This window comes from Variovorax sp. 01N429 (genome assembly GCF_056399425.1).
Window position 1 is genome coordinate 392,808 of the sequence record NZ_JBFTRG010000001.1, and the last position, 55,812, is coordinate 448,619.

Genomic DNA, 55,812 nt, shown 5'->3' on the forward strand with positions numbered 1-55,812 from the left:
AATACACGCACGAGCATCTCGAAATCCAGAGGACGATGCGCCGTTTCATTGACGAGGAGATCAATCCGCACGTCGATGAATGGGAAGAGGCCGAGAGCTTTCCGGCGCACGAGATCTTCAGGAAGCTGGCGGCGCTCGGGCTGCTCGGCCTCAACAAGCCGGAGGCGTACGGCGGCTCGGGACTCGACTATTCGTACGCGATGGCAATGGCCGAGGCCTTGGGCCACGTGAGCTGCGGCGGCGTGCCGATGGCCATCGGCGTGCAGACCGACATGTGCACGCCCGCGCTCGCCCGCTTCGGCAGCGACGCACTGCGGCGCGAATTCCTGGCGCCGGCCATCGCAGGCGAAACGGTGGGCTGCATCGGCGTCAGCGAGCCCGGGGCCGGCAGCGACGTCGCCGGCCTGAAGACGCATGCACGCAAGGACGGCGGCGACTACCTGATCACCGGCCAGAAGATGTGGATCACCAACAGCCTGCAAGCCGACTGGATGTGCATGCTGGTCAACACCGGCGATGGGCCGGTGCATCGGAACAAATCGCTCGTGATGGTTCCGATGGACAGCCCCGGCATCGAGAAAGCCCGGAAGATCCGCAAGATCGGCATGCATTCGAGCGACACCGGGCTCATCTATTTCGACAACGTGCGCGTGCCGCAAAGCAATCGCATCGGCGAGGAAGGCCAGGGCTTCGTCTACCAGATGCAGCAGTTCCAGGAAGAGCGCCTGTGGTGCGCCGCCAGCTCGCTGGAACCGCTGGACGATTGCATCGCCCAGACCATCGAATGGGCGCAGCAGCGAAAGCTGTTCGGGGGCACGCTGGCCGACCAGCAGTGGGTGCAGTTCAAGCTGGCCGAACTCAAGACCGAGGTCGAGGCGCTGCGGGCGCTCACCTATCGCGCCTGCGATCTGCACGTGCAGGGCCAGGACGTGACCGAACTCGCGTCGATGGCCAAGCTCAAATGCGGCCGGCTCACCCGAGAGGTGGCGGACACCTGCCTGCAGTTCTGGGGCGGCATGGGCTTCACCTGGGAAAACCGGGTGTCGCGCCTGTATCGCGACGGTCGACTGGCCTCGATCGGTGGTGGTGCGGACGAGGTCATGCTCGGCATCCTCGCCAAGACGATGGGCATCGCGAAGAAGCCGCCGCAGGGTTGAGCGAAACGGCGACGCGCGAGTGGAATTCAGCGCGCGGCGGCGCGCAGCTTGTCCTTTTTGCTCGGCCGCTTTCCCTTGATGCCGCCCGAATTCGAAGCGGGTGCGGCCGGCGTCGCCGTCTCCACGGGCTCGAAGCCTGCGACCCGCTCGCGCGGCACGTTCAGGCCCTGGCGCTTTTCGATGAGCCGGAAGTGCGCCTCAGTGTCGGCGCTGACGAAGCTCACGGCCAGCCCGCTCGCCCCGGCGCGGCCCGTGCGTCCGATGCGGTGGACGTAGTCGACAGCCGAGCGCGGCAGGTCGTAGTTCACGACGACCGGCAACTGGACCACGTCGATGCCACGGGCCGCGAGATCGGTGGCAATGACCGCCTTCACCTTCGAAGCCTTGAAGTCGGTCAGCACCTGCGTGCGCTTGCCCTGGCTCAGCAAGCCATGAAAAGGCTCGGCGTCGACGCCCGCCTTGCGCAGCTTGTCGGCGACGATCTCCGAAGCATGCTTGGTGGCAACGAAGACCAGCACGCGCGGCCATCCACTCTTTTCGATCAGTTGCCGCAACAACTGCGTGCGCCGGCTGGCGTCGACTTCGATCGCGCGCTGCTGGATCGTGGGTTCCTCCGCCGCTTCGGAGGCGACCTCCACGCGGACCGGATTGCGCAGCAACGCTTCAGCCAGCGACTGGATCGCCTGCGGAAAGGTCGCCGAGAAAAGCAGGTTCTGGCGCCGTTCGGGCAACAGCGCGAGGATGCGATTCAGCTCTTCGGCGAAGCCAAGATCGAACAGGCGATCGGCTTCGTCGAGCACCAGCGTCGACACCGTCGACAGCCTGAGCGCGCGATGATCGATGAGATCGAGCAAGCGCCCCGGCGTGGCGATCATGATGTCGGCGCCGCCGCGCAGCGCCATCATCTGCGGGTTGATCGACACGCCGCCGAAGGCGACCGCAATCTTCAGCGGCACGGGCAGGTGCTGCGCGAGGCCGCGCATGGATTCGCCCACCTGTGCAGCCAGCTCGCGCGTGGGCACCAGAATCAACGCGCGCAGCCGCCGGGGCGTCTGGCGCGGCTCGGCGGCGAGCCGCTGGAGCAGGGGCAGCGAGAATGCCGCGGTCTTGCCGGAGCCGGTGCGAGCCGCGCCCAGCAGGTCGCGCCCCTGCAGGATGGGCGGAATGGCTTCGAGTTGAATGGCCGTGGGCGCCGCATAGCCCTTGTCGGTGGCGGCACGCACCAGGGCGGGATCGAGTCCCAGGGAATTGAAAGACATGGTGAATTGGAACAGCATCGGCACGAGGCGCAAAGATGAGCCCTGAAGACCTCGAACGACTCGTCACGCTGGAGATGCCCTTCGGCAAGTACAAGGGCCGGGTGATCGCGGACCTGCCCGGCAACTATCTCACCTGGTTCGCCCGCGAGGGCTTTCCCAAGGGCGAGATCGGCAGGCTCCTGGCGCTGATGCACGAGATCGATCACAACGGCCTCAAGGGTCTGCTGAAGCCGCTCCGCCGAGGCGGCTGAGCGCCTGGGTGGCCGGCTGGTACGTGGAAGTCCGTACAGCCCTGGTCAGCCAGGAGTCAGGCACGCGGGACGACCCTCGCTCCACAAAACCGAGGAGCGAGACATGCGCGTCAAGAGTCAGGCAGACTTCTTTTCAGGAGTCATGTTCACAGCCATAGGAGCGGCCTTCGCCATTGGCGCGACCTCCTACACCGTCGGCAACGGCGCCCGGATGGGGCCCGGCTACTTTCCCCTCATGCTCGGAATCCTGCTGGCAGTCCTCGGCGCGGCGGTGATGTTCCAGTCGCTGGTGGTCGAGACGGTCGACGGCGACCCCATCGGCAAGTGGGCGTGGAAGCCGCTCTTCTTCGTGCTGGCGGCCAATCTCGCGTTCGGCGTGCTGCTCGGCGGACTGCCCAGCATCGGCGTACCCGCCATGGGAATGATCCTCGCGATCTACGCGCTGACCATCATCTCCAGCCTCGCAGGCGCGCATTTCAAGTTGCGCGACGTGCTCGTTCTTTCGACCATCCTTGCCGTGGGCAGCTACATCGCCTTCATTTGGGCGCTCAAGCTGCAGATCCAGGTCTGGCCCACCTTCGTTTCGGGCTGAGGAGACCACCATGGATCTGATTCAAAACCTTGCAACCGGCTTCGGCGTTGCGTTCACCCTCACCAACCTGCTCTATTGCCTCGTCGGCTGCATCCTGGGCACGCTGATTGGCGTGCTGCCGGGGATCGGGCCGGTCGCGACCATCGCGATGCTGTTGCCGGCGACCTACGCGCTGCCGCCCGTGTCGGCGCTGATCATGCTGGCCGGCATCTACTACGGCGCGCAATACGGCGGATCGACCACCGCGATCCTGGTCAACCTGCCGGGCGAATCATCTTCAGTAGTGACCTGTATCGACGGCTACCAGATGGCGCGGCAAGGTCGCGCGGGTCCGGCACTTGCCGCCGCGGGACTGGGCTCGTTCTTTGCAGGCTGTGTCGGCACGCTGATCCTGGCGGCCTTCGCGCCGCCGCTGACCGAGCTGGCCTTCAAGTTCGGCCCGGCCGAGTACTTCTCGCTGATGGTGCTGGGCCTGATCGGCGCCGTGGTGCTGGCTTCGGGTTCGCTGCTCAAGGCAGTCGCGATGATCGTGCTGGGGCTGCTGCTCGGCATCGTCGGCACCGACGTGAACTCGGGCGTCGCACGCTTCAGCTTCGACATCCCCGAACTGACCGACGGCATCGGCTTCGTGGTGATTGCCATGGGTGTCTTCGGCTATGGCGAAATCATCGGCAATCTTTCGCAGCCTGATGACGAACGCGAAGTGTTCACGTCCGAGGTCAAGGGCCTGTGGCCCACCAAGCAGGACTTCAAGGACATGGCGCCCGCTGTATTGCGCGGCACCGCCCTGGGTTCGGCGCTTGGCATCCTGCCCGGCGGCGGTGCGTTGCTGGCGTCATTCGCTTCGTATGCGCTCGAAAAAAAGATGCGCGGCAAACCCGGCGAAGTGCCTTTTGGCAAGGGCAACATCCGCGGTGTGGCCGCGCCGGAGTCGGCCAACAACGCCGGCGCGCAGACTTCCTTCATTCCGCTGCTCACGCTGGGCATTCCGCCCAACGCCGTGATGGCGCTGATGGTCGGCGCCATGACCATCCACAACATCCAGCCCGGCCCGCAGGTGATGACCAGCAACCCCGAGCTCTTCTGGGGCCTGATCGCCTCGATGTGGATCGGAAATGCGATGCTGATCATCCTGAATCTGCCGCTCATCGGCATGTGGATCAAGCTGCTGACGGTGCCTTACAAGTTCCTGTTCCCGGCGATCGTGCTGTTCTGCGCGATTGGCGTTTACTCGACCAACAACAACACCTTCGACGTGTGGATGGTGGCGGCCTTCGGGTTCATCGGCTATCTCTTCCTCAAGCTGCGCACCGAGCCGGCCCCACTGCTGCTGGGCTTCATCCTGGGGCCGATGATGGAAGAGAACCTGCGGCGCGCGCTGCTGCTGTCGCGCGGCGACTGGAGCGTGTTCATCACGCGGCCCTTGTCCGCCGGGCTGCTGGCGGCAGCCTGCCTGCTGCTGGGGATCGTCCTGCTGCCATCGATCAAGGCCAAGCGGGAAGAAGCCTTCGTGGAAGAGTGACGAGGCGCGAGACGACGAGGCCCCGGCGCAGTGATCACGCGCCGGGCAGCACCCGCCAAGCGGGCACCTTGCGCTGAAAGCCCTTGAGTTCGAGTTCGCCCGCCTGCTCGGTCGACCAGTCGGGGTTCGGGGACATCTCGTGCAACACGCCTTGCACGCGTTGCGAGATGAGGATTTCCCCGGCCGCGGCCTCCGAGCACAGCCGCGCCGCAAGATTGGTCACCGTGCCGATCGCGCCGTAGTCGATTCGCCCATCGAAGCCGATGCCGCCGAGCGTCGCGAAGCCCTGTGCAATGCCGATGCCCATGTGCAGGTCGTACCCGCGCCGGCGCCACTGCACGCTCAGCACGGCCAGTTCCTGCTGCATCTGCAACGCCATGCGCAATGCGCGCACGGGTGCATCGGCAACCGGCTGAGGATCGTTGAAGAAGATCATCATCCCGTCGCCGGAGAAGCGCTCCAGAGTGCCCTCGTGCGCAAGCACCAGGCGCCCCATCGCGGCGTGGTACTGCGCAAGGACCGCCATCACTTCTTCAGGGTCCGCAGTCTCGGTGAAAGCGGTGAAACCGCGCAAATCAAGAAACACCACCGTGATCTCGCGCCGATGGCTCTTCAGCGGATCGTCGGCACCGCCGGCAAGAATGGCCTCCGCCAACTGCGGCGAGAAGAAGCGCTTGAGTTGCCCCACGCGGTCGAGCTGCCGCACGCTTTCGGCGACGCGCTGCTCCAGCGTGGTGTTCCATGCCTGCAGTTCGGCCCTCTGCCGCTGCACCTCGTCGTACAGGGTCTTCACGCGCAAGAGCGATCGCACGCGAGCCAGCAGCTCCGCCTGGTTGATGGGCTTGCCGAGGAAATCGTCAGCGCCGGCGTTCAGGCCGTTCATGCGCTCCTGCTCCGGATTCAGCGCCGTCACCAACACCACGGGCAGGACGCCAAGCGCCGGATCGGCGCGAATGGCGCGACAGACGTCGTAGCCGTTCATGCCCGGCATCATCACGTCGAGCAGCACGAGGTCCGGCGCGTCGGCGGCGATGCGGGCCAGCGCTTCTTCGCCCGATGCGGCGGTGCTGGTGCGATAGCCGCGGGCGGTGAGGATGTCCGAGAGCAGCCTGACGTTGGTCGCCAGGTCGTCGACGACGAGGATGTGCGCGCTCATTCCACAGTCTCCAGTAGCTGCAGCGGCAGAACCAGCGTGAAGGTCGAACCTTCTCCGATGCGGCTTTGGACCGTGAGGGTCCCGCCGTGCAATTCCGCGAACCGACGGGCGAGCGACAAGCCCAGGCCGGTGCCCTCCGCCTTGCGCAGATAGTCGGCGCCGACCTGCCTGAACTCATCGAACACCACAGCCTGGTCTTCGGGTGCGATGCCCACGCCGGTGTCCGCCACGCTCAGCTCGACCACTGCGCCGTCGAAGCCTTCCATGCGCCGCGCCGTCAGGCTCACGTGTCCACCGGCTGGCGTGAACTTCACCGCGTTCGACAACAGATTGACCACGATCTGCTTGACCTTGCGCGCATCGGCGATCCACTCGCTCAGGCCCTCCCCGACGTCCAGTGCAATCGAAAGGCCATTGCGCTGGGCGTGCTCGCGCACGAGCGTCAACGCGTTTTCGAGCAGCGAGCCGAAGTCGAAGCAACTGAGGTCGAGCTCCATGCGGCCCGCTTCGACCTTCGAGAGATCCAGCACGTCATTGATCAAGGTCAGCAGGTGCTGGCCCGACGAGTGGATGTCCCTCAAATACTCCATCTGCTTGTCGTTGAGTTCGCCGCACATCCGCTCGGTCAGCACTTCGGAGAAACCGATGATCGCGTTCAAGGGCGTGCGCAACTCGTGCGACATGTTGGCGAGGAATTCCGACTTGTGCTGGTTGGCAATCTGCAGTTGGCGGCTCTTGTCCTCGATCTCCTGGAAGAGGCGCGCATTCTGGATGGCGATCACCGCCTGGTCGGCAAAGGTTTCCACGAGCCGAATCTCCGCATCCGAAAACGGCCGTACCTCTCGTCGCACCACCGCGATGATGCCGAAGGAGGCACCCTCTCGCACCATCGGAACACCGAGCACGGTGCGAAATTGGTGGCGCGATTGAGGATCTCGCGACTCCGGGTATTCGGAATGCACGAGCTTCGAAACGTCGTCGACATGCACTGTGCGCCGTTCGACAAATGCGCGCCCCACCACGGACCCGCGGGTCTGCGGCAGGATTTCGTCGCGGCCGGTGGCAGTGCCATCGTTGACGCCCTGGTAGCCCGTCATCGACCGCAGGTGGTCGCCTTCGGGCAGCCACACCCTGCAGCCATGCGCCCTGCAGAGCACCGCCGAGCGCTCGGCAACCGCCCACAGCACGGGTTGCAGATCCGTCGGCGATCGGCTGATGACCCTGAGGATCTCCGCCGTGGCGGTCTGGTATTCGAGCGACGCGGTCAGTTCGGCAGTGCGCTGCTCGACTTTGCGTTCGAGTTCGCCGTACGACTCGCGCAGCTGCGCCGACATGCGATTGAACTGCTGCGCGAGCCCTTCGAGTTCGTCGCCTGTGTCCACGACGATCTTCTGGTTCAAGTCCCCCTGGCCGATGCGGCGCGCGCCCCTTGCGAGCGTGCGAATCGGCTGCACCATGCTTCGAGCCAACGCCGATGCGGCCAGCGCGGAAATCGCCAGGCCGGCCAGCAGCAGCAAGGCAGTGCGCAGGATCGATGCGTTCAGCTTGGCGTACACCTCGCCAATCGGTTGTTCGACGAAGACCTTCCAGCCCAATGACGGGATTGGCGCCACCGAAGTCAACACCGTCGCGCCTTGAAGATCGCGCGAGACCATCGCTTCTTCTTTCTGTGCAACATCGGCCGCGGCCGCCTGCACGTGCGGCAAGGACGAAAGACGGGTCTTGCGCAGCACCAGGCCGATGTCAGGGTCGGCCACGAGCAGACCATTGCTGTCGACGACGTAGGCCTTGCCTTTCTGGCCGATCTGGATGCGCGAGACCACTTCCCAGATGAACTTGAGGTTCAGCTCGGCCACGGTGACCGGCCCCTTCTGGCCACCGGCGCGTATGGCGACCGCCATGTAGGGCTCGGTGTCGCGGTTGAAGTACACGGGCCCGAACCAGGTCGCGTCCGCCAGGGCATCGCGGAAGGGCGCCTCCGGCGACCGATCCTTGCCTGAACCCAGGACGTCCATGCCCAGCCGCGATACAGAGATCTGCTCGCGGCCCGTTGGATCGAGCTGCGCAATGTCGGTCACCTCGGGTGCCTGCCGCATCAGACGCCAGAACTCCGTGCGCCGCGATTCCAGGTCCGACGCATCGAGCTGCGCCAACGACGCGTACGCCAGTTGCTGCGAAATCTGGTCCACATACTGCGCGATCCGCGAAGCCGCACCCAGGGCCTTTTCGTGCTGCACGCTGGCCAGGGCCGCCTTGCTCTCCTGATACGAAAAGTAAAGACCGATCGCGCTCGACGCCAGCAGCACACTGCTGACCAGCGAAAAAATCAGCAGCAGGTACTTGCGAAACAGACGCCCGCGATGAATGTCGCGCGACGCCGGCGAAAACATCGTGAAGCGCCGGCCCGGGGTCGCCGGCGCGAGTTCGCCCGAGAGCGAAGCGGGGGACGAATCCGGGATGGGCATGGCCATTCCATTGGACATCGCCCATCCAACAGTGGGAAGACGGCAGGACGGGTAGGCCTATTGGCCGACCCCGCCACCGCGCGCGCGGCACAGTCGGTGGCGCAGAATCATTTCCCGGCGGGGGCCGGTCGATGAGGAGACTTCTGATGCGCAGTAAGTTGGGCTCACTTCTTCTCTGCGCTGCGCTGGCGCTCGCTGGTTCTTTCGCGCAAGCGCAGCAGACGAAGAAGATGCCGCACATTGGCTATCTGGCGGCCGTTTCGGCGACGGCGGACGCGCCGCGCCTGGAGGCATTTCGCCAGGGTCTCCGCAATCTCGGCTATGTCGAAGGACAGAACATCCTGATCGACTACCGGCACGAGAGTCAGGACCTGCAGCGCCTTCCCGCCCTCGCCGCCGACCTGGTGCGCATGAAGGTCGACGTGCTGGTCACGGTGACGACGAACGCCGCGCAGGCGGCGAAGCGGACGACTTCGACCGTGCCGATCGTTTTCATGGGCGTGACCGACCCCGTCGCCACCGGACTGGCCGAGAGCCTGGCACGCCCCGGCGGCAACAGCACCGGCGTCACGAACGTGGCGGCCATCCTCACGGGCAAGCGGCTGGAGCTTCTCAAGGAGTCCGATCCGCGCATCGTGCGGGTGGCGGTGCTCTGGGACCCGGACGCGCCGGGCTCCGTTCCTCAGTGGGAAGCAAGCCAGGTGCCTGCGGAGAAGCTGGGCCTGCAGCTCTATTCGATGCAAACCAGCAGCCCCGAAAGCTACGTGGCAGCGTTCAAGCAAGCGGTGGCGGCGCGTGCCGATGCGGTATGGGTCACGCTGAACCCAGTGGCCAACTCCAACCAGAAGCTGATTGCGGAACTGGCCATCGAGAACGGACTGCCCTCGATCTGCGCGCGTGGAGACTACGCCGAGAACGGCTGCCTCATGGCCTACGGGCCCGGCTACGGCAATGAAGGCAAGGACGGGGCTCGGTACGTCGATCGAATACTCAAGGGCGCCAAGCCCGCCGACTTGCCGATCGAGCAGCCGACGAAGTTCGAGCTGATCGTGAACCTGAAGACGGCGAACCGCATCGGCTTCAAGGTGCCGCAGGCCGTGCTGAATCGGGCGGACAAGGTGATTCAGTGACCACGCCAAGCCGCCTCGATCGCGGCGACGTCGATCTTTTGCATCTTCATCATCGCGTCGAAAGCGCGCTTGGCCGCCGCGCGATCAGGGTCGGCCATTGCCGCCATGAGGACGCGCGGCGTGATCTGCCATGACAGTCCCCAGCGGTCCTTGCACCAGCCGCAGTCGCTCTCCTGGCCGCCATTGCTGACGATCGCGTTCCACAGGCGATCGGTCTCAGCCTGGTCGTCCGTCGCGATCTGGAAAGAGAACGCCTCGTTGTGCTTGAACATCGGGCCGCCGTTCAAGCCGATGCAGGGAATGCCGGCGACAGTGAACTCGACCATCAGCACATTGCCTTCCTTGCCGTCCGGGTAGTCGCCCGGCGCGCGATAGATGGCGCCCACGGAACTGTCAGGAAATGTTTGCGCGTAGAAATTCGCGGCGTCGACGGCGTCCCGGTCGTACCACAGACAAATGGTGTTTTTGCTGGTCATCCATGTCTCCTCGAGAGTGGGCCGCAAATTGTGCATGCATTGTGCAAAGCGCAAAAGCCGCTACTTCAGCTTCTCGTCTTCCTTTTTCGCTTCGGCCATGGCCTCGGGCTCCAGCTCTTCCGCCGAGCGGTTGAGCCGGATGAAAACGCCCCAACCGATCAGGATCACCCCGACCGAGCACAGTGTCGCGGCCGCGTAGAGAAGGAGTTCCGGCGCCTCCCGAGCCTTGAAGGTCCCCACCAGCCCTTCAACCGCCACTGCGACCACGATCACGACCATGAAGCGCGAAAGGAACCTTCGCACGCGGGTCGGGGCGCTGATGTGGGCGTCGCGGACGACCTCTTCCTCGGCGATGGTCTGGGAGATCTGCAACGCGACCACCGCCGCCGCCAGCAGGCCCATGGCCTCGATGATGGTCTCGGCCGCCGAGGGATCCAGTCCTTCGGCAAACGCCGTCCAGGTCACCCGCGTGGCGATCGCGATCAGCATCAAGGCTGTCGTGGCAAACAGGACAGCCATGAATGCATGGATCGCCGAGTAGACGCGAAGGAGCAGTTTCATGGGAGGCAATGAAGATGCGCAGGAGCATGGTTCACCTTTGCGCATCCATCTGTAGTCCGCCGCCGCCTGCGCACCGAAATGCGTGACCTCGCTACAGCGCCGCCACGATCACATGCGCCTGGATCTTGCCGACCACTTCCCCTTCTCCATGCCGGCTGGCGATCATCTCGGCCGCGCGATCTGTCACCAGCTGAAGCAGGCTGGCATCGCGCGCCTCGATCTCATTGCGCAACGGCGTTCCCTGGCAGTAGGCGGAGGCGGCGTCGCGTGCCGACGGCGCGTGACTCACCTTCTCGTGCGTCTCGATATCGATGTGCGCGAACCCTGCGCGGGCCAGTTCGTCGCGGATGAGTGCGACGTCGTGGTAGCCATGCGGCGTGCGGGCGAGGAAACGCGGAGGGTCGTGAGGGAACACCGCAGCGGCTGCCTGGGTGACCTCATCGGCAAAGGCGTTCTCTTCGATGCGGTCCCAGACGCTGAAGACGAAGCGCCCGCCGGACTTCAGTACGCGACGCGCCTCGGCATAGCCGGCCACGCGGTCGGGAAAGAACATCGCACCGAACTGGCAGCAAACGACGTCGAACGCGGCATCCTCGAAAGGCAGGTGGAGCGCATCGGCCTGTCGCCATTCGATTCGGCCGTCCGACCCCTGCCGAGTCGCGGCGTAGTCCAGCATCGGGTGGTTGAGGTCGGTCACCACGTAACGTGCATCGGCGCCGAGTCTCGGCGCAAGCGCCCGCGTGACCACGCCACTGCCGGCTGCGGTCTCGAGCACCGCCGCGGGCGAAAAGCCGGCGACAAGCTCCGCCGTGTCCGACGCGTAAGCCTGGAAGATCAGCGGCACCATCAGCGTGTCGTAGAACATCGGGATGGAACCCGCGAACACCTTGTCGCTGTCAGCCATGAGACCCCCTTTTGCCCTTGGGCGTAGTGGTTAGTCAAGCCCTCACTGGTACACCGCGAGCCGCCGTGACCCGGCGAGGATGTCGCTCGGTCGAAGACCATACACCTGCCGTATCGAATGGCTGAAGTGGGTCGAATCCGGATAGCCCGTATCGAGGGCGATATCGGTCAGCGTGCCTTCCTGGCGCACATGGCGAAGCAGGCTGCGCGCTCGCTTCCAGGCACGGAAAGCGCGAAAGGTCACGCCGGTTTCTTGCTTGAACAGATGCAGGAAGCGCGAGAACGACAGCTTCACGCCCGCCGCGCATTGCTCTGCCGAAGTCTGCGCTGCAGGGTCGGCGTTGATGCGATCGATGACGGTGCGAATGCGCGCATCCATGGTTCGCGGCACCAGCAGCTGATCGAAGAAGAGTTCGTCGAACTCGAATTCGTCGAAGCAGCCGCTGCCCGAAGCGGCGAGCAACCGGGCGTGCGCTTCGCGCACCCGCAGCACGAAGGCCGGCGCATCGACCGGGCCGCAATGCTGCAAAAAAGCAGGCAAGCGCGAAGGGTCGACGGATTCGGCTTCGATCAGCAGATTGAGGACCAGGCGTTGGTCGGTCGTGACCTGGTGCGGCACCTGGGGCGGGACCACGAGCAGTTCACCGCTCTGCCAGGCGCCGCCGCCAATGCGGATCCGCAGTGGCGCATGGGCGGGTGCGACGTAGATTCCGTGACCGCCGAGGCTTCGCTCAGCGGCCGCGCCCAGCAGGCCGGCATAGAACACGCGATGCGTCGTGAGCCACATGAGACGCTCGCCGCCGCTGTGGCCGTTGGGTGCGCCCGGTGTCGATTGCCCGCTGGTCAAATGGCATCTCCTTTGATCCTTCGAGACGGATCGTAGCGGCGGCACGAATCCCGGCGCGCTCACCGGCGCGGGGACTTTCCCTTACGGCCGGAGCACTCGGCGCAACTCGGCCGCACAGAGCGCGACCGCTGTGTTCGCTTCATCGAGGATCTTTCCCATGAGGACAAAGCCGTGGATCTGCCGCTCAAAGCAGACGTAGACGGCGGAATTGCCTGCTTCAGTCAACGCTTCGGCATACGCCGCGCCCTCGTCGCGCAACGGGTCGTAGCCCGCCGTGAGCACCAGCGCTGGCGGCAGTCCTCGAAGATCCTTGTGCAGCAGCGGAGAGGCACGCCAATCGGCATCGTCTTTCGCGTCGGTGATGTAGTGGTCATGAAAGTACGCAATCGTGTCGCTGGTCAGCACGTACCCCTGGCCATTGGTGGTGTGCGAGGGATGGACGCACCGCATGTCGGTGGCCGGGTAGATCAGCAACTGAAATGCGATGGGCAGGTCGCCCGCGTCGCGTGCAGCGATGGCAACCACCGCTGCCAGGTTGCCGCCGGCACTGTCGCCGCCGACTGCAAGACGGCTGGCGTCCACGCCGAGTGCCGCCGCTTCCTTGCGCACCCATCGCGTGGCGGCGAGCACGTCGTCCACGGCGGCCGGAAAGCGATGCTCCGGCCCCATCCGGTAATCCACCGCGACGACTGCGCAGTGCGACTGATTGGCCAACTCGCGGCACAGCGTGTCGTGCGTTTCGAGGTCACCGATCGTCCATCCACCGCCATGGTAGTAGACGAGCACCGGCAACATGCGGTCGGCCTTTGAGCCCAGCGGCCTGTAGAGGCGCATCGGAATCGGCCCGCCCGGGCCTTCACCGCTGAAATCCCGTACTTCGGCAAGCTCGGGCGGCGCAGGCTGTGTGATGGCACGGCGCTCACGGTAGAACTTGCGCGCGTCCGCGACCGTCAGCGTGTGCGTCGGCGGCACGCCCTTGCTCGCCAGCAGATCGATGAAAGCCTTGGCTTGAGGATGCAGCATGACGGTCTCCGATGAGGTGAAGTGAATCAGGCTTGGCGAGGCTTGACGCGCGAGGCGGCTTCCTTGGCATTGCGGCGCGCCGTGTCGATGTCTGCCGCATGTGCGAGCGCAACGCCCATGCGGCGCTTGACGAAACTCTCGGGCTTGCCGAAGAGGCGGACGTCGACGCCCGGCACCGCCAGCGCATGGGCGACACCGTCGAACGCGATTCCCGTGGCATCGACACCGCCGTAGATCACCGCGCTGGCACCCGGGCTCTTGAGCGTGGTGTCGACCGGCAGCCCGAGAATCGCACGGGCGTGCAGTTCGAACTCGTTCTGCCACTGGGTCGCCATGGTGACCATGCCGGTGTCGTGCGGGCGGGGGCTGACTTCGCTGAACCAGACCTGCTCGCCCTTGACGAACAGCTCGACACCGAAGAGCCCCTGTCCGCCGAGATCGGACGTGACGGCCCGGGCGATGTCCTGCGCCTTCTTCAGCGCTGCGGGAGCCATCGGATGCGGCTGCCAGCTCTCGACGTAGTCACCACTCACCTGCACATGGCCGATCGCGTCGCAGAAATGCGTCTGCACGGCGCCTGCGGCGTCGATGGCCCGCACGGTGAGCAGCGTGATCTCGTAGTCGAAGTCGATGAAGCCCTCGACGATCACGCGGCCGTGGCTCACGCGACCGCCGGCCATGGCGTAGTCCCAGGCTTTCTGCACGTCCGCGGGACCCTCGATCTTGCTCTGGCCCTTGCCGGAGCTGCTCATCACGGGTTTGACAATGCAGGGGTAACCGATGCCTTCATCGATGGCCGCCTGCAGTTCGGCCAGCGAATCGCAGAACTTGTAGGGACTGGTCGGCACGCCGAGCGTCTCGGCGGCCAGGCGCCGGATGCCTTCGCGGTCCATGGTGAGGCGTGCTGCGCGCGCGGTGGGGATCACGCGCACCACGCCTGCGTCTTCCAGCTCCTGCAGCATCGGGGTGGCAATGGCCTCGATTTCTGGCACGACGAGCTGCGGCTTCTCAGCCTCGATCAGCGCCTTGAGTTGCGCCGGGTCGCTCATGGTGATGGTGCGCGCGTGGTGCGCAACCTGCTGGCCCGGCGCGTTCTCATAGCGGTCGACGGCGATGGTTTCGACGCCCAGGCGCTGGAGTGCGATCAGGACCTCCTTGCCGAGCTCACCGGAGCCGAGAAGCATCACGCGGGTGGCGGTGGGAGAAAGAGGTGTGCCGAGGGTGGTCATGGTGCGGATTCGTGGCTGTGGGACTGAACGCGGCACTTTAAATCACCCTGCTGTCACACGCGGCAACGGTGCCGCCTGCGCGGCTGTTTCACAATCTCGGCCAGTTCCTCAATTCATTCCCCCCGTTTTTTTCGGTTTCATCCTCGTTTTTGTTTTTATCCCTGAAGGAGCATTTCTCGTGACTCTCATGACTATCCAGACAGTCGGCATCATCGGTGCAGGCACGATGGGCAACGGTATCGCGCAGGCTTGCGCGGTCGCGGGCGTCAACGTCGTGATGATCGACGTCGCCCAGGCCGCAGTGGACAAGGGCCTTGCCACTGTGACGGGCAGCCTCGACCGCCTGATCAAGAAGGACAAGCTCAGCGCCGCGCAGAAGGATGCGGCGCTCGCGCTGATCAAGGGATCGACCGACTACGAAGACCTCAAGGCCGCGCAGCTCGTGATCGAGGCCGCCACCGAGAACCACGCGCTCAAGCTGAAGATCCTCAAGCAGGTCGATGCGCTGGTGGCGCCCGAAGTGATCATCGCGTCGAACACGTCGTCGATCTCGATCACGCAACTGGCCGCAGCCACCTCGCGCGCGGACCGCTTCATCGGCATGCACTTCTTCAACCCGGTTCCGATGATGGCGCTGGTGGAAATCATCCGGGGCTATCTGACCAGCGATGCAACGCATGACGCGGTGAAGGCGCTGGCAGAGCGGCTGGGCAAGTCGCCCATCACCGTCAAGAATGCGCCGGGCTTCGTGGTCAATCGCATTCTCGTGCCGATGATCAATGAGGCATTCTTCGTGCTAGCCGAAGGTCTCGCGACGGCGGAAGACATCGACGCAGGCATGAAGCTCGGCTGCAACCAGCCGATCGGCCCCCTGGCGCTGGCGGACATGATCGGACTGGACGTCTGCCTGGCCGTGATGGAGGTGTACCTCGAACAGTTCGGCGACTCCAAGTACCGCCCCTGCCCGCTGCTGAAGGAAATGGTCGCGGCCGGCCAACTCGGTCGCAAGACCGGCCGCGGTGTGTACAAGTACTGACCCCCAGCCTCGCCCACTTCGTGTGGCTCTGCACCCCCTTTCAGGGGGCAATACCAGCGGCCCGGCTGAGCCGGTTCCGCGGTATTTCTGGGATTGCGCTGCACCTTTTCTTTTTAACAACCTGGAGACAAGCTGAATGACCGCCACGCCCACTACGCCGCCGCCCGAAGGGTGCATTGACACGCAGGTGCTCGACCATGTGCTGCTGATCGGCATCAACCGGCCGGCCAAGCGCAATGGATGGACGCCCGCGATGTTCCGGCAGCTTGCCGAGGCCTACACGCGGCTCGATGACGATCCCTCGCTGCGGGTCGGTGTGCTGCATGCCTTCGGCGATCACTTCACGGCAGGGCTCGACCTTCCGGCGGTGACCGAATTCATGAAGCGCGGCGAGAAGGCCGTGCCGGCCGGCCTTGTCGAACCCCACGACTTCGGCTTGCCGGGCTACCGTCGCCGCACCAAGCCGATGGTGGTGGCAGTCAAGGGCATCTGCTTCACCGTGGGCATCGAGCTGATGCTCGGTGCTGACATCGTGGTCGCGGCGGACAACTGCCGCTTCTCGCAGATGGAAGTGCAGCGCGGCATCATGGCCACGGGCGGCGCCACGCTGCGGATGGCCGAGCGCGCAGGCGTGGGCAATGCAATGCTGCATCTGCTGACGGCCGACGAGTTCGACAGCGCCGAGGCCCTTCGCCTCAATTTCGTCCAGCGGGTGGTCCCTGCCGGACAGGAGCTGGAAGAAGCTCTGCGCATCGCCCAGCACATTGCGGCACAGGCGCCACTGGCCGTGGTCGCGACGCGGCTCAATGTCATCAAGGCCATCGAGCAAGGCCCCCTCGCCGCGGTCGAAGATTTCATTCCGGTGCAGAAGACGCTCTCGAACAGCGAGGACGCGGCCGAAGGCGTGCGTTCCTTCATCGAACGCCGGCCGGCGCGCTTCTCCGGTCGCTGACCCAAGGATTCATGACGCCGGATCATCCGGCGACAAATTAAATTGCACGCAATTTAATTGCTGGCTATACTTCAGGCCATGCGCACTCCAGCACCTTCCGCACCCTCCGCCGACGAGATGCTGCGCCTGGACAACCAGCTCTGCTTTGCGGTGTATTCCGCGTCGCTGGCCATGACCAAGCTGTACAAGCCGCTGCTTGAAAAGCTCGGGCTCACCTACCCTCAATACCTCGTCATGCTCGCACTGTGGGAGCGCGATCGGCTCATGGTGTCGGAACTCGGCGAAAAGCTCTCGCTCGACTCCGGCACGCTGACGCCCCTCCTGAAGCGGCTCGAGGCCAACGGTCTGGTGGCGCGCATCCGCGACGCCGAAGACGAGCGCCGCGTGCGCATCAGCCTCACTGCCGCGGGGCGCAAGCTCAAGGCGCGCGCCGCCAGCGTGCCGGCCTGTCTTCTGGCCGCTTCGAGCTGCTCGATCGATGAACTGGTCTCGCTCACGCAGCAAATGCAGCGATTGCGTGACCGCATCAAGGTCGCCTAGCTTTCCCGGAATTTTTTTCAACCCCCAACCCAAGGAATCACCATGGTCAAGAAACTCGACAAGGTCCTCTACACCGCTCAGGCGCACACCATCGGCGGCCGCGACGGCTCCGGCAAGACCAGCGACGACGCGCTGGACGTGAAGCTCAGCTCGCCCGGTTCAGGCAAGCCCGGCACCAATCCCGAGCAGCTCTTCGCCATCGGTTATTCGGCCTGCTTCATCGGCGCAATGAAGGCCGTCTCGCCGAAGATCAACGTCAAGGTGCCGGACGACGTGGCGATCGACGCCAGCGTTTCGCTGGGCCCGATCGACGGCGGCGCGGCCTACGGCATCGCGGTCAAGCTGGCAATCACCTTGCCTGGCCTCGACGACGCACAGAAGAAGCTGCTGGTCGAGACCGCGCACCAGGTCTGCCCGTATTCGAATGCCACGCGCGGCAACGTCGAAGTCGAGCTGTCCATCGCCTGATCGACGTCAGTCCTCAGGGCCCGTCCGGGCGTCGCCTAAGCGACGACAGGGCGGGCCTTTTTCATGCAACTGAAGCAGGTCTGCGCTAAGGTCTGCGCCCGCACACGGCAAAGAGAGGCTGCCTCATGAGCACGACCAAATTCCTGGTCCGAAAGGACGATCTCGCTTCCACACGCGTGCGTGCCGCCGAAGACACCCGGCTTGCCAACGGGCAGGTTCGCGTGCGCATCGACAGCTTTGCCCTCACGTCCAACAACATCACCTATGCCGCTTTCGGCGACGCGATGAGCTATTGGCAGTTCTATTCGACGGGCGAGGAAGGCTGGGGCAGCATTCCGGTGTGGGGTTTCGCGTCGGTCGTCCATTCGTTGCATCCGGGCGTTGCCGTGGGTGAACGGCTGTACGGCTACTTTCCGATGTCTTCCGCCGCCGTGCTGACGCCGGAGCGTCTCTCGCCAGAGCGCTTCACCGACGGAGCACCCCATCGCGCGGCGCTGCCGGCGGTCTACAACCAGTACTTCCGCTGCAAGTCCGATCCACTCTATTCGGCGGACACCGAGGATGTGCAGGCACTGCTGCGGCCCCTCTTCATCACCTCCTGGCTGATCGACGACTTTCTCGACGACAACGACTTCTTCGGCGCGCGGCCCGGCGCGGTGCTGCTGTCGAGCGCATCCAGCAAGACAGCCTACGGCACCGCCTTCCAGTTGGCGCAACGCGAAGGCATCGAGGTGATTGGGCTGACGTCCGCCGCCAACAAGGCCTTTTGCGAAAGCCTCGGCTGCTATCACCGCGTGCTGGCCTATGAAGAACTCGACCAGATCGCCGCGGACAAGCCCTGCGTCTACGTCGACTTCGCGGGCAACGGCGCGCTGCGCCAAGCGATCCACACGCGCTTCGGCCAGCTCAAGCACAGCGCCTCGATTGGCAGTACCCACCTCGACCAGCGGGCCACGCCAGGCAGCGGAAAGGACCTTCCGGGCCCGCGCGCCACCTTCTTCTTTGCGCCGGCCCAGATCAAGAAGCGCACCACCGAATGGGGCGCAGAGGCCTTCGGCCAGCGGATGAAGCAAGCGTGGCATGCCTTCATCGGACGGGTGACCGACCCAAAGGCGCCATGGCTGCGGACCGAGCACCATGCAGGCATCGCCGAAGTGCAGGCCGCCTATGCGGAAGTCCTCGCGGCCAAAAGCGATCCGCGCGTCGGGCACATTCTTTCGCTGGCGAGAAGCGAAGCCGCCACATAGCGACAATCGCCGCATGACCCAGTCTGCGGCGAAAGCCTCCGCCCACCCTTACGAGAACCTCACGCCCGATGTGGTGCTCGACGCGCTGGCAACGCTCGGCCTGCACGGAGATGGCCGGCTCACCGCGCTCAACTCCTACGAGAACCGCGTCTATCAGGTGTATCTGGAAGATCGCAGCGCCGTGGTGGTCAAGTTCTACCGGCCGGGCCGCTGGAGCGAGGCCGACATTCTTGAAGAGCACGGCTTCTCGCTCGAACTCGCGGCGGCCGAAGTGCCCGCGGTGCCCCCCATCGCGGTCAACGGGCAGACCTTGCACCGCCATGGCGGCTTCGCTTTCAGCGTGAGCCCCTACCGCGGCGGGCGGTCGCCGGAGCTTGACGATTTCGAAGTGCTGGAATGGGTGGGCCGCTTCCTCGCGCGCATTCATTCCGTCGGCGCGCGGAAGCCCTTCGAATCGCGCCCCACATTGGACTTGCAAACCTTCGGCATCGCATCGCGAGACTGGCTGATCGGCAATCACATGGTGCCGCTCGATGTGCAGCGCGAATGGGAAACCGCCTGCAACGAGGCTTTCGAAATGATCGCCGCCACGGCGCTCCGCCCGGCCGGACAAGGCGGCGCCGATGGACCGGGCGAATCCGCGCTGAAGAAGCTGCGGCTGCACGGGGACGTGCACCCGGGCAACATTCTTTGGACGCCCACCGATCGGCCCGAGGGCGGCCCGCACTTCGTCGACCTCGACGACGCGCGCACCGGCTTCGCGGTGCAAGACCTGTGGATGCTGCTTTCCGGTGATCGTGCCCAGCGCACCGGCCAGTTGAGTGGGCTACTCGACGGCTACGAGCAGTTCCGCAGTTTCGATCGCCGCGAACTCGCTCTCATCGAACCGCTGCGCACGCTGCGGCTCATTCACTACAGCGCATGGCTCGCGCGCCGCTGGGAAGATCCAATCTTTCCGATCAACTTTCCGTGGTTCGGATCGAGCGACTACTGGAAGGGGCAGATCCAGATGCTGCAGGATCAGTGCGAAGCGATGGCGGAAGAGCCGCTGTACGCCTGAAGGCTCAGTCCGCGGCCGGCCGGCCGGCCTGCAAGGCGCGCAGGAAGCCCTGCACCACCGCATTCGGAGGTCCGTCCCTCCAGACGCAGAAGGCCTCCGAGCGCGCCACCTCTTCGTCCAGCGGCCGGAATGCCGCGCCTCGGAGCGCCGCGTGATGCAGCGCACTGGGCACTAGGGCGACGCCCATTCCCTGCGAAACCAGCGAGACCACCGAAAGCCAGTGACGCACCTCGTGCCTTACCTCGGGCCGGAATCCCGCATCGGCGCAAATCGCCAGGATCCGCTCGTGATAGTCAGGCGACGCGCTGCGAGAAAACAGCACGAAGGGTTCGTCGCGCAGGCTCGCCATCGGGACCGTGCGCCGCCGCGCCAACCTATGGCCGACCGGCACGCACGCCACGAAGGATTCGGACACCAGCAGCGCGTGCCGCAGTTCGGCCGGCATCCGGCTCGTGTGCACGAAGCCGAAGTCGAGCCTGTCATGCAGCAGTTCGGCGATCTGCTCGCCTGAGTTGAGTTCGGCCAATGTCACCCGGACCGCGGGATGCTTTGCCTGGAACTTGCGCAAGGCCTGCGGCAGCCCGCGATAGAGCATTGCGCCGACGAAGCCGATGCGCAGCCGGCCGGCCGAGCCTTGCGACACGTCGCGCGCTTCGAGCGCGGCCTCTTCGGCCTGGCGCAGCAATGCGCGCGCCGATGCCTGCAACGCCTCGCCGGCGGGGGTGAGGTGCACTTCCTTGCTGTTGCGCTCGAAGAGGCGCGCGCCGACGGATTCCTCCAGCTGCCGGATGGCAACGCTCAGGGGCGGCTGCGAAATCGCGAGCCGCCGCGCAGCCCGCCCAAAATGCAGTTCCTCGGCGAGCACGACGAAGTAGCGCAGATGTCGAAGTTCCATGCGGCAGTCTCGCACGATAGGTGAATCGGATCAAACAAGTGGTATTTGATATTGGACAAGAATCGTGCAGGCTCAAAAAATGCGGCCCAAAGGAGACAAGACATGTCCAGCACAGAAGCCGCGCACCCCGTGCCTGACCGCCACGGGCAGAACCTTTTCACCACCGATACCGAGCTGCACAAGCTACTCGCGCTGTACCTGCCGCCGGATCTACTGGAACACATGCAGCCGCATTTCGAGCGCCTCGGCGCCTTGGCCGGTGGCCCGCTCGACGAGCTGGCGCAGACCGCGGACCGCAATCCGCCGACGCTCAAGCTGCGCACCCGCACCGGAATCGACGACCAGAAGGTGATCAAGCATCCGGCCTACGTCGAGATGGAGCGCCTTGCGCTCAGCGAATTCGGTCTGGCTGCGATGTCTCACCGCGAAGAAACGCTGGGCTGGAAGGGCAAGATGCCGCCGCTGGTCAAGTACGTGCTGACCTACCTCTTCGTGCAGGCCGAGTTCGGCCTGTGCTGCCCGGTTTCAATGACCGATTCGCTGACGCGCACACTGAATAAGTTCGGCAGCCCCGAACTGGTCGAGCGCTTCATCGGCCGCCTCACTTCGCTGGATTTCGACACGCTGGCGCAGGGCGCCATGTTCATGACCGAGCAGGCGGCCGGCTCCGACATTGCCGCCACCGTCACCCGCGCGTGGCAGGACGAGGCCGGCCAGTGGCGCCTCAGCGGTGACAAGTGGTTCTGCTCCAACCCCGACGCCGATTTCGCGATGGTGCTGGCGCGCGTCGACGGCGGACTTGCCGGCATGAAGGGCGTGTCGCTGTTCCTGCTGCCGCGCCAACTCGACGACGGCAGCGCCAACCACTACCGCATCATCCGGCTCAAGGACAAATTGGGCACGCGGTCGATGGCGAGCGGAGAGATCCGTCTCGAAGGCGCCGTGGCTTACCTCGTCGGCGAACAGGGGCGCGGCTTCGTGCAGATGGCCGACATGGTCAACAACTCGCGCCTGTCGAACGGCGTGCGCGCGGCCGGGCTGATGCGCCGCGCGGTTGCGGAAGCCGAATACATCACGAGCGAACGCCGCGCCTTCGGCAAGCGGCTCGCCGACATGCCCCTGATGCAGCGCCAATTGCTGAAGCTGCGCCTGCCGGCCGAACAGGCGCGCACGATGGTGTTCCAGACCGCGCTCGCGCTGGCCCGTTCGGACCAGGGCGACCAGACTGCCTATCCGCTGCTGCGCATCCTCACGCCGCTCATCAAGTTCCGCGCCTGCCGCGACGCACGCAAAGTGACGGGCGACGCCATGGAAGTGCGCGGCGGCTGCGGCTACATCGAGGAATGGGCCGATCCTCGCCTGGTGCGCGACGCACATCTGGGTTCGATCTGGGAAGGCACCAGCAACATCGTCGCGCTCGACGTGCTTCGCGCGATCAAGCGGGAAGATTCGCTGAGCGCGCTGCACAAGCACTTCTCGGTACTGCTGGACGAAGCAGCGACGCCGGCTTCTTCGGCTTCTGCTTCAATTGCTTTCTCACCTGCTTTCGCATCGGCCTTGCGGGACGCACTCTCGCGCGCTGCCGCGCTCGCCACCACCGCAACACAGGAAGGCGGCGACGTGATCGCGCGCCAGGCCGCATCGGCGCTTTATCACACGTGCAGCGCCATCGCGATGGCGTGGGAAGGCGCCAGGACGGGCTCGGCGCAGCGCGTGCAATGGGCGCAACTGGTGCTGCTGCATCGCGTGCTTCCGCGCGATCCGCTGACACCCGATGCAGTCCCTGCCAATTGGGCGGGCAGCAGCGCAATGCCGGCACTCGCGGCCGCCTGAGCGCCAGCACTCAATCGACTTCAAACAGACAACACCGACCCAACCGGAGACACACACATGCGAATTCTTGCGACTTTCCTGATGGCCGCCGCGGCGGCATTGCCCCTGCTGCCCGCCGCTCACGCCGACACCTTTCCCGACAAGCCGATCACGCTCGTCATACCGTTCCCGCCCGGGGGACCGACGGATGCCATGGCGCGCACGCTCGCCGCCGAAATGAAAGACCGCCTGGGCCAGCCCATGATCGTGGAGAACCGAGCCGGCGCGGGCGGCAACATCGGCGCCGAGTTCGTGGCGCGTGCCGCACCCGATGGCCAGACACTGCTGTTCGGGACGTCCGGGCCGCTCGCCATCAATTCGAGCCTCTACCGCAAGATCAATTACGACCCGGTGAAGAGTTTCGCGCCAGTGATCCAGGTCGGCGACCTGCCGAACATCCTGGTCGTGAACCCGTCCGTGCCGGCGAAGAACGTGAAGGAGCTCGTGGCCTACGCCAAGACCAATCCGGGCAAGTTGAGCTATGCGTCCTCCGGCAATGGCGCTTCGTCGCACCTGGCGGGCGTGATGTTCAGCGCGATGGCCGGCGTCGATCTGCAGCACATCCCGTACAAAGGCACCGGCCCGGCGCTGAACGATCTGCTCGGCGGTCAGGTGAGCATGAGCTTCACCGACGTGCTCACCGCGCTGCCGTACGTCAAGGCCGGCAAGCTGCGCGCGCTCGGCGTCACCACGGCCGCCCGTTCGCAGGCGCTCCCCAATGTTCCGACGGTGGCCGAGCAAGGCGTGCCGGGCTTTGACGTGAGTGTGTTCTTCGGCATCGTCGCACCGGYCGGAACGCCGCCCGATCGCATCGCCAAGCTCAACAAGGCGTTCGTCGAAGTGCTGGCCACCCCCAAGGTCAAGCAGTTATTCGCTTCGCAAGGGCTGGAACCGGCACCGTCGAACACGCCAGAGCAACTGGGCAAGTTCATCGGCGCGCAGATGGCCAAGTGGTCCGGCGTCGTCAAGCAATCCGGCGCGCAACTGGATTGAAGACGCCATGACCACCACCGGCACTACCGGCACTACCGGCACTACTGGTACAACGGGCGCCCTTGCGGGCATCCGCGTGCTCGACATCTCGCGCATCCTCGGCGGTCCTTACTGCGGGCAGATCCTGGGCGACCACGGCGCCGACGTGCTCAAGGTCGAACCGCCCCAAGGCGATGACACCCGCACCTGGGGCCCGCCCTTCAAGGACGGCGTGGCTTCGTACTATCACGGGCTCAATCGCAACAAGCGCATCCAGCATCTCGACCTGGGCACGCCTGAGGGACGCGAGGCGCTGCTCGCGCTGGTTGCCGAAGCCGACGTGCTGATCGAGAACTTCAAGACCGGCACGATGGAGCGCTGGGGGATCGGCTACGACACCCTGTCGCAGCGCTTTCCGCGTCTCGTGTGGTGCCGCGTCTCGGGCTTCGGCTCGGACGGGCCGCTGGGCGCCCTGCCCGGCTATGACGCGGCCGTGCAAGCGATGACCGGCATCATGAGCGTCAACGGGGAAGCAGGTGGCGGTCCGCTGCGCGTCGGCTTGCCGGTGGTCGACATGGTGACCGGGCTCAACGCCGTCATCGGCGTACTGCTCGCGCTCAACGAGCGCCAACGCAGTGGACGTGGACAGTTCGTCGAAGCGGCGCTCTATGACAGCGGGTTGTCGCTGCTGCATCCGCATGCGGCCAACTGGTTCATGGACGGCACGGCGCCGCGACGCACCGGCAACGCGCACCCGAACATCTACCCATACGACGCGCTGGCGACAAAGACCGATCCGATCTTCGTGGCGGTCGGCAACGACCGGCAGTTCGCCAGCTTCTGCGCCTGCATCGGACAGCCCGGGCTCGCCGAAGACTCGTTGTACAAAACCGCTGGGCAGCGCTCGGTGCATCGCGAAGGGCTCAAGCAGCAGCTCGAAGCGGCGCTGGCGGATTTCGACGGCCGCACGCTGGTGGACACGCTGATGGCTGCAGGGGTGCCCGCGGCGCCGGTGCTGCCGGTGGATGCGGCGCTCATGCATCCGCATACGGAGCATCGCGGCATGGTGGTCGAACTCGAAGGCGGCTATCGCGGCATCGCGTCTCCCGTCAAGCTCAGCCGCACGCCGGCGACGTATCGGCACGCGCCGCTGACGCCGGGCAGCGAGTTCTCCTAGAGACTCATCACCGGGCCGTGGCGCTGGACGGCGGTGTGCTGCCGTTCAAGTACGCGCTCCTGGGCCTGTTGCTGCACGCGTTCGATCGCCTGCTCCCAGCTTTGTGTGCTTTGCGCGACGGACGTATTGAGCGCTTCTACTGTCGGCACCGCGGCGATGCGCTTGAGCGCCGAATCCAGCGCGCCTTCGACCGCGAAAACCTTTGATGCATCGGTGCTCAACACCGCGTGGTCGATGTGGCTCATTCCATTCGCCTTGGCCGCAACCACGAGCGCCGCAGCGAGTTGATCGCTGCGCTGATCGGGCGTGCGGCCTACCTCCGCATCGAGTCGATGCACACCGGCTCGCGCCTGCTCGAACATCGTGTGGTCGGGGTGCCCGGGATGGTCGAGTTGCACGACCGGAGTGTCTCGATCCGGCACGGTCGACAGTTTGCTCGGCGTCGGTAGGCCATTGATCGGCACATGGCTGTGGCTGTCGGCGGTATGGTCGAAATGCGCGACGGTCCCTGGAGCATGCACGTCGTGATAAGGGCAGCGTGCAGCCGGCCTGGGCAGGGAAATGCCGTTTTGCTCAAGCAACAACTCTTGCAGCCCGAGTCCGCGCATGTCCAACTGCAGCTTGCCGGCCAGCGTTGGATTGAGCATTTCATATTGGCAAACGGAACTCACCAAAGAAGCGCCGTAGTAGTTGGCGTAGTCGGAGTTGCCATGGTGGCCCAGCTGTGTGCTCTGCGGCGCTTTGTCGAAGTAGTGCTTTCCGGCGGCTTCGACGTTGCGAGAATCCGGCGTGATGGAGAGATCGGCGTTGAGGGTGAAGCCGTCTTTCGCAACGAATTGCGTGCGTCCGGCGATTTCCTGGAGTTCGATGAAGTCGTTGACGTACTCAACTTCCCGCGCCAGTCTTCCGAGGTCGGAAAGCTGGGCTTCTGGATTGCCATGCTTCACCCGACTGACCAACGCATTCCAGCCGGCGATATGGGCGCTGGCTTCGTCCCTGCGGTTGGTCGCCAGCATCTGGTCCAACGCCGGGCTGTAGTCATGGACTGCCTGACCGCTCTCCAAGACGCGGCGAACGTTCTCGTCGAATCCTTCAAGTCCTTTCCTGGTGTGCTCGCGATTCATTCCATGCCGGGTTTCGTGGCCCAAAACGAAGGTGAGCCGACCGCCTTTCTCGAGGTCCAGGACATCGCCGTACTTGAGGTTGATCGTCTGTGTGTCGGGGCTGTATCTGGCCCCGACGTTCTCACTCGCGGGCATCAGCGCCAAATGCTTCAGATGGCCTCTTGCGACTGCATCGCTCATCTGCTGCATCAACACGGGCGATCCCTTGATGACCGCGCGCAGGTTCAGATAAGCGGCTGATGTCGGGTCGCCAATGTCACGGATCACCCGTTCGAGCTCGGGACTGATCGAACTCACTACATGGCCCCCAAGTCCATGTATTTCACAAGGAAGCCGATATAGACTCTATTGACGCATCGGTGCGAGATCTTTTCAATACTTTCGCCGCTCTCACCGACGATGCCGACGTCTACTTCGACCAACCCGCGCTGGTATTGCTTGCCAGCACTTCGTTGGCGAGTGTTGCCGACGTGCCGGTAACCGATCTTGAGCAACGCTTCGTGAAATTGTGCGAGGTCGAGTTGGCAAATGCCCGTCATCGGTGGATTCTGGCCTCTATATTTTTCGGTCTCATAAAAATTCAGGCCGAGGTCCGCAAGACGGGTCGTGCTGTTTGGACCCCAGAGATATAGGTATCGCCACATTTCAGTCAACGGCTGAAGTGACATGTACGTATCCTCGTTGGGTTTGTCAGAAAACGGCGTCATGGCAACTCCGCTAAATTGCGCCACCCGCTCGACGGTCAAATCCTGCGGCTGATGCAAGGTGTCGATCAACGCCAGAAGGCGACGCAGTACTTCAGGCGCATCCGGGCGCGCTGCCTCTGTAGTAGCTCGACTCGCCATGTTGCTTTCCTCCGGTTTGATTGGGGATGTGTTCGCCGCCGAAGAGCAGGCGCCGAGCGTCAGGCTGAACGACACGCAAAGAAGCGCATGCGCGGCCAATCTCTTTATTGATTTTTTTGAATTGTCGGAATTGATGGATCCGGCAGGAGCCGCAAAGCGTGCAGTTCGGGGCCGGCGGCAAATCGCAATACGACGAGTTATTTTCTTCTCCCTGTGCGCTCGAATTCTTGAATTCTAGGCACAGCTCGTTCCGTGCCTTTCAAGAACAGGCGCTTTTCCTTAGAAGAAAGAAGTAACGAGGGTTCTGATTGCCCCGCAATTCGCGCATGTCTGTTCACCGCGTCAATAAACTGCATCGGTACGCCGCCTTCAACTCAATTTGGCGTCTCAGGGAGAATATGAGCATTCGAAATTCAATCGTTGCCGCCGCAACGACCACTGCGTTGCTGGGCTGCGCCGGGCCTTCTTCGCCGCCTTCTTCGCCGTCTTCTTCACCAATTGGCGCTCCGACATCGCGCTCTACCGGCCCGGGCGAAAGCAAGGCAACTGCAATAGAAGTCTGCGGACCATTCGGCGAGCGCGCATACCTGGAGCGCCTTCAATGTCCTGATGGTTCCGCGCTCGCCTACCGGCGAGTCGGCAACTTCGGCACGAGAAGCGACCTTCCGAGCGATTTCACCCGCGAAGAGGCGTCGGGATTGCTGGAGCGCAACATGAGTGGCGCGCCCCTCAAGTCCGGCGAGTCGGACTATCACGTCATCGACGGATACGAGCTTTCATGCGGCCCGGCAAAGCGCATGGTGTACATGGACATGTACCACTGCCACCAAGCGCCGCCCAACGAAGTGCCCGAGGGCTTCCAAGTCAAGCCCAACTGACTTGAGCGCCGCGCGCGTCGCTCGCGCGCAAAGCGCTCAGCGCATCCGCCTACGCGAGCAAGGCGTTCACGCGCCGCACGTAGGCCGCCGGATCTGCAGGCAGACCGCCCTCAGCCAACAGCGCCTGGTCGAACAGGATGTTCGCCAGATCATCGAAGTGATCGGAGCCTTCCAGCTTCTTGACCAGCGGATGCTCGGCGTTCACTTCCAGCACCGGCTTCACTTCGGGCGCAGGCTGGCCCGCCTGCTTGAGCATGCGCGCGAGCTGGGTGCTCATGCCGCCGTCCTGCACTACCAGGCAAGCCGGCGAATCGACCAGACGCGTCGTCACGCGGACATCCTCGGCCTTGTCCTTCAGCGCCTCCTTCAGACGCTCGAGCATGGGCTTGAACGACTCGGCGGCTTCCTCGGCGGCTTTCTTCTCCGCCTCGTCCTGGAGCTTGCCCAGGTCGACCGCGCCCTTCGCCACGCTTTGCAGCGGCGTGCCGTCGAACTCGGTGAGGTAGTTGAGCGCCCATTCGTCCACGCGATCGGTCATCAGCAGAACCTCGATGCCCTTCTTCTTGAAGATTTCCAGCTGTGGACTGTTCTTGGCGGCAGCCAGCGTATCGGCGGTGATGTAGTAGATCGCGTCCTGGCCTTCCTTCATGCGCGACTTGTAGTCGGCAAAGCTCACGCTGACGGTGTCGCTCGTGCTCGACGCGAAGCGCAGCAGCTTGGCAATGCGCTCGCGGTTGGCAAAATCTTCGCCCAAGCCTTCCTTGAGCACCGCGCCGAATTCCGCATAGAACTTGGCGTACTTGCCCGATTCGTCTGCGTAGTTCGCAGCGGCCTCGGCGGCGGGCGTGGCGTTCTTGTCGACGGCGTCCGTCACACCTTCGGTCGGCTCGGGCGAAGGCACTGATTCGCCCGAGCCCACGTCGATCTTGCCCTCGTTGCTGTCACCGGCGGTCTTCTGCTTCTTGGCAAGGTCTTCCAGCATGCCCAGCACGCGCTTGGTGCTGCCTTCGCGGATCGCCTTCACGTCACGGCTTTCTTGCAGCAGCTCACGGCTCACGTTGAGCGGCAGGTCGGCGGAGTCGATCACGCCCTTCACGAAGCGCAGGTAGCTCGGCAGCAAGGCCTCGGCGTCGTCCATGATGAAGACGCGCTTCACATAGAGCTTGACGCCGGCGCCCTTGTCGCGATTCCAGAGATCCATCGGCGCCTTGGCGGGGATGTACAGGAGTTGCGTGTACTCGGTGTTGCCTTCGACGCGGTTGTGGCTCCAGGCCAAAGGCGCCTCGAAGTCGTGGCTGATGTTCTTGTAGAACTCCACGTACTGTTCTTCGGTGATGTCCTTCTTGGGGCGGCTCCAGAGTGCGTTCGCCTGGTTGACCGTCTCCCATTCGCCGGTCTTGACCATCTGGCCGCCCTTGTTCTCCTCGCCCTCTTTCCACTCCTCTTTTTCCATGAGGATCGGCAAGGAGATGTGGTCGGAATATTTCCCAATGATCGACTTGAGCTTCCACGCATTGAGGTACTCGTCGGCGTCATCGCGCAGATGCAGCGTGACGCTGGTGCCGCGTTGGGGCCGGGTGATCGTGTCGACCTCGAAATCGCCGGCGCCGCCGCTGACCCAGCGCACGCCCTCTTCGGCCGGCAGGCCCGCGCGGCGCGATTCGACGGTGATCTTGTCGGCCACGATGAAGCCCGAATAGAAGCCCACGCCGAATTGCCCGATGAGCTGTGCATCGGCCTTCTGGTCGCCGGAGAGCTTGCTCATGAACTCCTTGGTCCCGCTCTTGGCGATAGTGCCGAGGTTGTCGATCGCTTCCTGCTGGCTCAGGCCAATCCCGTTGTCGGCGATGGTGAGCGTCTTGGCGTCCTTGTCGAAGGAAACGCGCACGTCCAGATTGGGCTGATCTTCATACAGCGCGGGTTGGTCGATGGCCTCGAAGCGCAGCTTGTCGCAGGCATCGGACGCATTCGAAATCAGCTCCCGCAGGAAGATCTCCTTGTTGGAGTACAGCGAATGGGTGACGAGGTAAAGCAGCTGGGCGACTTCGGCCTGGAATGGAAGTTTGGTCTTGGAGATGGTCATGACGCGGTAACTATCAAAGAGAAGAAGACGCCTTTCGGCGAACAGGGAACTTTACAAGAGCTGCAAGTGAGCGGCCAACGTGGAGAAATTCACGGACGGAAGCGCCCGGGAAAAGATCGACCCAGTAGTTGCAAAGACTTACAACACGCTAACGCCCCAAAAAGTACTCAATGAGACTTTTCTGAGGAATATGTCCAACAGTCTCCGTAGGAGTGCACCTACATTTCTTCCGTCCCCTTCGCAAAAACCAAATTCAAACTTCTTGGAACTAACGATGAAAAAGCTGCTTCCCTTTGCCGCCCTGACTCTCGTCGCGGCCGCCTTCACGAGCGCCGCCCTTGCGGCAACAGGTCCGGCGACGGCCACGTTCCAGGTCCTGCTCACGGTCACCAAGGCCTGCTCGGTCACAGCGGGCGCAGCGTCCAATCTCAATTTCGGCTCCCAGGACCCGACAACGGCAGGCTTGGCCGCCACCAACACCTTCAGCGTGACCTGCTCGAAGAGCACGCCCTACACCGTCGGATTGCTTCCCTCGAACACCAACACCTCGGGCGCAGGCGTCATGAAAGCCCAGAACGTCGCACCGGTGACCGGCAATACGGATACCGTTCCCTATCAGCTGCGTTCCACCGCGGGTGCGACCGGAACCATCTGGGGCAATACCGCTACCAGTGCCGCGAAAGGAAACGGCGTGGGCGCGACCGGCACCGGCGCGGCGGTATCGCATACGGTTTATGCAACGATTGCAGGCGCGGCTACCAACGTGACACCGGACAGCTACGCCGACACCGTCACCGTCCAAGTCAACTACTGAGACTGAACTGCGACACCATGCGCTTGCGACACGTTGTCCCCGTCCTGCTCGGCCTTGCCTGCGGAATTGCCGCGGCAAGCGGCCTGCAGGTCTCGCCTGTCACGTTGACCCTCCGCGCCTCCCAGAACGCGGATGGCCTCTGGCTCAGCAACACGGGCGACAACGTGGTGCATGCGCAGGTACGCGTCTATCACTGGACCCAGGAAAACGGCGAGGACAAACTCACGCCGTCGCGCAACCTTCTGGTGAGCCCCCCGATATTGCAACTGGCGGCGACAGACCGGCAACTGATTCGCGTTATCCGGACAGGCGCACCGCCCAGCGGAGCCGGTGCCGTCGAGGACGCATACCGCGTGGTCATCGACGAGTTGCCGGTCGAGAACCAGGAGGCCAGGAAGGGCCTGCAGTTCGTGCTGCGCTACTCGCTGCCGATCTTCATCGAACCGGCTGGTCCCGCACCCAGCCCGCCGCAATTGACGTGGTCACTGAGCCGCCAGGGCGATCAGGCGGTCCTCGAAGTGGCCAATGCCGGGGGCACACACGCGCAACTGGCTGAACTCAATTTCGTCGATGCGTCCGGACGCCGAACAGCCGTCCATGGAGGTCTGCTCGGTTACGTATTGCCTGGCGCAAAAATGCGCTGGCCGTTGACGCCGCCGGTCGCCACCTTTGCTGCCGGTGGCTCCATGGAAACGATGGTCAATGGCAACACCGCGCAGCAAAGTCTCCCGGCCATCGAACGCGCGCGCTGAAAGTCTGTTGCTCCTCTGTAGCCTGCTGGCATGTGCCGCGCAGGCAGGGGAGCCTGCAGCCGCGGCCACGCTCGCGCCCCCGCCGGGCCTCGCCACCGCGGCTGACAGCGATCTCGCCGGTCCGAGTGGCACCGATCTTTATCTGGACCTCAGCCTCAACGGCAATCCGCAGGATCTCATCCACTTCGGCCTACGGGGTGCAGAGCTGTGGGCCAGCGCAACCACGCTGCGCGAGCTTGGCTTTCAACTGCCTCCAGACCTCGCCGGCCCGGTGCGCCTGAAGAGCCTGCGCGGCCTGCAGATTGACTACGACCCGGCGGGCCAAAGCGTGGCCATCGCAGGTGGCGCGGAAATGCTTCGCCTGCCGACCACCGTGATCAACCCTGCGGACGTTAAGACGCAGAAGGCCAGCGCTTCGCCGGGGTTGCTGCTGAACTATGACCTCTTTGGCACGCAAGGACGGGGCGGTACGGCCAGCCTGAATGGATTCGCCGAACTGCGCGCCTTTGCCGGAGCGTATGTGCTCAGCAACACGATGCTTTCGCAGGCGACCCGGCTGGCGGGCGAGCGTTGGGATCGCCAATCGGTTCGACTGGACACCACCGTCAGCACCTCCTTCCAGGACGACATGCTGACACTGCGCCTGGGCGACACGGTCACGGCCGCTCTGCCCTGGTCACGGTCCACACGCATCGGCGGCATTCAGTTGGCGCGCAATTTTTCGCTGCAACCCTATCGGATCACTGCGCCGCTGCCGGCCTTCATGGGTTCGGCCGTGCTGCCGTCGCAGGTCGACCTGTTCATCAACGGATTGCGCCAGTCCACGAGCCAGGTGCCCGCAGGTCCCTTCCAACTCAATACAGCGCCCGGCATCAGCGGCGCCGGCAACGCGCAGGTGGTGCTCACGGATGCCCTCGGCCGGGCAACAACGATCAACTTCTCGCTCTACGACACGCAGCGGTTGCTCCAGGAAGGCTTGTCCGACTGGTCGGTGGACCTCGGCGCGGTGCGAAAGAACTACGGGCTCAGCTCGTTCGACTATGGCAATGACCCCGCCACCACGGGCGTATGGCGGTACGGCGTCAGCAACGATTTCACCATCGAAACCCACGCCGAAGCTACTCGCGGGCTGGTGGCGGGCGGTGTCGGCGGGTCCTGGCTGCTGGGGCAGGCCGGCGTGCTGTCGAGCGCTGCTGGCGCCAGCAGCAACCAGGGACGCAAGGGTTCGCTGCTCAACCTGGGATACAGCTGGCGCAACGACCGCTTCAACTTCGGCTTCGACGAGACCGTCACGCGCGGCGAGTACCGCGACGTCGCGTCGCTCTACGGAAGTCCGACGCCACGCGGCGTGGGTCGCGCAACCATCGGCTACAACACGGACAATTTCGGCAGCTTCGGCGTCAGCTACCTTTATCAGCAATACCCCCTGCAGGAGGCCACGCGCTATGCCAATGCCTATTGGTACAAATCGCTCGGACGCAGCGCGTCGCTGAATGTGAGCCTCAACCAGAACCTGAGCATCCGGAGCGACCGAAGCCTGTTCGTCGGCTTCACGTGGGCGCTGGATGGCAACATCACCACCAGCGCAGGCGTCCAGCGCGAACGCGTCCGCAACATCTACACCGCCGATGCGCAGAGCTCCACGCCCAGTGACGGCGGCTTCGGCTGGCGTGCCGGTGCAAGCCAGGGTGACGGCCAGACGGGCGGCCGGGGCGAGATCGACTACCTGGGCCGCTATGGCCGGGCTGTCGCCGGTGTGAGTGTGCTTGGCAACAGCAGTTATGCGTACGCGGGCAACTCCGGGTCGATCGTCTTCATGGGCGGCCAGACCTTCGCTGCTCAGCGCATCGACGATGCCTTCGCAGTGGTCTCGACCGACGGCGTGGCGGGCGTTCCCGTGAGGCTCGAGAACCGCCCGATCGGCACCACCGACAGCAAAGGCATGCTTCTGGTGTCGCCACTGAACGCCTACCAGAACAACCAGCTCGCGATCGATCCGATGCAGTTGCCGGCCGACGTGCGCATCGAGCGCGTCAAGACGCTCGCGACCCCCAGCGACCGGGCAGGCACATTGGTGCGCTTCGGCATCACGCCCGTGCGCGCAGCCGCCCTGACGCTCGTCGACGAAGCCGGCAAACCGCTGCCTGTGGGCAGCCTGGTCCGCGTCAATGGACAGAAGGGCACTGCGATAGTCGGCTTTGATGGCGCGGCCTACCTCGACACCCTGGACGCACAAAACAAGCTCGAGGTTCAGACGCCCGGCGGCTACTGTCGCGCGAGCTTCGACTACCGCAAGGAAGCCGACGGCATCCCGCAGATCGGACCGCTGCGCTGCGTCAAGGAGACTCACTCATGAATTTGTCGACCCGCCTCCGGCAGGGCCTCTTGCTGCCGCTGCTGTGTGGGGTGCTTTGGGGCCTGCCAGCGGAAAACACACAGGCGGCCGTCACGTGCACGGCGTCGATGACAAACGTCGACTTCGGCAGCGTGGACCTCGTCAGCGGCACTGGCCTGACGACCACGGCCATGCTGACCTACGCCTGCACCAATGGCAACAACGCGCGGACTTTCGCGCGGGTCTGCTTCGATGTGGGCGATGGCATCGAAGGCTCCGGCAATTTCAACCCGCGCGTCATGAAGGACACCTCCGGCAACGCGCTGCAGTTCCAGATCTACCAGCCGCCGGGCTTCAGCATCGTGCTGGGCTCGGAGTTCAACACGATCACGCCCAATCCCTATGTGTTGAATCTGGATCTCGCCAAGGGTGCCTCGAGCAGCGGCAGTGCATCCATGCAAGGGCGCCTGGCAACGCCCCAGACGACAGTCCCGCCAGGAAGCTACCAAGGTCAATTCACCGGGATCCACACGGCAGTGACCGTCAGCGAAAGCACCGTGGCCGCACCGAGCAACTGCGGCGGCAACAGCACAGGGACCTTTCCGTTTACTGCCAAGGCCACAGTCATCAAGAGCTGCGTGGTTTCGGCGAATCCGCTTGATTTCGGCAGGGTGGACGGCTTGCCGGGTGCTGCCAATGTTGACAAATCGACCACCATTGGCGTGATGTGCTCCAGGCCCACTGCGTACACAGTCGCGCTGACGCCAGCCAACAACGACACCACGGGCGCCGGCGTCATGCTTCCGGCGACCACCGGCAATGCGGACAGGATCGCATATCGGCTCTACAGCGATGCCAACCGTACCGTTCCCTGGGGCGGTCAAGTGGGAACCAACACCCTCCAGCGCACCGGCGACGGGACGACTCAGTCGCTGACCGTGTATGGACGCGTTGCCGGCACCAGTGTGAATGTCAGGCCCGACGACTACAAGGACATCGTCACCGTTACCGTCAGGTATTGAGCGGCTAGTAGGTCACCGAGACGGTGTGGAGATCGCGGGGATTTCCCGCAAGCCCCTGGCTTCTGTCGAGGTTGAGTTGCTTGTCGATGTCGCTTTCGCGGCCATCGACCTTCAACGTTGTCTCTCCGACGCCTGCAAAGCGATATTCGCGTCCTCCGATGTCGATCGACCTGACGTTGGTCCACACCCGATAGATGTACCCGTCTTTCACGGGCGCGACCTCCAGGACCTTGAAGACGGGGCGGACCACCAGGCTGATCTTCAGCTGAGTGGTAGCGGTGGTGCCCTCCCCCCGCAGCGGCTGCGCCCCGCTGGGCGGCGGGAATTGGGGCAACATGCAAAACGCGATCAGCGCCGCCACCCGCGACAGGCTCGAGCCCGGCGGGAGGGCGCGGAGAGTGCTTCTGGACATCTGGCTCACGTTGGCGGCAAGGACTTTGGACGTCGCGTGACGCCCTATAGCCCTATATCGGCACGTTCACCAGAAAATTCAGTCCCTAAAAGCTATTCGCCCCTGTTCCCGACTTTCGCGACTTCGGGCTTCGGGCTTCGGCAATCAGTGCGGCGTGCCGGACGTAATGCCGGCCATGCCGGTCGATTGACCCAACGCTTCGGTCTGCATCGGGTGAGACGCTTCGACCGCGCCCTTGTAGACCTCCTCGCGCGTGAGGCGGGAGTTCCCCATGGGAGCGGATGTCGACTGGCCGACCGGTTCAGTTCCGGTCGGACGCGCCGCATCCATGGCGCCCTGGCTCACTTCAGGCCTGGGGGCCGTACTGTTGGACTGCATTGGACGATAGTCCGACCCATCCGAACCTTGGGTGGTCTGCTGCGCACTGGCAGTCATCGACGCCAAGGCGGCGAGAGTTGCAAAGGTACCTACGGCTAGAACTTTGACGGAAGCGTGCATGAAAGTCTCCTCGGGTTTGATCGGCCGCGCGCCGCGGCGCGAAAGGCGCCGCGAAGGACCTGCTACCACTCTAGGGAGCCCCTCTGAGCCCGGAGTGAGCGAAAAATTAGCTCACGATGAGAGCTCGGGATGAGCCTGACAAATACACCCGCGCGATGAGCCCGGCGCCATCCGATCTGTTCGCGAGCACGATGCGCAGCCCATTGCGCAGCGCCGCCGACCGCGCAATGGCAAGCCCAAGACCGCTGCCGCCAACCGGCCCTCCCGCAACGCGGAAGAACCGGTCAAAAACGCGATCCAGCTGATCGGGCGGAATGCCCGGACCGTTGTCGAGCACGTCCACCACCGCATCGCCGTCGACCATGTGCAGCCGCACGTCCACCACCCCGCCCTGCGGCGCATAACGTACGGCGTTGTCGATGAGGTTGTCGAAGACGCTGCGCAGTTCGGCCGCCGGCGCGGCGACCATCGGCGCAATGCGGCCCTCGAAGCCCACGTCGATCTGGCGCTGGTCCGCCAGCACCATCAATTGCCCCACACTGTCGCGCAACAGCGCGGCCACGTCGACCGGCCCGCTGGCCGCCGCGGCCGTTGTGCTCGGCGTGTCCTGCCGGGACAGGCGCAACAACTGCTCGATGAGGTGCTGCGCGCGCTTCACGCCGCTTTCGAGCTGGGCGAAGCGCTCGGCGGCATCGCCGGCCGGCACGTGGGCGCGCAGGTTCTCGATCTGCAAGCCGATCGCCGCCATCGGCGTGCGCAGCTCATGCGCCGCATCCTGCATGAAGCGGCGCTGGGTCGAAAGCGTGTTTCGCAACCGCCGCAGCAAACTGTTGAACGCGGCGACCAGCGGCGCAATCTCTTCCGGCACGCGAGCGATCGCCACCTCGCGAAGATCGCCCTCTTCCTGCGCGGCCACGTCGCGCGCGACGACCCGCAGCGAGCGCGAAGCCGCCGACACGATGAAAAGCAAGATCAACAGCGTCACCGGCAGCATCAACAGGATCGGCAGGCTTTCGAGCAGGGCACGGCGAACGATGCGGTTGCGACGGAAGCCATCGTTCTGCACCACCTGCACGCGCGGCATGCCGTCAATCTGCCCCGGCGCCGCGGTGTAGATGCGCCACACGTCCTCGGCCTTTCTGCCCATGGTGAGGTCGCTGAAGCCGGGCTCCGATTGCAACGGCACCTCCAGCGCCGGTGACGAAGTGGCAATCAGCGTTGCGCCGTCGGCACTCCAGACCTGGACCACGAACGCGCCGCGCCGAACGGCATCGTCACGGCTCACCGCTTGCAAAGGCGGAGGTCGGTGGTGGATTGCATGCGACTCGGCCAGGAGGCGCATCTGGTCGTCCATGAAGTTGTTGACCAGGCGACCATAGGCACCGTAGGAGAACCAGACGGTGGCAGCGATCGCCACCACATACAGCGCCACCAGCCACAGCAGGAGCCGTCCGCGCAGCGAGCGAAGTCGAAAAACTGGCTTCACGCCGGGACGACTCGCCAGCCGAGCCCGCGCACGTTGCGTATGGCCTCGGCGCCGAGCTTTCGCCGCATGCCATGGATCAGCACGTCGATCGCATTGCTCGTGACTTCATCGCCCCAGCCATAGATGCGTTCCTCCAACTGCTCGCGCGACAAAATCGCGCCGGGCCGCTCCAGCAGTGCGTGCAGCAATGCGAACTCGCGCGCGGTCAGCACCTCGCGCACGCCATTGACGACGACGTCGCGGGTGGTGAGGTCGAGTTGGAGCGCCGCCGTCCCGATCACCGAATGGGCCGCGCCATCACGGCGACGCACCACGGCCCGCATCCGCGCCAGCAGCTCGCGCAGCTCGAAAGGCTTCAGGAGATAGTCGTCGGCGCCGAGGTCGAGCGTCTGGATCCGGTCGTCCAGCCCGTCGCGGGCGGTCAGCACGAGCACCGGCGTTGCGTCCCCGCGCTTGCGGGCGCGTCGAAGGACTTCAGTGCCGTCTTCCTTGGGCAGGCCGAGGTCGAGCAGCACGCAGGTGTAGCCACCATCCGCCATGGCGCTGTGCGCCAGTGCGCCGTCACGCACCCAGTCGACCGACCAGCCGGCGTTGTCGAGCGCATGCATCAGGCTGCGACCGATCATTTCATCGTCTTCCACGAGCAAGGCGCGCACGGGGTCTCCTTGGGTCCGACACACAATTCCAAGGGAGGCTACGCCTGATTTGTTAGGCATGCATGAGGGCGCAGTCAGCCCTCTGCATGCCGCACCGGCAACTTAGTAGTCGGCGCTCGCCCGTCCGCGCTCGGAGAGTGTCCGCTCGAGAGCCGCCATTCCGACCGGAACGTTCAGGCTGGCGCCATTGGCCTCCATGCTGAGGCCCAGTGCATGCAGGGTCCTGAACAGGTTGTGCTCGCGGCACTGCTCGCCCATCTGGCCGATCCGCAAGATGTTCAACCCAAAGGACCCGGCGATTTCCACCTTGTGGATGCTCGACATGTACGCCCGAACCCCGTCAGCGGAAACGGCTTCCGGGACATTGATGCCGATGACTGAATTCAACCTCGACGCCCTATCGACCAGCAGTGTCAGCCCCATGGCCTCGATGCCCGCTTGCAGCGCCTCGGAGCAAACCAGATGGCGATGGAACCTCGCCTCCAGGGTCTCTTCGCACACGAGGCGCAGCGCTTCGTGCAGGGCGAGGATGCCGGATACAGGCGCTGTGTAGTGGTAGGAATTCTGATTCCAGAACTTGTCCGCGAGCTTGGCGTCCAGGCACCAATGCGGCAAGACACTCTTGCGCCCTTCGATGGCTTGCCAGGCGCTCCGTGAGAACGCCAGCAGCGAGACGCCAGGGATCGACGACAGCCCCTTCTGCCCGCCCGTGATGACCGCGTCTATTTGCCACGCATCCATGTCCAAGCGCATCGTGCTCAGAGTGCAAACCGCGTCGACGATCACGAGGCAACCATGAGCCTTGGCGAGGGCAGCGATGGCTTGGAGCTCTGCATTCCAGACGGTATTGGAAGTCTCGCCCTGGACAATGGTGAGGACATCGTACGACTTGCTCCGCAGTCGGGCTTCAACGGCGTCAGAGCTCACCCTGCGATCTCCCGAGACCTCGAGAACGTCAACGTCTCCGCCGACTCGCCGCGCCATTTCGGCCATTCGTTGACTGAAGTACCCGTTGGCAACACTCAGGACTTTGGAGGCGGGAGCCACGAGGTTCGTGATCGCCATTTCCATTGCTGCCGAGCCGGGGCCGGCAACGCCGAGAACGTGCGGCGACTCGGTCTGGAACACGTAGCGGCCCATCGCTTTCACTTGATCGATGACCGCGCCCATCGTCTCGCCCAGATGATTGATGACGATGGAATTTGCATAGGCGACCCGGTGAGGAATGGGAACGGGGCCGGCGCCCATCATCAATAGGGGCTCGTCAGGAAGGATGCCGTCGAGGGATCTGATGCGCGGCGGCGAAAAAAAGGGATTCATGGGGCGGAGTGAATGTTCGGCGTGTTGATGGGTTGCGAGCGCGCTATCTTGCACACTTCGCTCACAGCGAGCCCCACGCCTCCTGATTTCTGGCCGAAATTTGCTGCTTCTTGACCATCTCCGCCGATCTGGATGATTGCGCCTGGTCAGCTTCTGCTGGGAACGCCCCCGCAACATGACCCTGTCTCGTCACACATCGTTTCAGGAGCATTCCGGATGAAGTTTTCTCTCAGGGCGGCGCTGGTGGTAGCCGGCATGCTGGGCGCTTGGGCCGCTCAGGCGCAGCAACTTCCGGCAGACGCGCCGGCCGGCACCACGGTCCAGTGCAAAGACGGCAGCTATGCATCGCCCGACAGCAAGTCCGGCGCCTGCCGTGGCCACAAGGGAATCAAGACCTGGTACGGCAAGGCGGACGGCAAGGGCGCCGCAGCGGCATCGGCACCCGCTGCGCCCGCAGCAAACACCGCTGCAGCACCTGCTGCCACCACCGCAAAGGCCAAGACGACGATGCCGCCCGATCCCTCGAAGATGACGGCCGCAGCCGGAGGCGGCGCGGGGAAGGTCTGGGCCAACGACGAGACGCAGGTCTACCACTGCGTCGGCGATCGCTACTACGGGAAGACGAAGAAGGGCGAATACATGACGGAATCCGAGGCCAAGGCCAAGGGAATGCACCCCTCGCACAACAAGGCCTGCTCGTAGTCGCGCGGCGGCTCTCGAGTCGCCGGCCCGTCAGAAGCGCTCGTTCGGACCCAGGTAGCGCCACTGCCCGACGGGCAGGTTGCCAAGCACCACATTGCCGATGCGGATGCGCTTCAGGCCCACGACCTTGAGGCCGACGAGTTCGCACATGCGGCGGATCTGGCGCTTCTTGCCTTCCGTGAGCACAAAGCGCAATTGCTCGGGGTTCTGCCAATCGACGCGAGCCGGCTTGAGCGGCTGCCCGTCCAGGCTCAGGCCATGGCGCAGCTTGGCGAGTTGCTCGCGGGGAAATGCCGCTTGCGAGTTCTGCGCGACGGGCCCGTACGACACGCGCACGAGGTATTCCTTTTCGATGCCGGAGTCTTCGCCGATCAGTTGACGGGCCACGCGGCCGTCCTGCGTGAGCACCAGCAATCCCACCGAGTCAATGTCGAGTCGGCCGGCAGGGGCCAGGCCGCGCAACTGAGGCGGCGAGAAGCGATGGCGGCTGGGGTCTTCGCGCCAGTGCGTGCGGGGATTGATCAGCACGATCGCGGGCTCATGCCCGTCTTCGGCCTGTCCGCTCACGTAACCCATCGGCTTGTGAAGCAGGATCGTGACTTGCTGCTGCTGCTGGTGCTGCGCCTTCTTGTCGACTTCGATGCGATCGGCCGGCGTCACCTTGACGCCCATCTCGGCGACCTGTCCGTTCACCTTGACCCAGCCCTGCGAGATCCAGTCATCGGCCTCGCGGCGCGAGCACAGGCCCAACTCGGCCATGCGTTTGTTGAGACGGGAAGCTTCGGGGATATCGGACATGGGTCGGCTGCGGTCGGGTAGCCGAAGATTCTCGGTGATTCGCGGGGGAACAGGCTCAAGGCACCAGCCGATAGCCCACTGCCGTCTCGGTGAGCAGATGCCTAGGCTGGGCCGGATCGGCTTCCAGCTTCTGCCGGAGATGGCCCATGTAGATGCGCAAGTAATGGCTCTGCTCGCCATGCGACGGGCCCCACACCTCGTGCAGCAATTGGCGTTGAGTCAGCACGCGGCCGGCATTGGCGATGAGGACCGACAGCAGGCGGTACTCGGTCGGCGTCAGATGCACCTCGGCATCCGCACGCCGCACCAACCGGGCGGTGCGGTCGACTTCCACGTCGCCGAAGCGAAACACCGGCTCGGGCTCCTCGCCGCCGGTCGCCGCACGCGGCCGGCGAAGGTTCGCGCGAACGCGGGCCAGCAGTTCGCCCGTGCCGAAAGGCTTGGTCAGGTAGTCGTCCGCGCCAGCGTCGAGCGCCGCAATCTTGTCGGCCTCGTCCGTGCGCGCCGAGAGCACGATGATCGGCACGCCCGACCATCCCCGGACGTCGCGAATGAGCGAAACACCGTCGCCGTCCGGCAGCCCGAGATCGAGCACCAGCAGATCGGGCTGGCGCGTGCCGGCGGCTGCGAGGCCATCGCGAAGCGTGCCGGCCTCGTGCACCTGCCAGCCTTCGGCTTCCAGCGCACCCCGCACGAAGCGGCGAATCTGGGGCTCGTCCTCGATCACGACGGCGGTGGGGCTGGGCATGGTGGCGTCAGATGGGAAGAAGGGTTGATTCCGGTGCCTCCGACGGCACCGGCGGTGCGCGACGCGGCAGCGTAACGACGAATTCTGCCCCGCCACCGACCGCGTTGGCCGCGGTGATCTCGCCGCCATGCGCACTCACCACCGCCTTGCAGATCGCCAAGCCCAGCCCCACGCCCGGCGTCACGGATTCGGCTTGGCCGCGCGTGAACTTGTCGAACAGTGTCCGCTCACGCCCCTGGAGCGCCAGCGGCAGGCCCGGGCCGTGATCGCGCACGCTCAGAACCAGCGCACGGTCGGTCACGCGCGCGCCCACGACGACCGGCGCTGCGCCGTACTTGCCGGCGTTCTCCAGCAGGTTGACCAGCACACGTTCGATCAGCACCGCATCGAACTCCACCAGGGGCAGGTCCGCAGGCAGCGCGGTCTGTATGGCCATGTGGCCAAGCGCGGACCGCGCCGCCCTGATGGCCGACCCCACCACCTCCTCCACCGACTGCCAGTCGCGCCGCAAGTTGACGGCACCGCCCGAGATACCGCTTTCCAGACGCGCCATGTCGAGCAGATTGCTGACGAGCGCATGCAGTTGATGGGCCTGCGCGACGATCGCGCGTGCAGCGGCCCGGTGTCCACCGCCCGCATCCGGCAGCGCCTGGAGCGACTCCGCCAACGCGATGAGCGCTGTCAGCGGCGTGCGGACATCGTGCGATATGGCGCCGAGCAGGGCATTGCGCAGCCGCTCGGATTCCATCTCGACGACGGCCCGTTGCGCCACTTCAACGTAGTGCACGCGCTCCAGCGCGATCGCGATCTGCCGCGCGAGCGTATCGAGCTGCCGCGCTTGCTCAGGGATCAGCAGCCAACGCGGCTGTGCGGGTTCGAGCGCGAGCACGCCGCGCACACGCATGGGCGCTTTCAAGGGAACGTAGTGCCAGGATTGCGCCGCCAGCGTGCTCGTCGCGAGCCCAGCCGGCTGGGCTTGGCGAAGCGTCCACTCGGCAACGCTCGCATCGAAGCCGAGCGGGCGCTGAACCGGCACGGCGAGGCGATCGCTCGCGTCGGTCACCAGCACCAATGCGTGGCCGCCGAAATGTTGCTCGACCGCCGCCCTGCCGAGCGCCGCGACCTGGGCGCTTTCCAGCGCGGCCGACAGATCGCGGGCCAGCTCGAACAACGACTGCGCCCGCCGTTCGCGGCTCGCCGACACACCGGCCGCGAAACGCAGGCCCGCCGTCAGTTGGCCGACGAGCAGGCCCACAGCCAGCATCACCCCGAAGGTCACGACGTATTGCACATCACTGACAGCGAACGAAAACCGAGGCGAAACGAAGAAGAAGTCGAAGGCCGCGACATTGAGCGTCGCAGCCAGCGCGGCCGGTCCGCGACCGAATCGCATCGCCACCCCAACCACCCCCAGCAGGTACAGCATCACGATGTTGACCAGCTCGAGCACACCCACCAGCGGCATCGCGACCAAGGTGATCGCAATGCTGGTGGCTGCTGCCCATGCATAGCCACGCCATCGGGCACGCGAGCGGTCGGCATCTTCGACGTCCAATTCGGCACGGTGGGGGCCCGATCGGACCTGCACGAGCCTGCGCGAGCTCTCGGCGCGCGCGACTTCGACGATGTCGACGCCCGCTGCGAGGCGCGCCAGTTCATGCGTCAGTCCGGGCGCCCACCATCGCCAGCGTGCCCAGCCCGCAGCGCGTTCCGGCCGCCCCACCACCAGCGTCGCGCAATTGAGCCGCTGAGCCTGGGCGGCCAGTTCTTCGGCGATGCCGACGCCGGTCAGCACCGCCGTTTCCGCGCCCAGTTCTTCGGCCAGTTTGAGCACGGCGAGGATGCTGTCACGCTCTTTCGCATCCAGCCGTTGCAGGCGCGGCGTCTCGACATAGGCTGCATGCCAACGCACGTTGAGCTGGCCTGCAAGGCGCGCCGCTGCGCGCACCGTTTGTCCCGCGCCTTCATGCGGACCGACGCAAGCGAGGATCGCACCCGAAGTGTTCCATGCCGGCGGCCCCGCATCGCCCTGCGGACCGGACTGTTCGACACGCCATCCGCGCACGTCGTCTTCGACATGCTCCGCAGTTCGGCGCAGTGCGATCTCGCGCAGCGCGATGAGGTTTCCCTTGCGAAAGAAGTTCTGCGCCGCGCGTTCGGCCTGCTGCGGCAGATAGACCTTACCCGCCGCCAGACGCGCGGTGAGCTCGTCGGGCGTGACATCGACCAGCACCACCTCGTCGGCTTCATCGAGCACCGTGTCCGGCACGGTCTCGTGCACGCGCACGCCAGTGATGGCCCCGACCGTGCCGTTGAGGCTTTCCAGATGCTGGACATTCAGCGCGGACCACACTTCGATGCCAGCGGCGAGCAGTTCCTGCACGTCCTGCCAGCGCTTGGCGTGACGCGAACCCGGCGCATTGGTGTGGGCCAGTTCGTCGACGAGCAGGATGGCCGGCCTGCGCGCGAGCGCGGCGTCGAGATCGAACTCCGCCAGCTTGTGACCACGGTAGGCGACTTCGCGCAAGGGCAGCGTGCCGAGCCCCGCGAGCAGCGCTGCGGTCTCGCTGCGCCCGTGCGTTTCCACGACACCGATCAGTACGTCGCGGCCGGCGGTGCGTTCGCGCTGCGCGGCGCTCAGCATCGCCCACGTCTTGCCGACGCCCGCGCTGGCGCCGAAATAGATGCGCAGCTTGCCTCGCCGCGAGCGCTCGTCCTCGGCGCGCAACTGCGCGAGCAGCGTGTCCGGGTCAGGGCGAAGATCGTCGTTCATGAGGCGATGCGCCGCAGGTTAGCTCAACAGTGACGCTGCCGATCGCACTAGCGTTCCTCCGGCATCACGGCGAGGGTTGCGCATCCAGCGCGAGATTGATCGCCAGCACGTTGACACGCGCCTCGCCGAACAGGCCCCAGAGCCGCGATTCGGTATGGGCATCGATCAGTTGATCGATCTGGTCGACCGGCAGGTTGCGAAGCCGCGCGACGCGAGCCGCTTGATAGCGCGCAGCGGCCGGGCTGATGTCCGGATCGAGCCCGCTCGCGGATGCCGTGACCAGATCGACCGGCACGGCCACCCTGTTGCCCGGATCGGCTGCGCGCAGTGCTTCGATACGACCCTTGACTGCATCGGCCAGCGCAGGATTGAGCGGTCCGAGATTGGACCCACCGGAGGCGCCGCCGTTGTAGGGCATCGGCAAAGTCGCAGACGGACGACCCCAGAAATGCTTCGGATCGCTGAAGTTCTGCCCGACCAAGGCGGAGCCGACCGGCACGCCGTCGCGCGTCACCAGGCTGCCGGCAGCCTGCGATGGAAAGACGGCCTGCGCAGCACCCGTGACTGCGAGCGGATAGAGGATGCCGGTGAGCGCACTCAGCAGCACGAAGAGCACGAGGGCGGGACGAAGAATGTTTTTCATGGGAAGCGCCTTGGAGCCTGGTCAGGCTTAAATCAGATGCACCGCAAGCAGCAGCCAGTCAATCAGCTTGATGCCGACGAATGGGACGATCAGTCCGCCGAGTCCGTAGATCGCCAGGTTTCGCCGCAGCAACGCGGCAGCGCCGACGGGCCTGTATTGCACGCCCTTCAGCGCCAGCGGGATCAGGAACACGATCACCAGCGCATTGAAGATCACCGCCGACAGGATCGCCGAGGAAGGGCTCGCGAGCCGCATCACGTTAAGCGCGGCCAACTGCGGGTAGGTCGAAACGAAGATCGCCGGAATGATGGCGAAGTACTTCGCCACGTCATTCGCGATCGAGAAGGTGGTGAGCGAACCCCGCGTCATCAGCAGCGCCTTGCCCGTTTCGACCACTTCGAGCAGCTTGGTCGGATTCGAGTCGAGGTCGACCATGTTGCCCGCCTCCTTCGCGGCCTGCGTGCCGCTGCCCATTGCGACTGCGACGTCGGCCTGCGCGAGCGCGGGAGCGTCGTTGGTGCCGTCGCCGGTCATCGCGACGAGTCGGCCTTCGGACTGATAGCGGCGGATCAGCGCGAGCTTGTCCTCCGGCGTGGCTTCGGCGAGGAAATCGTCGACGCCGGCCTCGGCGGCGATGGCTGCCGCCGTGAGCTTGTTGTCGCCAGTGATCATCACGGTCTCAATGCCCATGCGGCGCAATTCAGCGAAGCGGTCCTTGATGCCGGTTTTGACAATGTCCTTGAGCTCGACGATGCCCAGCACCCGATGGCCTTCAGCCACGGCGAGCGGCGTGCTGCCACGGCGCGCGACCGCATCGGCGGCGCGCAGCACCTCGGCTGGCATGGCTCCGCCGATGCCTTCCACATACCTGCGCACCGCGTCGACCGCGCCCTTGCGCAGGTTGATGCAATCGGCGTCCAGGCTGTTCGGCAAGGACGGCAGGTCGACGCCACTCATGCGAGTCTGCGCGGTGAAGGGCACGAAGTGCGCTCCTTCGACGGCCCGGTCGTCGGCCCCACCGCGGCGCGCCAATTCGACGATGCTGCGGCCCTCGGGTGTTTCGTCGGCCAGAGATGCCAACAGTGCGGCGCGCGACAGCTTCTCCTGCGAGATGCTCGGCGCGGCGAGAAAGGCGCTGGCCTGTCGATTGCCGTGCGTGATGGTGCCCGTCTTGTCCAGCAACAGCACATCCACGTCGCCCGCGGCTTCGACTGCGCGGCCTGAAGTCGCAATCACGTTGGCCTGCATCATGCGGCTCATGCCGGCCACGCCCACTGCGGACAGCAGGCCGCCGATGGTCGTGGGGATCAGGCACACGAGCAGTGCGACCAGCGCCGTCATCGACACCACCGTGCCCGCACCGGCGGCGGCGACGCTGAACACTGAATAGGGCAGCAGCGTGGCGGTCACCACGAGGAACACGATGGTCAGCGCAACCAGCAGGATCGTGAGGGCGATTTCGTTCGGCGTCTTCTGGCGCTTTGCCGCTTCGACCATGCCGATCATCCGATCGAGAAAAGACTCGCCCGGATTCACCGCGATGCGCACGACGAGCCAGTCCGACAGCACTCGCGTGCCGCCGGTCACCGCGGAGAAGTCACCGCCCGACTCGCGCACCACAGGCGCGGACTCGCCGGTGATCGCGCTTTCGTCGACGGAGGCAACGCCTTCGATCACTTCGCCATCGAGCGGGATCACGTCATGCGTTTCGACCAGAACGACGTCGCCACGCCGCAATTCGGGCGCCTGCACCGGCAGCCACTTGCCACCGTGAAAAGGCTCGACCATCTTCTTGGCCCAGGTGTCCTTGCGCAGCCCGCGAAGAGACGCTGCCTGCGCCTTGCTCCGTCCTTCCGCCAGGGCCTCGGCAAAGTCGGCGAACAAGACGGTGAACCAAAGCCAGAGCGAGACGGCCAGCGCGAAGCCGGCCGACATGCCGGCCTCACCCGGATAGCTCAGCGAATGCACCCAGAGCAGCGTCGTGAGGATGCTGCCGATGTAGACGATGAACATCACCGGGTTGCGCCATTGCACGCGCGGACTCAGCTTGGTGACCGATGCCCAAAGCGCAGGACGCAGCAGAGTGGGGTTGACCAGCGAGAGCGAAGTTTTCGTTTTCATGTTCTTCACTTCCAGAGCACGAGGTGCTCGACGACCGGGCCAAGCGCCAACGCCGGCACGTAATTGAGCAAGCCCACCAGCAGCACGGTGCCAATCAGCAGCGTGACGAACAGCGGACCGTGCGTGGGCATGGTTCCGGAGGTCACCGGCAAGCGCTTCTTGGCGGCCAGCGCGCCAGCGATCGCCAGCACCGGCACGATGACGCCGAAGCGGCCGAACCACATGGCGACGGCCAGCAGCGCGTTGTAGAACGGCGAGTTGGCCGAAAGACCCGCGAAGGCGCTGCCGTTGTTGTTGCCGGCCGAGGTCAGTGCATAGAGGATCTCCGAGAACCCATGCGCAGCTGGATTCGCAATGCCGGCTTTGCCCGCGTCAGCGATGACCGCGATCGCAGTGCCAGCCAGCACGAGGATCGGCGTCACAAGGATCGCGATGGAGGTCAGCTTCATCTCGTAGACCTCGATCTTCTTGCCGAGGTACTCCGGAGTGCGTCCGATCATCAGCCCCGCGATGAAGACGGCGAGGATCGCGAAGATCAGCATGCTGTAGAGACCCGTGCCTACACCGCCGAAGACGACCTCGCCAAGCTGCATCAGCACCATCGGCACCATGCCGCCCAGCGGCGTGAACGAGTCGTGCATCGCATTGACCGCGCCGCAGGAAGCGGCGGTAGTGATGGCGGCGAACAGCCCTGATGCAGCAATGCCGAAGCGCACTTCCTTGCCTTCCATGTTGCCGCCCGCCTGCAACGCGGTAGAGGTCTGGTCGACTCCCAATGCACCTATCAGCGGATTGCCGGCCTGTTCCGCGGGAATGATCACGATCACAGCCAGGACGAAAAGCACCGTCATTGCCGCGAGCACGGCCCAACCCTGGCGCAGATCGCCGACGACACGGCCGAACGCGAAGCACAGCGCAGCCGGGATCAGGAAGATCGCCAGCATCTGGACGAAGTTCGCCAGCGCCGTCGGGTTCTCGTACGGGTGCGCCGAATTGGCATTGAAGAATCCGCCGCCATTGGTTCCCAGCAGCTTGATGGCCTCCTGGGAGGCGACGGGGCCCATGGCGAGTGTCTGCGTGGCGGTGCTCGCGTCTTCGGTGACAGGATTGCCCTGCGCGTCCTTGAGCGGTTGACCTGCCGCATCGACCTTCGGGTTTTGGTACGCCGTGGCCTCGACCGTGGTCACCGTCTTGTAGGCGTCGAAATTCTGGATCACTCCCTGGCCAACGAAGAACATGGCGATCACAAACGAGATCGGCAGCAGGAGCCACACCGTGACGCGCGTCACGTCGACCCAGAAGTTGCCGACCGAGCCTCTGCCGTCGGTGTTGCGCGCCGCAAAGCCGCGTGCCAGCGCGAAGGCCACCACGATGCCAGTCGCGCCAGAGAGGAAGTTCTGCACCGTGAGTCCGAGCATCTGCGTGAGATAGCTCATCGTCGATTCACCGGCGTAGCCTTGCCAGTTGGTGTTGCTCACGAAGCTGACGGCGGTGTTGAACGCCGAATCGGACGACACGGCGCTCATTCCCGAGGGATTCAAAGGCAGCCATGCCTGCAGGCGTTGCAAGCCATAGACTGCCACCGCGCCGATCGTGTTGAAGGCCAGCAGCGCGACCGCGTAGGTGCGCCAGTGCATCGATTGCGCGGGCGACGCGCCGGCAAGCTTGTAGAGCGGAGCTTCGATGCGCTGCATCCAGCGCGGCAGGCGCCCGTCGCACAGCATGGCCAGATAGCGCCCGAGTGGCCACGCGAGCACGCCCAGCACGGCGAGAAAGAGAGCCAGCAAGGCCCAGCCTGCGGTGTCCATCAGAACTCCTCGGCGCAGATGAGCGCGAAGACGAGGTACGCGAACAGCACCACGGCGATGAGGCCGCCGAATCCATAGATGACTTCGAGGCCAATCACGAGCGCTCTCCCTTCGGCGCTTCGAGCCTGGAGAGCCCGGCGACCAAGCCGACCATCACGATCCACAGTGCCGCCAGAGCGGCAATCCACACGATGTCCATCCGAACACTCCTGCATGCGAAACAAGAGCCTCAGTCTCGGCAGGAGCGCATAAAAACGGGGAACAGACTCAGCCAGTGGCCGTAAAGAAAGCGTAAATGCGGGCGGCCGGCAAGCCCGTGCGTGCGCGATTTCACGCAAGCTGCGGCTATTGCAATAGCGCGGGCGCAGTCGTGAAATCGTTGCTATCTGCCGCTCGGCGTGGTGCGTACAAACCTTCCCACGTGATTTCGAAAGGGCACACCATGAACTCCGAAGCCATTGCACTGGTTGTCGACGAGCCGATCGCCGGACACTTCTACTGGGTTCTCCAGAAGCAGGACGGCCCCGACTGCCGACCCATCGACGCAGCCGAAGGCCCGATGCCGACCTATGGCGCGGCCATGATGGCCGGCATCGCAGCACTGCAACGCCGGGCCGACGCACACGGACCGGGCGCCGACATACCCATCGTCACGGCCTTCGTGGACCCGTTCGAGGACCTCGGTCCGCCGACCGTCCACTGAAGCGCTCGCCGCCATGGCGGCACTCGCGATTCGATACGGCGGCCATCTCGAATCGCGTGTTCTCGGGCAGTCTCGTTCCGGCAAACTGACGGCGCACATGCGCCGCTCCCTGCCGGCGCCTCGAACGACGAGACACCCACCATGATCCGAAAACTCCTCACCGCCGTCAGCGCCATGACCCTGGCGCTGGCCTTTGCCGCCGCTGCGCAGGCCCAGTCCTATCCGTCCAAGCCGATTCACATGATCGTGCCGTTCCCGCCCGGTGGCGGCACCGACATCCTCTCGCGCCTGGTCGCGAACAAGCTCACCGAAGTCAGCCACTGGACCGTCGTGCCTGACAACCGCGCGGGCGCGGGGGGCACCATCGGCATCGCCGAAGCAGTGCGTGCCGCGCCCAGCGGCTATGAGATGGTGATGGGCCAGAAAGACAACATGGTCGTCGCGCCATGGCTCTACAAGAATCTCAGCTACGACCCCACCAAGGACCTCACCGCCGTCGCCCACGTGGCCTACACCCCCGTGGTGATCGTCACCCGCAGCGACTCCAAGTTCAAGACGCTGGCCGATGTCGTCAATGCCGCACGCGCAGCGCCCGACACCGTCACCTTCGGCTCGCCCGGGAACGGCACGACCATTCATCTTGCGGGCGAGATCTTCAACTCGGCCGCCAAGATCAAGATGCGCCACGTGCCTTACAAGGGCTCCAACGCCGCGATGATGGACGTGCTGGCCGGCAACGTCGACTTGATGGTGTCGTCGCTGCCCTCCGCGATGGGCCAGATCAAGTCGGGCAAGCTGCGTCCTCTGGCGGTGACCTCGTTGCGCCGCAGCAGTTCGTTGCCCGACGTGCCGACCGTGGCGGAACTGGGCTACAAGGACTTCGACGTGAGCACGTGGTATGGCCTCTTCATGCCCGCCGGCACGCCGAAAGACATCGTCGAGAAGGTCAACGCCGAAGTGAACAAGCTGCTCGCGACGCCCGACATGAAGGCCGCGATCATTGCCCAGGGTGCGGAGCCGCAGAGCATGACGCCCGAACAGCTGAGCACGTTGCTCAAGAGCGACTATCAGAAATGGCGCGGCATCGTGCAGGCATCCGGAGCGAGTATTGAGTAACACCCCCAGGCTTGCCCACTTCGTGTGGCCGCCCACCCCCTGCCGGGGCAACACCGGCGGCCCGGCGAAGCCGGTTCCGCGGTGTTTCTGTTGCTCGCCCCCAGGCTTGCCCACTTCGTGTGGCCGCCCACCCCCTACCGGGGGCAACACCGGCGGCCCGGCGAAGCCGGTTCCGCGGTGTTCCTGTTGCTCGCCCCCAGGCTTGCCCACTTCGTGTGGCCGCCCACCCCCTGCCGGGGCAACACCGGCGGCCCGGCGAAGCCGGTTCCGCGGTGTTTCATCGACGGGCCGGGCTTCGCCGGCCTGTTTATTGGTCGCGGACGTCGGCTACGGGGTTGGCGCCGAAGTCGGGGCGGGCCAGGTAGGCCAGTACCTTGGCGGCGGCTGTTTGGGGGGAGTCGAGCTTGCCCTCTGACTTTAGGTTTTCGAAGCGGGTGCGGTCGGGGAAGAGGGCTGCATCGGTTTCGCGCAGTTGCACCTGCATGTCGGTGTCGATGACGCCGGGCGCCAGGGACACGATTTTTGCGCCGCCGCCTTTTTCCTCCAGGGCGACCGCGCGCGAGAAGTGGTCCATGCCTGCTTTGGCCGCGCAGTACGGCGCCTGGCTGCCCATCGCATTGCGGCCGAGGCCGGAGGAAATGTTCAGCACCTTGCGCTCTGCACGCCAGCCCTTGGTGGCACTGAGGAATGCGGCGGTGAGGAGCATGGGGGCCTCCAGGCCCACGCGCAGGGCTTGCGCCAAATCGGCAGGCTCGGCTTCGGACAACGGGCGCGGGCGGCCGATGGTGCCGGCGTTGTTGATGAGGGTGGCGCTTTCGAACGCTTTGCCGTCGAGCTGCCCGATCCATGCCGAAAGACGGGCCGCGGCGGCCACCGGGTCTGCGAGATCCTGCTGCCATTGCTCCAGTTCGGCGCCTGCCTTGCGGGCCAGCGCGGCGAATGCATCGTCGCTGTGGCGCGAAATGCACAGGAGCCGGCGACCGGGCTGAAGGAGTTGCTCGGCCATGGCGCGGCCCAGCCCGCGGGAAGCGCCGGTGATGACGGTGAGATGAGATGAAGTCATGAGTTTTGTGAGAAAGGTCTTATGAACAAGGCATGAACAAGCATGCCGCGCCAAAGATCGTATCCCTGCCCTGACTAGAATTGGCCACGTTTTCTTCCACACAGTCATGCCCACCCACTACCAAGCAGCGAGCGAGCCAAGCCACTTCGCCAAGCGCTTCGGTATCGCATTTCGTCCCGAAGAAGCAATCGTCCGCCCCGGCCAGAAGGGCATGTTCGTGCGGCGCCCGCGCGCCGACCGCACAGGCGATCCATCCCAGGTGAGGTTCGAGATCGCCCTCGGCCGCTGGGGGCTCATCCCCCTGTTTTCCAAAGACGGCCTTGACGCCGACACCTTCGAAGCGCGCAGCGAGACCGCATCCGCCGAGCGAAATTTCTACCAGCCCTGGAAGCGCGGCCACCGCTGCGTGATTCTTGCGGACTCGATCTTCCAGGCCGGTGACGCCGCAGATGCGGTGGTTCGGGTGTCCCGCGCAGACGGCGAGCCGCTCGCGCTGGCAGGCCTGTGGAACGGCTGGCGTTCGCCCGCCGGGGAATGCGTCGAAAGCTTTGCCTTCTTGACTTTCGGTGCGCCCGGGCAAACCGAACGCCGCCGAGCAGTCATCCTGCGTGATGCCTGGGTGGATGACTGGCTGCATTGCCCCGTCGAGGAAACCGCAGCCTACCTCCGGCCGTACGCCGACGACAAGCTCGTGCGCCAGACGCTGCCGGCGGCTTCTTTGGCAATGGCCCGCTAGGCGCCCTTCCCCGTTGTTCCGCTGCTTCGCAGCGCCGCCAGATCGAGCACCCGAAGGCCGCCATATTCGACACGGATGGCGCCCTGCGCCTGCAGCGCGCGCAAGGCTTCATTGACCCGCTGGCGCGACAGCCCGATCAGGTAAGCCAGCTCTTGCTGCGTGATGCGCAGCAATTCACCCACCCCCGGAAAGAGGACCGGATTGAACAGCGCGGCGAGGTTGCGGGCCACGCGCACGTCCGGGTTGTTCAGGCGATCGGCTTCCCGCGCGGCGATGAATTGCCCGAGGCGCTCGTTCAGCTGGTTCATGACGAAGCGATTGAAGCCGATTGAATGGTCGAGCAGCCAGTGGAAATCGTCCACCGGCAAGCCGGCGACCACGCTCTTTCTCAGCGCCTGGATGTTGTATCGATACGGCTCCCGCTTGAGCGCCGTTCCCTCGCCGAACCAGCCACCGGGCGGCAATCCGCTGTAGGTCATGGAGGTGCCGTCGGCGTTGTCGTTGCTCATCTTGAGCAGGCCCTCGACGACGCCGAACCAATAGGTCGGCGAGCGTCCGATACGGCACACGAGATCGCCCGCCTCGGCGTCGCCGACGACCACCGCCGCTTCGGCGCGGCGCCGTTCCACGGACGTGAGCGTATGCAGCCAGGGGATGTTGTCCAGCTCGTCTTCGCGCGCGGGGCGCACGCGGTCTCGGATCGACGACGTGCCGCTGTCGTTGCCAATAGGCATCGGGAAACTCCGGGGAGTAGTGTCCCTAGGATTGTCGTCGTAACGACAAGTTGGCGTCAAAGTTGGTTCTACAGTCCGCCCCATCGTGCAGACCAAAGCCCTCACTTTTCCTCGCCTGTTGCAAGGCCACGCCGAGCGCCAGCCCGACGCGCCGGCGGTGCGCGAAAAAGACCTCGGCATCTGGCAGACCTGGAGCTGGGCAGCGACGGCGCGCGAGGTGCGCGACATGGCCTGCGGGCTGGCGAGCCTGGGCTTCAAGGCCGGCGACAACCTCGCGATCGTCGGCGCGAACCGCCCACACCTCTACATGGCGATGGTCGCCGCCCAGAGCCTGCGCGGCGTACCCGTGCCGCTCTATCAGGATGCGGTCGCTGCCGAGATGGTCTTCATGCTGGACGACGCCGCCGTCGAATTCGTGATCGCTGAAGACCAGGAGCAGGTCGACAAGCTGCTCGAATGCCGGGACATCCAGAAAGGGAAAGACAAAGGCACACGGCCGACGATTCGCCACATCATCTATGACGACCCGCGCGGCCTGCGGCACTATGACCAGCCGGGTCTGATGAGCCAAGAGCAGCTTCGCGAACTCGGCCGCCGTTGGGACGCAGCGAACCCCGGCGTCTTCGACCGGAGCGTGGCGTCCGGCGATCCATCCGACGTCGCAGTGATCCTGTACACGTCCGGCACCACCGGACGGCCGAAGGGCGTGTGCCAGACACATGCGAGCTTCATCGCGGCGGGCCGCGGCGGCGTAGAGACCGACAAACTCGGCCCGGGCGACAACATCATGAGCTACCTGCCGATGGCGTGGGTCGGCGACCATCTTTTTTCCGTCGCGCAATGGCTCGTCGGAGGCTTCACGCTCAACTGCCCCGAATCGGCCGAGACGGTGATGAACGACATGCGCGAGATCGGGCCGAGCTACTACTTCGGCCCGCCGCGCACCTTCGAAGGCTTGCTGACGGCGGTCTCCATACGCATGGAGGATGCGGCCACACCCAAGCGCTGGCTGTATGCAAAATTCATGGCGCTGGCACGGCGCGTGGGCGCCGACATCCTCAATGGCGCTCCGGTGGGCTTCGGCGATCGGCTGCTGTATGCGATCGGCAATCTCGTGATCTACGGTCCTCTGCGCAACGTGCTCGGCATGAGCCGCATCCGGGTGGCCTACACGGCAGGCGCGGCGATCGGGCCGGACCTGTTCCGCTTCTATCGCTCCATCGGCGTCAACCTGAAGCAGTTCTATGGGCAGACCGAAACTTGCGCCTATGTGTGTCTCCAGCAGGACGGCAAGGTCAAGCTACAAACGGTGGGCAGCGCAGCACCGGGCATCGAACTCAAGATCGCGCCCGATGGCGAAGTGCTGGTGCGCGGCGTATCGGTGCTCAAGGAGTACTACAAGCGCCCCGACGCGACGGCCGAAGTGCTCGACGCCGATGGCTACTTCCACACCGGCGACGCCGGCGTTCTGGATGCGGAAGGCCATCTGCGCATCATCGACCGGGCAAAGGACGTGGGCCGCATGGCCGGCCCCGGCGGCAGTTGCGCCGGCGCGATGTTCGCGCCCAACTACATCGAAAACAAGCTCAAGTTCTTTCCGCAGATCAAGGAAGCCGTGTGCTTCGGGCACGAGCGCGATGAAGTCTGCGCCTTCATCAACATCGACTACGAAGCCGTCGGCAACTGGGCCGAGCGCCGGGGGCTGCCGTACGGCGGCTACGTGGACCTTGCCGGCAAGCCCGAAGTGCTGGCGCTGGTGGCTGAATGCCTCGCCAAGGTCAACGCCGATCTCGCCGCCGAAGACGGCATGGCCGATACCCAGATCGCGCGCTTCATGGTGCTGCACAAGGAACTGGACCCGGACGACGACGAGCTCACCCGCACGCGAAAGGTTCGGCGCGGCTTCATCGCGGAGAAGTACGCGGTGCTGCTCGATGCGCTCTATGGCGCCAAGGCCGAGCAGTTCATCGAAACGCAGGTCAAGTTCGAGGATGGCCGCACCGGCACCGTGAGCGCGACCCTCAAGATCGTCGAAGCAAAGCGGTTCGCGCCGCTGAAGGCGGCCGCATGACGAGCGCGGCGCGAGGGCTGCAATGAACCGGAAAATCGGCGACATCATTCTCGATGTGCAGAACATCAGCCTGAGCTTTGGCGGCGTCAAGGCGCTGACGGACATCAGCTTCAACGTGCGCGAGCACGAGGTTCGCGCCATCATCGGCCCCAACGGTGCGGGCAAGAGTTCGATGCTCAACTGCATCAACGGCGTCTACCAACCGCAGCAAGGTTCCATCACCTTTCGCGGAAAACAGTTCAAGCACATGAACTCGCGCCAGGTCGCCGAGATGGGTGTGGCGCGCACCTTCCAGAACCTGGCGCTGTTCAAGGGCATGAGCGTGCTCGACAACATCATGACGGGCCGCAATCTCAAGATGAAAAGCGGCTTGCTCGCGCAGGCGCTGCGCTGGGGCCCCGCCGAGCGTGAAGAGCTTGCGCACCGGGAGTTCGTTGAACGCATCATCGACTTTCTCGAAATCCAGTTGCATCGCAAGACGCCGGTCGGTCGCCTGCCTTATGGCCTCCAGAAGCGGGTCGACCTCGGCCGCGCACTGGCGATGGAGCCGCAGGTGCTGCTGCTCGATGAGCCGATGGCCGGCATGAACGTGGAAGAGAAGCAGGACATGAGCCGCTTCATCCTCGACGTCAATGACGAATTCGGCACGACCATCGTGCTGATCGAACACGACATGGGCGTGGTGATGGACATCTCCGATCGCGTGGTGGTGCTCGATTACGGCAAGAAGATCGGCGACGGAACGCCGCATGACGTGCGAAACAACGAAGACGTGATCCGG

The 55,812-nt window shown here is 64.8% G+C and carries 53 protein-coding genes (2 of these 53 running past the window's edge); 26 read left to right on the top strand and 27 right to left on the bottom strand.

All coding sequences use genetic code 11. The annotated features are described in order from the left end of the window. A protein-coding gene (locus AC1DSF_RS01875) for an acyl-CoA dehydrogenase family protein (protein ID WP_478125015.1) crosses the window boundary here: on the top strand, window positions 1-1,157 show its 3' portion. It extends 4 nt beyond the left edge of the window; 1,157 of the gene's 1,161 nt are visible here — the last part of the coding sequence; its start codon lies off the left edge, out of view; the stop codon is at window positions 1,155-1,157. A 26-nt stretch (window positions 1,158-1,183) separates the two neighbouring features. Here AC1DSF_RS01875 and AC1DSF_RS01880 read toward each other — a convergent pair whose 3' ends face one another. Then, the gene (locus AC1DSF_RS01880) at window positions 1,184-2,416 is read right to left on the bottom strand and encodes a DEAD/DEAH box helicase (protein ID WP_478125016.1); all 1,233 of its coding nucleotides are present in this window, start codon (window positions 2,414-2,416) and stop codon (window positions 1,184-1,186) included. A gap of 35 nt (window positions 2,417-2,451) precedes the next feature. Between AC1DSF_RS01880 and AC1DSF_RS01885 the strand changes: the two genes are divergently transcribed. The 3 genes from AC1DSF_RS01885 (at window position 2,452) to AC1DSF_RS01895 (ending at window position 4,781) form a co-directional block, all read left to right on the top strand. Further along, window positions 2,452-2,667 (top strand): DUF3820 family protein, encoded by a 216-nt coding sequence (locus AC1DSF_RS01885; protein WP_478125017.1) that lies wholly within the window; start codon window positions 2,452-2,454, stop codon window positions 2,665-2,667. A gap of 103 nt (window positions 2,668-2,770) precedes the next feature. Further along, on the top strand, window positions 2,771-3,259 hold the full coding sequence (locus tag AC1DSF_RS01890) for a tripartite tricarboxylate transporter TctB family protein (protein WP_478125018.1): 489 nt from the start codon (window positions 2,771-2,773) through the stop codon (window positions 3,257-3,259). Window positions 3,260-3,269: 10 nt separating this feature from the next. Then, window positions 3,270-4,781 carry a tripartite tricarboxylate transporter permease gene (locus AC1DSF_RS01895; protein ID WP_478125019.1) on the top strand — a complete coding sequence of 504 codons (1,512 nt, stop codon included), beginning with the start codon at window positions 3,270-3,272 and terminating at the stop codon, window positions 4,779-4,781. Window positions 4,782-4,815: 34 nt separating this feature from the next. Here AC1DSF_RS01895 and AC1DSF_RS01900 read toward each other — a convergent pair whose 3' ends face one another. Together AC1DSF_RS01900 and AC1DSF_RS01905 are read right to left on the bottom strand one after the other, a co-directional pair. Next, entirely contained in the window at window positions 4,816-5,937 is a 1,122-nt protein-coding gene (locus tag AC1DSF_RS01900; RefSeq protein ID WP_478125020.1) for an adenylate/guanylate cyclase domain-containing protein, read from the bottom strand. Continuing rightward, window positions 5,934-8,402, bottom strand: coding sequence for a sensor histidine kinase (locus AC1DSF_RS01905; protein WP_478125021.1), 2,469 nt, complete (start codon window positions 8,400-8,402; stop codon window positions 5,934-5,936). Before AC1DSF_RS01905 ends, AC1DSF_RS01900 begins: the two co-directional genes overlap by 4 nt. Window positions 8,403-8,548: 146 nt before the next feature. Here AC1DSF_RS01905 and AC1DSF_RS01910 point away from each other — a divergent pair, with 146 nt between their 5' ends. Then, window positions 8,549-9,532 (top strand): ABC transporter substrate-binding protein, encoded by a 984-nt coding sequence (locus AC1DSF_RS01910; protein ID WP_478125022.1) that lies wholly within the window; start codon window positions 8,549-8,551, stop codon window positions 9,530-9,532. Here the strand turns inward: AC1DSF_RS01910 and AC1DSF_RS01915 are convergent. The 6 genes from AC1DSF_RS01915 to purT form a co-directional block, all read right to left on the bottom strand. Continuing rightward, window positions 9,526-10,008 carry a VOC family protein gene (locus tag AC1DSF_RS01915; RefSeq protein ID WP_478125023.1) on the bottom strand — a complete coding sequence of 161 codons (483 nt, stop codon included), beginning with the start codon at window positions 10,006-10,008 and terminating at the stop codon, window positions 9,526-9,528. The genes AC1DSF_RS01910 and AC1DSF_RS01915 overlap by 7 nt on opposite strands. Window positions 10,009-10,068: 60 nt before the next feature. Continuing rightward, on the bottom strand, window positions 10,069-10,569 hold the full coding sequence (locus tag AC1DSF_RS01920; RefSeq protein WP_478125024.1) for a hypothetical protein: 501 nt from the start codon (window positions 10,567-10,569) through the stop codon (window positions 10,069-10,071). A 91-nt stretch (window positions 10,570-10,660) separates the two neighbouring features. After that, on the bottom strand, window positions 10,661-11,473 hold the full coding sequence (locus AC1DSF_RS01925) for a class I SAM-dependent methyltransferase (protein WP_478125025.1): 813 nt from the start codon (window positions 11,471-11,473) through the stop codon (window positions 10,661-10,663). A 42-nt stretch (window positions 11,474-11,515) separates the two neighbouring features. After that, window positions 11,516-12,259 (bottom strand): helix-turn-helix domain-containing protein, encoded by a 744-nt coding sequence (locus AC1DSF_RS01930; RefSeq protein WP_478125284.1) that lies wholly within the window; start codon window positions 12,257-12,259, stop codon window positions 11,516-11,518. Between the two features lie 141 nt (window positions 12,260-12,400). After that, window positions 12,401-13,342 (bottom strand): alpha/beta hydrolase, encoded by a 942-nt coding sequence (locus AC1DSF_RS01935; RefSeq protein WP_478125026.1) that lies wholly within the window; start codon window positions 13,340-13,342, stop codon window positions 12,401-12,403. Window positions 13,343-13,368: 26 nt separating this feature from the next. Beyond that, the gene (gene purT, locus AC1DSF_RS01940; RefSeq protein WP_478125027.1) at window positions 13,369-14,571 is read right to left on the bottom strand and encodes a formate-dependent phosphoribosylglycinamide formyltransferase; all 1,203 of its coding nucleotides are present in this window, start codon (window positions 14,569-14,571) and stop codon (window positions 13,369-13,371) included. A gap of 187 nt (window positions 14,572-14,758) precedes the next feature. On the opposite strand from purT, the gene AC1DSF_RS01945 reads away from it, so the two are divergent. From AC1DSF_RS01945 to AC1DSF_RS01970, 6 genes are all read left to right on the top strand, one after another. Then, window positions 14,759-15,607 (top strand): 3-hydroxybutyryl-CoA dehydrogenase, encoded by an 849-nt coding sequence (locus AC1DSF_RS01945; protein WP_478125285.1) that lies wholly within the window; start codon window positions 14,759-14,761, stop codon window positions 15,605-15,607. A gap of 136 nt (window positions 15,608-15,743) precedes the next feature. Continuing rightward, window positions 15,744-16,559: a crotonase/enoyl-CoA hydratase family protein gene (locus AC1DSF_RS01950; protein WP_478125028.1), complete on the top strand. Its 816-nt coding sequence runs from the start codon at window positions 15,744-15,746 to the stop codon at window positions 16,557-16,559. A 78-nt stretch (window positions 16,560-16,637) separates the two neighbouring features. Continuing rightward, the gene (locus AC1DSF_RS01955) at window positions 16,638-17,099 is read left to right on the top strand and encodes a MarR family winged helix-turn-helix transcriptional regulator (protein WP_478125029.1); all 462 of its coding nucleotides are present in this window, start codon (window positions 16,638-16,640) and stop codon (window positions 17,097-17,099) included. Window positions 17,100-17,141: 42 nt separating this feature from the next. Beyond that, the gene (locus AC1DSF_RS01960) at window positions 17,142-17,567 is read left to right on the top strand and encodes an organic hydroperoxide resistance protein (RefSeq protein ID WP_478125030.1); all 426 of its coding nucleotides are present in this window, start codon (window positions 17,142-17,144) and stop codon (window positions 17,565-17,567) included. 125 nt (window positions 17,568-17,692) lie between these two features. Then, window positions 17,693-18,814 (top strand): DUF2855 family protein, encoded by a 1,122-nt coding sequence (locus AC1DSF_RS01965; protein ID WP_478125031.1) that lies wholly within the window; start codon window positions 17,693-17,695, stop codon window positions 18,812-18,814. A gap of 13 nt (window positions 18,815-18,827) precedes the next feature. Continuing rightward, a complete protein-coding gene (locus tag AC1DSF_RS01970) occupies window positions 18,828-19,874 on the top strand; it encodes a serine/threonine protein kinase (protein WP_478125032.1) in 1,047 nt (348 codons plus the stop codon). Window positions 19,875-19,878: 4 nt separating this feature from the next. On the opposite strand, the gene AC1DSF_RS01975 is transcribed toward AC1DSF_RS01970, so the two are convergent. Continuing rightward, the gene (locus tag AC1DSF_RS01975) at window positions 19,879-20,769 is read right to left on the bottom strand and encodes a LysR family transcriptional regulator (protein ID WP_478182232.1); all 891 of its coding nucleotides are present in this window, start codon (window positions 20,767-20,769) and stop codon (window positions 19,879-19,881) included. Between the two features lie 102 nt (window positions 20,770-20,871). Here AC1DSF_RS01975 and AC1DSF_RS01980 point away from each other — a divergent pair, with 102 nt between their 5' ends. Genes AC1DSF_RS01980 through AC1DSF_RS01990 form a run of 3 tightly spaced genes read left to right on the top strand, consistent with a single transcriptional unit; the run spans window position 20,872 to window position 24,790 of the window. Continuing rightward, entirely contained in the window at window positions 20,872-22,602 is a 1,731-nt protein-coding gene (locus AC1DSF_RS01980) for an acyl-CoA dehydrogenase family protein (protein ID WP_478182233.1), read from the top strand. 57 nt (window positions 22,603-22,659) lie between these two features. Next, window positions 22,660-23,634, top strand: a complete 975-nt coding sequence (locus tag AC1DSF_RS01985; protein ID WP_478182234.1) for a Bug family tripartite tricarboxylate transporter substrate binding protein — start codon at window positions 22,660-22,662, stop codon at window positions 23,632-23,634. Between the two features lie 7 nt (window positions 23,635-23,641). Continuing rightward, window positions 23,642-24,790, top strand: coding sequence for a CaiB/BaiF CoA transferase family protein (locus AC1DSF_RS01990; protein ID WP_478182235.1), 1,149 nt, complete (start codon window positions 23,642-23,644; stop codon window positions 24,788-24,790). On the opposite strand, the gene AC1DSF_RS01995 is transcribed toward AC1DSF_RS01990, so the two are convergent. Beyond that, window positions 24,787-26,211 carry an XVIPCD domain-containing protein gene (locus AC1DSF_RS01995; protein WP_478182236.1) on the bottom strand — a complete coding sequence of 475 codons (1,425 nt, stop codon included), beginning with the start codon at window positions 26,209-26,211 and terminating at the stop codon, window positions 24,787-24,789. The genes AC1DSF_RS01990 and AC1DSF_RS01995 overlap by 4 nt on opposite strands. Next, a complete protein-coding gene (locus AC1DSF_RS02000) occupies window positions 26,211-26,759 on the bottom strand; it encodes a hypothetical protein (RefSeq protein WP_478182237.1) in 549 nt (182 codons plus the stop codon). Before AC1DSF_RS02000 ends, AC1DSF_RS01995 begins: the two co-directional genes overlap by 1 nt. Between AC1DSF_RS02000 and AC1DSF_RS02005 the strand changes: the two genes are divergently transcribed. Both AC1DSF_RS02005 and AC1DSF_RS02010 read left to right on the top strand, forming a co-directional pair. Further along, complete coding sequence (locus AC1DSF_RS02005; protein ID WP_478182238.1) at window positions 26,758-26,997, top strand: hypothetical protein; 240 nt, start codon at window positions 26,758-26,760, stop codon at window positions 26,995-26,997. The two genes, AC1DSF_RS02000 and AC1DSF_RS02005, sit on opposite strands and share 2 nt — an antisense overlap. 475 nt (window positions 26,998-27,472) lie before the next feature. Further along, entirely contained in the window at window positions 27,473-27,637 is a 165-nt protein-coding gene (locus tag AC1DSF_RS02010) for a hypothetical protein (RefSeq protein WP_478125039.1), read from the top strand. A gap of 49 nt (window positions 27,638-27,686) precedes the next feature. Here AC1DSF_RS02010 and htpG read toward each other — a convergent pair whose 3' ends face one another. Continuing rightward, on the bottom strand, window positions 27,687-29,720 hold the full coding sequence (gene htpG / locus AC1DSF_RS02015) for a molecular chaperone HtpG (protein ID WP_478182239.1): 2,034 nt from the start codon (window positions 29,718-29,720) through the stop codon (window positions 27,687-27,689). A 274-nt stretch (window positions 29,721-29,994) separates the two neighbouring features. Here htpG and AC1DSF_RS02020 point away from each other — a divergent pair, with 274 nt between their 5' ends. From AC1DSF_RS02020 to AC1DSF_RS02035, 4 genes are read left to right on the top strand one after another with little or no spacing between them, the layout of a single operon-like run. After that, a complete protein-coding gene (locus AC1DSF_RS02020; protein ID WP_478125041.1) occupies window positions 29,995-30,534 on the top strand; it encodes a Csu type fimbrial protein in 540 nt (179 codons plus the stop codon). 17 nt (window positions 30,535-30,551) lie between these two features. Further along, on the top strand, window positions 30,552-31,286 hold the full coding sequence (locus AC1DSF_RS02025; protein ID WP_478125042.1) for a fimbrial biogenesis chaperone: 735 nt from the start codon (window positions 30,552-30,554) through the stop codon (window positions 31,284-31,286). Window positions 31,287-31,293: 7 nt separating this feature from the next. Beyond that, entirely contained in the window at window positions 31,294-33,642 is a 2,349-nt protein-coding gene (locus AC1DSF_RS02030) for a fimbria/pilus outer membrane usher protein (protein WP_478182240.1), read from the top strand. Beyond that, on the top strand, window positions 33,639-34,643 hold the full coding sequence (locus AC1DSF_RS02035; RefSeq protein ID WP_478182241.1) for a Csu type fimbrial protein: 1,005 nt from the start codon (window positions 33,639-33,641) through the stop codon (window positions 34,641-34,643). Before AC1DSF_RS02030 ends, AC1DSF_RS02035 begins: the two co-directional genes overlap by 4 nt. A 4-nt stretch (window positions 34,644-34,647) precedes the next feature. Here the strand turns inward: AC1DSF_RS02035 and AC1DSF_RS02040 are convergent, their stop codons facing one another. From AC1DSF_RS02040 to AC1DSF_RS02060, 5 genes are all read right to left on the bottom strand, one after another. Then, window positions 34,648-35,055 (bottom strand): hypothetical protein, encoded by a 408-nt coding sequence (locus AC1DSF_RS02040; protein ID WP_478182242.1) that lies wholly within the window; start codon window positions 35,053-35,055, stop codon window positions 34,648-34,650. 144 nt (window positions 35,056-35,199) lie between these two features. Beyond that, on the bottom strand, window positions 35,200-35,553 hold the full coding sequence (locus tag AC1DSF_RS02045; protein ID WP_478125046.1) for a hypothetical protein: 354 nt from the start codon (window positions 35,551-35,553) through the stop codon (window positions 35,200-35,202). 106 nt (window positions 35,554-35,659) lie between these two features. After that, window positions 35,660-37,039, bottom strand: coding sequence for an ATP-binding protein (locus AC1DSF_RS02050; RefSeq protein WP_478125047.1), 1,380 nt, complete (start codon window positions 37,037-37,039; stop codon window positions 35,660-35,662). After that, complete coding sequence (locus tag AC1DSF_RS02055) at window positions 37,036-37,695, bottom strand: response regulator (protein WP_478125048.1); 660 nt, start codon at window positions 37,693-37,695, stop codon at window positions 37,036-37,038. Before AC1DSF_RS02055 ends, AC1DSF_RS02050 begins: the two co-directional genes overlap by 4 nt. Window positions 37,696-37,797: 102 nt before the next feature. Further along, window positions 37,798-39,015, bottom strand: a complete 1,218-nt coding sequence (locus AC1DSF_RS02060) for a pyridoxal-phosphate-dependent aminotransferase family protein (RefSeq protein ID WP_478182243.1) — start codon at window positions 39,013-39,015, stop codon at window positions 37,798-37,800. 216 nt (window positions 39,016-39,231) lie between these two features. Between AC1DSF_RS02060 and AC1DSF_RS02065 the strand changes: the two genes are divergently transcribed. Then, window positions 39,232-39,717 (top strand): DUF3761 domain-containing protein, encoded by a 486-nt coding sequence (locus AC1DSF_RS02065; protein WP_478182244.1) that lies wholly within the window; start codon window positions 39,232-39,234, stop codon window positions 39,715-39,717. A gap of 30 nt (window positions 39,718-39,747) precedes the next feature. Here AC1DSF_RS02065 and AC1DSF_RS02070 read toward each other — a convergent pair whose 3' ends face one another. From AC1DSF_RS02070 to kdpF, 7 genes are all read right to left on the bottom strand, one after another. Next, window positions 39,748-40,515: a pseudouridine synthase gene (locus AC1DSF_RS02070; protein WP_478144165.1), complete on the bottom strand. Its 768-nt coding sequence runs from the start codon at window positions 40,513-40,515 to the stop codon at window positions 39,748-39,750. A 55-nt stretch (window positions 40,516-40,570) separates the two neighbouring features. Then, complete coding sequence (kdpE, locus tag AC1DSF_RS02075; RefSeq protein ID WP_478182245.1) at window positions 40,571-41,263, bottom strand: two-component system response regulator KdpE; 693 nt, start codon at window positions 41,261-41,263, stop codon at window positions 40,571-40,573. 7 nt (window positions 41,264-41,270) lie between these two features. Continuing rightward, entirely contained in the window at window positions 41,271-44,036 is a 2,766-nt protein-coding gene (locus AC1DSF_RS02080) for a DUF4118 domain-containing protein (protein ID WP_478182246.1), read from the bottom strand. Between the two features lie 64 nt (window positions 44,037-44,100). Next, window positions 44,101-44,679: a potassium-transporting ATPase subunit KdpC gene (gene kdpC / locus AC1DSF_RS02085; protein ID WP_478125054.1), complete on the bottom strand. Its 579-nt coding sequence runs from the start codon at window positions 44,677-44,679 to the stop codon at window positions 44,101-44,103. A gap of 27 nt (window positions 44,680-44,706) precedes the next feature. Next, a complete protein-coding gene (kdpB, locus tag AC1DSF_RS02090; RefSeq protein WP_478182247.1) occupies window positions 44,707-46,800 on the bottom strand; it encodes a potassium-transporting ATPase subunit KdpB in 2,094 nt (697 codons plus the stop codon). Between the two features lie 5 nt (window positions 46,801-46,805). Further along, window positions 46,806-48,608 (bottom strand): potassium-transporting ATPase subunit KdpA, encoded by a 1,803-nt coding sequence (kdpA, locus tag AC1DSF_RS02095; RefSeq protein WP_478182248.1) that lies wholly within the window; start codon window positions 48,606-48,608, stop codon window positions 46,806-46,808. Further along, complete coding sequence (kdpF, locus tag AC1DSF_RS02100; RefSeq protein WP_478125057.1) at window positions 48,608-48,706, bottom strand: K(+)-transporting ATPase subunit F; 99 nt, start codon at window positions 48,704-48,706, stop codon at window positions 48,608-48,610. The genes kdpA and kdpF overlap by 1 nt, the downstream gene beginning before the upstream one ends. Before the next feature lie 344 nt (window positions 48,707-49,050). Here kdpF and AC1DSF_RS02105 point away from each other — a divergent pair, with 344 nt between their 5' ends. Together AC1DSF_RS02105 and AC1DSF_RS02110 are read left to right on the top strand one after the other, a co-directional pair. Beyond that, entirely contained in the window at window positions 49,051-49,311 is a 261-nt protein-coding gene (locus tag AC1DSF_RS02105) for a hypothetical protein (protein WP_478125058.1), read from the top strand. 141 nt (window positions 49,312-49,452) lie between these two features. Next, the gene (locus AC1DSF_RS02110) at window positions 49,453-50,427 is read left to right on the top strand and encodes a Bug family tripartite tricarboxylate transporter substrate binding protein (protein WP_478125059.1); all 975 of its coding nucleotides are present in this window, start codon (window positions 49,453-49,455) and stop codon (window positions 50,425-50,427) included. A gap of 307 nt (window positions 50,428-50,734) precedes the next feature. On the opposite strand, the gene AC1DSF_RS02115 is transcribed toward AC1DSF_RS02110, so the two are convergent. Beyond that, on the bottom strand, window positions 50,735-51,490 hold the full coding sequence (locus AC1DSF_RS02115; protein WP_478125060.1) for an SDR family NAD(P)-dependent oxidoreductase: 756 nt from the start codon (window positions 51,488-51,490) through the stop codon (window positions 50,735-50,737). A 106-nt stretch (window positions 51,491-51,596) separates the two neighbouring features. Here AC1DSF_RS02115 and AC1DSF_RS02120 point away from each other — a divergent pair, with 106 nt between their 5' ends. Next, window positions 51,597-52,226, top strand: a complete 630-nt coding sequence (locus AC1DSF_RS02120) for an SOS response-associated peptidase (protein ID WP_478182249.1) — start codon at window positions 51,597-51,599, stop codon at window positions 52,224-52,226. Here the strand turns inward: AC1DSF_RS02120 and AC1DSF_RS02125 are convergent. Beyond that, window positions 52,223-52,960, bottom strand: a complete 738-nt coding sequence (locus tag AC1DSF_RS02125; protein ID WP_478144173.1) for a Crp/Fnr family transcriptional regulator — start codon at window positions 52,958-52,960, stop codon at window positions 52,223-52,225. The two genes, AC1DSF_RS02120 and AC1DSF_RS02125, sit on opposite strands and share 4 nt — an antisense overlap. 85 nt (window positions 52,961-53,045) lie before the next feature. Here AC1DSF_RS02125 and AC1DSF_RS02130 point away from each other — a divergent pair, with 85 nt between their 5' ends. Further along, window positions 53,046-55,031 carry an AMP-dependent synthetase/ligase gene (locus AC1DSF_RS02130; RefSeq protein ID WP_478182250.1) on the top strand — a complete coding sequence of 662 codons (1,986 nt, stop codon included), beginning with the start codon at window positions 53,046-53,048 and terminating at the stop codon, window positions 55,029-55,031. Between the two features lie 22 nt (window positions 55,032-55,053). Next, on the top strand, window positions 55,054-55,812 hold the 5' portion of the coding sequence (locus AC1DSF_RS02135) for an ABC transporter ATP-binding protein (protein ID WP_478125064.1). It continues 24 nt past the right edge of the window; 759 of the gene's 783 nt are visible here — the first part of the coding sequence; the start codon lies at window positions 55,054-55,056; its stop codon lies beyond the right edge, outside the window.

Bases quoted from the DNA above. Each gene is read 5' to 3' on its own strand.
- AC1DSF_RS01880 (WP_478125016.1), bottom strand. From the start codon at position 2,416: ATGTCTTTCAATTCCCTGGGACTCGATCCCGCCCTGGTGCGTGCCGCC.
- AC1DSF_RS01885 (WP_478125017.1), top strand. From the start codon at position 2,452: ATGAGCCCTGAAGACCTCGAACGACTCGTCACGCTGGAGATGCCCTTC.
- AC1DSF_RS01890 (WP_478125018.1), top strand. From the start codon at position 2,771: ATGCGCGTCAAGAGTCAGGCAGACTTCTTTTCAGGAGTCATGTTCACA.
- AC1DSF_RS01895 (WP_478125019.1), top strand. From the start codon at position 3,270: ATGGATCTGATTCAAAACCTTGCAACCGGCTTCGGCGTTGCGTTCACC.
- AC1DSF_RS01900 (WP_478125020.1), bottom strand. From the start codon at position 5,937: ATGAGCGCGCACATCCTCGTCGTCGACGACCTGGCGACCAACGTCAGG.
- AC1DSF_RS01905 (WP_478125021.1), bottom strand. From the start codon at position 8,402: ATGCCCATCCCGGATTCGTCCCCCGCTTCGCTCTCGGGCGAACTCGCG.
- AC1DSF_RS01910 (WP_478125022.1), top strand. From the start codon at position 8,549: ATGCGCAGTAAGTTGGGCTCACTTCTTCTCTGCGCTGCGCTGGCGCTC.
- AC1DSF_RS01915 (WP_478125023.1), bottom strand. From the start codon at position 10,008: ATGACCAGCAAAAACACCATTTGTCTGTGGTACGACCGGGACGCCGTC.
- AC1DSF_RS01920 (WP_478125024.1), bottom strand. From the start codon at position 10,569: ATGAAACTGCTCCTTCGCGTCTACTCGGCGATCCATGCATTCATGGCT.
- AC1DSF_RS01925 (WP_478125025.1), bottom strand. From the start codon at position 11,473: ATGGCTGACAGCGACAAGGTGTTCGCGGGTTCCATCCCGATGTTCTAC.
- AC1DSF_RS01930 (WP_478125284.1), bottom strand. From the start codon at position 12,259: ATGTGGCTCACGACGCATCGCGTGTTCTATGCCGGCCTGCTGGGCGCG.
- AC1DSF_RS01935 (WP_478125026.1), bottom strand. From the start codon at position 13,342: ATGCTGCATCCTCAAGCCAAGGCTTTCATCGATCTGCTGGCGAGCAAG.
- purT (WP_478125027.1), bottom strand. From the start codon at position 14,571: ATGACCACCCTCGGCACACCTCTTTCTCCCACCGCCACCCGCGTGATG.
- AC1DSF_RS01945 (WP_478125285.1), top strand. From the start codon at position 14,759: ATGACTATCCAGACAGTCGGCATCATCGGTGCAGGCACGATGGGCAAC.
- AC1DSF_RS01950 (WP_478125028.1), top strand. From the start codon at position 15,744: ATGACCGCCACGCCCACTACGCCGCCGCCCGAAGGGTGCATTGACACG.
- AC1DSF_RS01955 (WP_478125029.1), top strand. From the start codon at position 16,638: ATGCGCACTCCAGCACCTTCCGCACCCTCCGCCGACGAGATGCTGCGC.
- AC1DSF_RS01960 (WP_478125030.1), top strand. From the start codon at position 17,142: ATGGTCAAGAAACTCGACAAGGTCCTCTACACCGCTCAGGCGCACACC.
- AC1DSF_RS01965 (WP_478125031.1), top strand. From the start codon at position 17,693: ATGAGCACGACCAAATTCCTGGTCCGAAAGGACGATCTCGCTTCCACA.
- AC1DSF_RS01970 (WP_478125032.1), top strand. From the start codon at position 18,828: ATGACCCAGTCTGCGGCGAAAGCCTCCGCCCACCCTTACGAGAACCTC.
- AC1DSF_RS01975 (WP_478182232.1), bottom strand. From the start codon at position 20,769: ATGGAACTTCGACATCTGCGCTACTTCGTCGTGCTCGCCGAGGAACTG.
- AC1DSF_RS01980 (WP_478182233.1), top strand. From the start codon at position 20,872: ATGTCCAGCACAGAAGCCGCGCACCCCGTGCCTGACCGCCACGGGCAG.
- AC1DSF_RS01990 (WP_478182235.1), top strand. From the start codon at position 23,642: ATGACCACCACCGGCACTACCGGCACTACCGGCACTACTGGTACAACG.
- AC1DSF_RS02005 (WP_478182238.1), top strand. From the start codon at position 26,758: ATGTTGCTTTCCTCCGGTTTGATTGGGGATGTGTTCGCCGCCGAAGAG.
- AC1DSF_RS02000 (WP_478182237.1), bottom strand. From the start codon at position 26,759: ATGGCGAGTCGAGCTACTACAGAGGCAGCGCGCCCGGATGCGCCTGAA.
- AC1DSF_RS02010 (WP_478125039.1), top strand. From the start codon at position 27,473: ATGAGTGGCGCGCCCCTCAAGTCCGGCGAGTCGGACTATCACGTCATC.
- htpG (WP_478182239.1), bottom strand. From the start codon at position 29,720: ATGACCATCTCCAAGACCAAACTTCCATTCCAGGCCGAAGTCGCCCAG.
- AC1DSF_RS02020 (WP_478125041.1), top strand. From the start codon at position 29,995: ATGAAAAAGCTGCTTCCCTTTGCCGCCCTGACTCTCGTCGCGGCCGCC.
- AC1DSF_RS02025 (WP_478125042.1), top strand. From the start codon at position 30,552: ATGCGCTTGCGACACGTTGTCCCCGTCCTGCTCGGCCTTGCCTGCGGA.
- AC1DSF_RS02035 (WP_478182241.1), top strand. From the start codon at position 33,639: ATGAATTTGTCGACCCGCCTCCGGCAGGGCCTCTTGCTGCCGCTGCTG.
- AC1DSF_RS02040 (WP_478182242.1), bottom strand. From the start codon at position 35,055: ATGTCCAGAAGCACTCTCCGCGCCCTCCCGCCGGGCTCGAGCCTGTCG.
- AC1DSF_RS02045 (WP_478125046.1), bottom strand. From the start codon at position 35,553: ATGCACGCTTCCGTCAAAGTTCTAGCCGTAGGTACCTTTGCAACTCTC.
- AC1DSF_RS02060 (WP_478182243.1), bottom strand. From the start codon at position 39,015: ATGAATCCCTTTTTTTCGCCGCCGCGCATCAGATCCCTCGACGGCATC.
- AC1DSF_RS02065 (WP_478182244.1), top strand. From the start codon at position 39,232: ATGAAGTTTTCTCTCAGGGCGGCGCTGGTGGTAGCCGGCATGCTGGGC.
- AC1DSF_RS02070 (WP_478144165.1), bottom strand. From the start codon at position 40,515: ATGTCCGATATCCCCGAAGCTTCCCGTCTCAACAAACGCATGGCCGAG.
- kdpE (WP_478182245.1), bottom strand. From the start codon at position 41,263: ATGCCCAGCCCCACCGCCGTCGTGATCGAGGACGAGCCCCAGATTCGC.
- AC1DSF_RS02080 (WP_478182246.1), bottom strand. From the start codon at position 44,036: ATGAACGACGATCTTCGCCCTGACCCGGACACGCTGCTCGCGCAGTTG.
- kdpC (WP_478125054.1), bottom strand. From the start codon at position 44,679: ATGAAAAACATTCTTCGTCCCGCCCTCGTGCTCTTCGTGCTGCTGAGT.
- kdpB (WP_478182247.1), bottom strand. From the start codon at position 46,800: ATGAAAACGAAAACTTCGCTCTCGCTGGTCAACCCCACTCTGCTGCGT.
- kdpA (WP_478182248.1), bottom strand. From the start codon at position 48,608: ATGGACACCGCAGGCTGGGCCTTGCTGGCTCTCTTTCTCGCCGTGCTG.
- AC1DSF_RS02105 (WP_478125058.1), top strand. From the start codon at position 49,051: ATGAACTCCGAAGCCATTGCACTGGTTGTCGACGAGCCGATCGCCGGA.
- AC1DSF_RS02110 (WP_478125059.1), top strand. From the start codon at position 49,453: ATGATCCGAAAACTCCTCACCGCCGTCAGCGCCATGACCCTGGCGCTG.
- AC1DSF_RS02115 (WP_478125060.1), bottom strand. From the start codon at position 51,490: ATGACTTCATCTCATCTCACCGTCATCACCGGCGCTTCCCGCGGGCTG.
- AC1DSF_RS02120 (WP_478182249.1), top strand. From the start codon at position 51,597: ATGCCCACCCACTACCAAGCAGCGAGCGAGCCAAGCCACTTCGCCAAG.
- AC1DSF_RS02125 (WP_478144173.1), bottom strand. From the start codon at position 52,960: ATGCCTATTGGCAACGACAGCGGCACGTCGTCGATCCGAGACCGCGTG.